This is a genomic window from Plantactinospora sp. A48 (assembly GCF_055793945.1).
The window spans coordinates 115343-173013 of record NZ_JBTIXF010000004.1; the positions used below are offsets into that span (position 1 = coordinate 115343).

42 protein-coding genes and 2 pseudogenes (2 of these 44 running past the window's edge) are annotated in these 57671 nt (G+C 73.0%); 31 read left to right on the forward strand and 13 right to left on the reverse strand.

Annotated elements, in window-relative coordinates; translation table 11 throughout:
- The 6 genes from ACXN5W_RS04120 to ACXN5W_RS04145 form a co-directional block, all read left to right on the forward strand.
- On the forward strand, positions 1–299 hold the end of the coding sequence (locus tag ACXN5W_RS04120) for an RluA family pseudouridine synthase (RefSeq protein WP_473156822.1). Its footprint begins 649 nt before the window's first position; 299 of the gene's 948 nt are visible here — the last part of the coding sequence; its start codon lies beyond the left edge, outside the window; it ends in the stop codon at positions 297–299.
- 50 nt (positions 300–349) lie between these two features.
- Positions 350–1498, forward strand: coding sequence for a hypothetical protein (locus tag ACXN5W_RS04125; protein ID WP_473156768.1), 1149 nt, complete (start codon positions 350–352; stop codon positions 1496–1498).
- An 805-nt stretch (positions 1499–2303) separates the two neighbouring features.
- On the forward strand, positions 2304–3791 hold the full coding sequence (locus tag ACXN5W_RS04130; RefSeq protein ID WP_473156823.1) for a MinD/ParA family ATP-binding protein: 1488 nt from the start codon (positions 2304–2306) through the stop codon (positions 3789–3791).
- A 164-nt stretch (positions 3792–3955) separates the two neighbouring features.
- Complete coding sequence (gene dnaE / locus ACXN5W_RS04135) at positions 3956–7492, forward strand: DNA polymerase III subunit alpha (RefSeq protein WP_473156769.1); 3537 nt, start codon at positions 3956–3958, stop codon at positions 7490–7492.
- Between the two features lie 209 nt (positions 7493–7701).
- Entirely contained in the window at positions 7702–10821 is a 3120-nt protein-coding gene (locus tag ACXN5W_RS04140; protein ID WP_473156770.1) for an NACHT domain-containing protein, read from the forward strand.
- A 50-nt stretch (positions 10822–10871) separates the two neighbouring features.
- Positions 10872–11666: a DUF2567 domain-containing protein gene (locus ACXN5W_RS04145; protein ID WP_473156771.1), complete on the forward strand. Its 795-nt coding sequence runs from the start codon at positions 10872–10874 to the stop codon at positions 11664–11666.
- A gap of 11 nt (positions 11667–11677) precedes the next feature.
- Here the strand turns inward: ACXN5W_RS04145 and ACXN5W_RS04150 are convergent, their stop codons facing one another.
- Positions 11678–12472: an LON peptidase substrate-binding domain-containing protein gene (locus ACXN5W_RS04150; RefSeq protein WP_473156772.1), complete on the reverse strand. Its 795-nt coding sequence runs from the start codon at positions 12470–12472 to the stop codon at positions 11678–11680.
- Positions 12473–12670: 198 nt separating this feature from the next.
- Between ACXN5W_RS04150 and hisD the strand changes: the two genes are divergently transcribed.
- From hisD to hisF, 9 genes are all read left to right on the forward strand, one after another.
- Positions 12671–14005: a histidinol dehydrogenase gene (gene hisD, locus ACXN5W_RS04155; protein WP_473156773.1), complete on the forward strand. Its 1335-nt coding sequence runs from the start codon at positions 12671–12673 to the stop codon at positions 14003–14005.
- A complete protein-coding gene (locus ACXN5W_RS04160; RefSeq protein WP_473156774.1) occupies positions 14002–15072 on the forward strand; it encodes a histidinol-phosphate transaminase in 1071 nt (356 codons plus the stop codon). The genes hisD and ACXN5W_RS04160 overlap by 4 nt, the downstream gene beginning before the upstream one ends.
- Before the next feature lie 55 nt (positions 15073–15127).
- Complete coding sequence (hisB, locus tag ACXN5W_RS04165; RefSeq protein WP_473156775.1) at positions 15128–15739, forward strand: imidazoleglycerol-phosphate dehydratase HisB; 612 nt, start codon at positions 15128–15130, stop codon at positions 15737–15739.
- Positions 15740–15800: 61 nt separating this feature from the next.
- Positions 15801–15968 (forward strand): hypothetical protein, encoded by a 168-nt coding sequence (locus ACXN5W_RS04170; RefSeq protein WP_473156776.1) that lies wholly within the window; start codon positions 15801–15803, stop codon positions 15966–15968.
- Positions 15968–16588, forward strand: coding sequence for an imidazole glycerol phosphate synthase subunit HisH (hisH, locus tag ACXN5W_RS04175; RefSeq protein WP_473156777.1), 621 nt, complete (start codon positions 15968–15970; stop codon positions 16586–16588). The genes ACXN5W_RS04170 and hisH overlap by 1 nt, the downstream gene beginning before the upstream one ends.
- Positions 16589–16619: 31 nt before the next feature.
- The gene (locus ACXN5W_RS04180; protein WP_473156778.1) at positions 16620–16943 is read left to right on the forward strand and encodes a hypothetical protein; all 324 of its coding nucleotides are present in this window, start codon (positions 16620–16622) and stop codon (positions 16941–16943) included.
- Between the two features lie 18 nt (positions 16944–16961).
- Positions 16962–17696: a bifunctional 1-(5-phosphoribosyl)-5-((5-phosphoribosylamino)methylideneamino)imidazole-4-carboxamide isomerase/phosphoribosylanthranilate isomerase PriA gene (priA, locus tag ACXN5W_RS04185; RefSeq protein ID WP_473156779.1), complete on the forward strand. Its 735-nt coding sequence runs from the start codon at positions 16962–16964 to the stop codon at positions 17694–17696.
- On the forward strand, positions 17693–18694 hold the full coding sequence (locus ACXN5W_RS04190; RefSeq protein WP_473156780.1) for an NADP-dependent oxidoreductase: 1002 nt from the start codon (positions 17693–17695) through the stop codon (positions 18692–18694). Before priA ends, ACXN5W_RS04190 begins: the two co-directional genes overlap by 4 nt.
- Before the next feature lie 100 nt (positions 18695–18794).
- Positions 18795–19655, forward strand: coding sequence for an imidazole glycerol phosphate synthase subunit HisF (gene hisF, locus ACXN5W_RS04195; RefSeq protein ID WP_473156781.1), 861 nt, complete (start codon positions 18795–18797; stop codon positions 19653–19655).
- A 60-nt stretch (positions 19656–19715) separates the two neighbouring features.
- On the opposite strand, the gene ACXN5W_RS04200 is transcribed toward hisF, so the two are convergent.
- Both ACXN5W_RS04200 and yczE read right to left on the reverse strand, forming a co-directional pair.
- On the reverse strand, positions 19716–20177 hold the full coding sequence (locus ACXN5W_RS04200) for a hypothetical protein (RefSeq protein WP_473156782.1): 462 nt from the start codon (positions 20175–20177) through the stop codon (positions 19716–19718).
- Positions 20178–20554: 377 nt separating this feature from the next.
- Positions 20555–21205, reverse strand: a pseudogene (gene yczE, locus ACXN5W_RS04205) (membrane protein YczE); the annotation flags it as partial.
- 58 nt (positions 21206–21263) lie between these two features.
- On the opposite strand from yczE, the gene yczR reads away from it, so the two are divergent.
- On the forward strand, positions 21264–22721 hold the full coding sequence (yczR, locus tag ACXN5W_RS04210; protein ID WP_473156783.1) for a MocR-like transcription factor YczR: 1458 nt from the start codon (positions 21264–21266) through the stop codon (positions 22719–22721).
- Positions 22722–22757: 36 nt separating this feature from the next.
- On the opposite strand, the gene ACXN5W_RS04215 is transcribed toward yczR, so the two are convergent.
- From ACXN5W_RS04215 to ACXN5W_RS04230, 4 genes are all read right to left on the reverse strand, one after another.
- Positions 22758–23609, reverse strand: a complete 852-nt coding sequence (locus tag ACXN5W_RS04215; RefSeq protein WP_473156784.1) for an ATP-binding protein — start codon at positions 23607–23609, stop codon at positions 22758–22760.
- A 120-nt stretch (positions 23610–23729) separates the two neighbouring features.
- The gene (locus tag ACXN5W_RS04220; RefSeq protein ID WP_473156785.1) at positions 23730–25556 is read right to left on the reverse strand and encodes an AMP-dependent synthetase/ligase; all 1827 of its coding nucleotides are present in this window, start codon (positions 25554–25556) and stop codon (positions 23730–23732) included.
- Between the two features lie 229 nt (positions 25557–25785).
- A complete protein-coding gene (locus ACXN5W_RS04225; RefSeq protein ID WP_473156786.1) occupies positions 25786–26739 on the reverse strand; it encodes a terpene synthase family protein in 954 nt (317 codons plus the stop codon).
- A 429-nt stretch (positions 26740–27168) separates the two neighbouring features.
- Positions 27169–27798 carry a TIGR03085 family metal-binding protein gene (locus ACXN5W_RS04230; protein WP_473156787.1) on the reverse strand — a complete coding sequence of 210 codons (630 nt, stop codon included), beginning with the start codon at positions 27796–27798 and terminating at the stop codon, positions 27169–27171.
- A gap of 194 nt (positions 27799–27992) precedes the next feature.
- On the opposite strand from ACXN5W_RS04230, the gene ACXN5W_RS04235 reads away from it, so the two are divergent.
- Positions 27993–29855, forward strand: coding sequence for an ABC transporter ATP-binding protein (locus ACXN5W_RS04235; RefSeq protein ID WP_473156824.1), 1863 nt, complete (start codon positions 27993–27995; stop codon positions 29853–29855).
- Between the two features lie 68 nt (positions 29856–29923).
- A complete protein-coding gene (locus ACXN5W_RS04240; protein ID WP_473156825.1) occupies positions 29924–31705 on the forward strand; it encodes an ABC transporter ATP-binding protein in 1782 nt (593 codons plus the stop codon).
- Here the strand turns inward: ACXN5W_RS04240 and ACXN5W_RS04245 are convergent.
- The 3 genes from ACXN5W_RS04245 to ACXN5W_RS04255 are packed head-to-tail and all read right to left on the reverse strand — an operon-like array spanning position 31675 to position 33913.
- Positions 31675–32307: a TetR/AcrR family transcriptional regulator gene (locus ACXN5W_RS04245; RefSeq protein ID WP_473156788.1), complete on the reverse strand. Its 633-nt coding sequence runs from the start codon at positions 32305–32307 to the stop codon at positions 31675–31677. The genes ACXN5W_RS04240 and ACXN5W_RS04245 overlap by 31 nt on opposite strands.
- Positions 32308–32360: 53 nt before the next feature.
- Positions 32361–33116 (reverse strand): ABC transporter permease, encoded by a 756-nt coding sequence (locus tag ACXN5W_RS04250; RefSeq protein WP_473156789.1) that lies wholly within the window; start codon positions 33114–33116, stop codon positions 32361–32363.
- Positions 33113–33913 carry an ABC transporter ATP-binding protein gene (locus ACXN5W_RS04255; protein ID WP_473156790.1) on the reverse strand — a complete coding sequence of 267 codons (801 nt, stop codon included), beginning with the start codon at positions 33911–33913 and terminating at the stop codon, positions 33113–33115. Before ACXN5W_RS04255 ends, ACXN5W_RS04250 begins: the two co-directional genes overlap by 4 nt.
- A gap of 112 nt (positions 33914–34025) precedes the next feature.
- Here ACXN5W_RS04255 and ACXN5W_RS04260 point away from each other — a divergent pair, with 112 nt between their 5' ends.
- The 4 genes and pseudogenes from ACXN5W_RS04260 (at position 34026) to ACXN5W_RS04275 (ending at position 36925) form a co-directional block, all read left to right on the forward strand.
- Positions 34026–34481, forward strand: coding sequence for a MerR family transcriptional regulator (locus tag ACXN5W_RS04260; protein ID WP_473156791.1), 456 nt, complete (start codon positions 34026–34028; stop codon positions 34479–34481).
- Entirely contained in the window at positions 34478–35482 is a 1005-nt protein-coding gene (locus tag ACXN5W_RS04265) for an aldo/keto reductase (protein WP_473156792.1), read from the forward strand. Before ACXN5W_RS04260 ends, ACXN5W_RS04265 begins: the two co-directional genes overlap by 4 nt.
- Positions 35483–35690: 208 nt before the next feature.
- Positions 35691–36098: pseudogene (hisI, locus tag ACXN5W_RS04270) on the forward strand (phosphoribosyl-AMP cyclohydrolase); the annotation flags it as partial.
- 251 nt (positions 36099–36349) lie between these two features.
- A complete protein-coding gene (locus tag ACXN5W_RS04275) occupies positions 36350–36925 on the forward strand; it encodes a Trp biosynthesis-associated membrane protein (RefSeq protein ID WP_473156793.1) in 576 nt (191 codons plus the stop codon).
- A 197-nt stretch (positions 36926–37122) separates the two neighbouring features.
- Here the strand turns inward: ACXN5W_RS04275 and ACXN5W_RS04280 are convergent, their stop codons facing one another.
- Entirely contained in the window at positions 37123–37425 is a 303-nt protein-coding gene (locus ACXN5W_RS04280) for a hypothetical protein (RefSeq protein WP_473156794.1), read from the reverse strand.
- Positions 37426–37960: 535 nt separating this feature from the next.
- Between ACXN5W_RS04280 and trpC the strand changes: the two genes are divergently transcribed.
- The 6 genes from trpC (at position 37961) to ACXN5W_RS04310 (ending at position 47302) form a co-directional block, all read left to right on the forward strand.
- Positions 37961–38764 carry an indole-3-glycerol phosphate synthase TrpC gene (gene trpC / locus ACXN5W_RS04285; RefSeq protein WP_473156795.1) on the forward strand — a complete coding sequence of 268 codons (804 nt, stop codon included), beginning with the start codon at positions 37961–37963 and terminating at the stop codon, positions 38762–38764.
- Between the two features lie 33 nt (positions 38765–38797).
- Positions 38798–40030, forward strand: coding sequence for a tryptophan synthase subunit beta (gene trpB, locus ACXN5W_RS04290; RefSeq protein ID WP_473156796.1), 1233 nt, complete (start codon positions 38798–38800; stop codon positions 40028–40030).
- Between the two features lie 5 nt (positions 40031–40035).
- Positions 40036–40836 carry a tryptophan synthase subunit alpha gene (gene trpA / locus ACXN5W_RS04295; protein WP_473156797.1) on the forward strand — a complete coding sequence of 267 codons (801 nt, stop codon included), beginning with the start codon at positions 40036–40038 and terminating at the stop codon, positions 40834–40836.
- A 123-nt stretch (positions 40837–40959) separates the two neighbouring features.
- On the forward strand, positions 40960–42381 hold the full coding sequence (lgt, locus tag ACXN5W_RS04300) for a prolipoprotein diacylglyceryl transferase (RefSeq protein WP_473156798.1): 1422 nt from the start codon (positions 40960–40962) through the stop codon (positions 42379–42381).
- A 14-nt stretch (positions 42382–42395) separates the two neighbouring features.
- On the forward strand, positions 42396–43586 hold the full coding sequence (locus tag ACXN5W_RS04305; protein ID WP_473156799.1) for an FAD-dependent oxidoreductase: 1191 nt from the start codon (positions 42396–42398) through the stop codon (positions 43584–43586).
- A 350-nt stretch (positions 43587–43936) separates the two neighbouring features.
- Positions 43937–47302, forward strand: coding sequence for an AfsR/SARP family transcriptional regulator (locus ACXN5W_RS04310; RefSeq protein ID WP_473156800.1), 3366 nt, complete (start codon positions 43937–43939; stop codon positions 47300–47302).
- Between the two features lie 28 nt (positions 47303–47330).
- Here ACXN5W_RS04310 and ACXN5W_RS04315 read toward each other — a convergent pair whose 3' ends face one another.
- Positions 47331–48179 carry a GNAT family N-acetyltransferase gene (locus tag ACXN5W_RS04315; protein ID WP_473156801.1) on the reverse strand — a complete coding sequence of 283 codons (849 nt, stop codon included), beginning with the start codon at positions 48177–48179 and terminating at the stop codon, positions 47331–47333.
- Positions 48180–48326: 147 nt separating this feature from the next.
- On the opposite strand from ACXN5W_RS04315, the gene gltB reads away from it, so the two are divergent.
- The 3 genes from gltB to ACXN5W_RS04330 all read left to right on the forward strand — a co-directional run bounded on the left by gltB (position 48327) and on the right by ACXN5W_RS04330 (position 56761).
- On the forward strand, positions 48327–53042 hold the full coding sequence (gene gltB, locus ACXN5W_RS04320; RefSeq protein ID WP_473156802.1) for a glutamate synthase large subunit: 4716 nt from the start codon (positions 48327–48329) through the stop codon (positions 53040–53042).
- Positions 53035–54699 carry a glutamate synthase subunit beta gene (locus tag ACXN5W_RS04325; RefSeq protein WP_473156803.1) on the forward strand — a complete coding sequence of 555 codons (1665 nt, stop codon included), beginning with the start codon at positions 53035–53037 and terminating at the stop codon, positions 54697–54699. The genes gltB and ACXN5W_RS04325 overlap by 8 nt, the downstream gene beginning before the upstream one ends.
- Before the next feature lie 328 nt (positions 54700–55027).
- Positions 55028–56761, forward strand: coding sequence for an APC family permease (locus tag ACXN5W_RS04330; RefSeq protein WP_473156804.1), 1734 nt, complete (start codon positions 55028–55030; stop codon positions 56759–56761).
- A gap of 329 nt (positions 56762–57090) precedes the next feature.
- On the opposite strand, the gene ACXN5W_RS04335 is transcribed toward ACXN5W_RS04330, so the two are convergent.
- Positions 57091–57671: the end of a helix-hairpin-helix domain-containing protein gene (locus ACXN5W_RS04335; protein WP_473156805.1), read on the reverse strand. It continues 604 nt past the right edge of the window; 581 of the gene's 1185 nt are visible here — the last part of the coding sequence; its start codon lies off the right edge, out of view; the stop codon is at positions 57091–57093.

A 57671-nucleotide genomic window follows, 5' to 3' on the forward strand; every position in this document is an offset into this window, starting at 1 on the left:
CCAGCGTCACGCACTACGACACGATCGAGGCGTTCCCCTCGGCGAGCCTGGTGGATGTGCGGCTGGAAACCGGTCGTACCCATCAGATCCGGGTGCATTTCTCGACCCTGCGGCACCCGTGTGTCGGTGATCTGACCTACGGCGCGGATCCGACGCTGGCCAGCCGGCTGGGGCTGGCCCGGCAGTGGCTGCATGCCCGAGCGCTCAGTTTTCTACACCCCCGTACGGCGGAGCCGGTCCGGTTTGTCAGCGACTACCCTGATGATCTGGGGCAGGCACTCGCCGTGCTCCGCGACTGAACCTCGGCTGGGCTCCCCACCACGACGTCGAGCGGGAGGGGGTTCCGCCTGTGCGCGCCGGTGACCTGCTACGACAGTTGGACCGCCGGGTACTGCCCGCGCTCGGGCGCCTCGTCGGCGAGTTGGGATGCGACCGACGTGGGTTGCCCCTGCTCACCGGTGCGACGCTGGCGTCGGTGCTGGCCGTGCTGTTGACCACGGCCTGGGTGCTCGGCCGGCCGGTGACCGGCCCGCCGGTAGCCGCCGGGCCGCCCCGGATCGGGGTCCACCAGGGGGAGTCGGTCCCCAGCTACGTCGCGACGAGTCGGGATCGGCTGGCCGAACTGCTCCGCCCGGGTGAGCCGGCCGGTGAGACGTACGCCCTGGTGACCCTCGCCGAATACCTGCCGCCGAACCGGCTGTCCGGCGCGCTCGCCGAGACCGGTGTGGCCGAGGTGTTCGGCCGGGTGCCGTTGCCCGCGACGGAGACCGAGAGCATCCGGATCGAGGCCCGGCGGATCCCCGCCGACGTGCTGGCGGGGATGGCCGACGCGGCCCGGCAGCGCGAGGCCGCCGCCCGTGATCTGCGCCGACGGGCCGCCGCCGCGGGTGTGGCCAGCGGGCCCGACCAGGCGTTGCGGGTACGGCTCACCGAGCAGGCCGCGGTGGCCGAGGCCGAGGCGGCCGCGTACCGGTCCGGTTGCGACTGCGTCTACGCCGCGGTGGTCCGCGCGACGCCGCCGGTGCTGGGACGGTTGGCCGACCGGCCGGAGATCCGGGCGGTGGATCCGGCCCCGGGGGTGACCCGACTGGACGAGGCCGTGTTCGTCCCGCCGCTGCCCGAGCAGCGGGACACGGTCCTGCCCGGGACCGAGCCGGTGCCGCTGTCGCTGCCCGCCTCGACCGATCGCCCCGTACCGAACCCGCCGATGCCGGTGCCGGCATCGTCGCTGGCGCCGTCAGTGCCGTCGCTGTCGCCGTCACCGTCGGCCCCGGTGCTGCCCCCGTCCTCGGCCGCCTCGTTCCGCACTCCGGAAGGCGTCCAACCGTCCCGATCGGAGAGTCCGGTCCCGATCCCGACTGCCGAGACAGCCACCCCCGGTGCTCCCACGGGTTTCCTCGGCACGTCCGCCCCGCCGACGCCCACCGGTACCGCGACACCCCGGCCCGGTGCGCCACCCCGACCCCGGGTTCACCGGCGAGGTACGGCTCCGGCGTAGCCGGACGGGCCCGGATCGGCGTACGGTGGCCGCGGGTCCATCGGCACACCTTGTAGCCGGTTCATCAACGGGACGGCAATCTGCGTGCCCCGGTGTGGCCCCGACAGGGTTTGGTTCGTAGCCTGTCAGGCGGGGACCGATCGCGCTGGGAGGGCGAGCCGTGGACGGCACCGAGAACGGCTGGGGCCGCCCGGCAGAGCCTGCGCCGCGTTGGCGGGCGCTGCTCGACCGGGCCCGGGGCGGTCGTTCGACCGACCACTCCGAGCCGGAGGGGCGGCGCGGCGAGGAGTCCCGGGGGGCGTCCCGACGCGCCAACGGTGGTTCGGCCCGGGGTGCGACCCCCGACGCCGGCCCTGCCGCTGGCGCTCCCGACTGGTCCGGGGTGCCGGCCACCCGCAGCGGCTACCCGGAACCGAACGGTGACCGGTACCGGCCGGACGACCTGGGCGGGAGCGGCTTCTTCGACAACGACGGCAGCGGCGGCCCGGAGCCGGGGGATCTCGCGGCCGCGCGCCGGTTGAGTGAGTCGCGGTATGCCGCGCTGCGGGACCTGGCCGCGGAGGAGGAGGGGCCGCAGTCCCGGTACGCCCCGTTGAACCCGGACTACCCGCCGCCGGCCAACTCGCGGTACGCCCTGCTGGACAACTCATACCCGGCGTCCCCGTCGGATCCCCCGCCCGCACCGGCCGACCGGGCACAGCCGTGGACCGATCCGTTGTCGCGTCCGGAACCGATGCCGCGTCCAGATTCGTTCTCGCGTCCGGATCCGTTGTCGCGTCCGGAACCGTTGTCGCGCGCGGAACCGATGCCCCGTACCGAGTCGATGCCGCGCGCCGAGCCGGTGCCGCGCCCCGAACCGTCACCGCGGGCGGAGCCGGTGCCGCGTCCCGAGCCGTCGCCGCGGGCGGAGCCGTTGCCCAGCCGGGGCGGGGCCGGCCGGCCGTGGACCGAGCCCGCACCCGGGCGCGCCGAGCCTCCGGCCGCGTGGGGCGAGCCGGCTGCCGGGCGCGCCGAGCCGCCCACCACCGCGTGGGCCGAGCCGGCGTCGCGCGGTGAGTCGGACCCGCAGCGCGCTCCCCGGATCGAGCCGGACCGGCCGTGGACGGAACCCGTCCGCCAGCCCGGCCCGGAACCGGTGCCGGCCCGGCCCCGCCGCGCCGCCCCGCCGCTGTCACCCCGTCCGGCCGGGAGCGCCGCCGTCGGCATGGCGCAGCCCGGCATCGCCCGGGTCGGGTCCGCGCCGGTGGCCCCGCCGGTCAACCCGACGCCTCCCGTCGGCTCGCCGGGCGGCGTGGTCCCGCCCGGCACCGCCCAGGTCGGCACGGCCCCACCCGGGCTGCTGCCACCCGGTACGGCGCCCGGGCTGCTGCCACCCGCGCCACCCGGTCTGCTGCCACCCGCCACGGCACCCGCGGCACACGGCCGGGCCACCATCGAACCCGGCTATCCCCGGACCGCTGCCCGGCGGCGCCGCGCGGTCGATCGGGAGACCGAGCGGGCCACCGCGATCCTCGGGCGCGACATCGACCGCCCCCGGGTGATCGCCTTCGCCAACCCCAAGGGTGGCGTGCACAAGACCACCGCCACCGTGCTGGCGGCGGCCACCATCGGCAGTGTCCGGGGCCGCGGCGTACTGGCCTGGGACGACAACGAACTGCGTGGCACCCTCGGGCTGCGCGCCGGCAGCGCCCGGCACGCCCGGACCATCCGGCACCTGATCGCCGACCTGATGATGATCGAGGCGAGTTCCGGCACCGCGCTGTACGAGCGGCTCGACGACTACCTGCGACACGCCTCCGACAACTCGTACGACGTGCTGGCTGGCGAGGAGAACTCCCGGTTCGCCTCAAGGCTCGACCAGCACACCGTGGGCCGGGTGCTGGACCTGCTGCGCCGCACCCACAACGTGATCTGCGTCGACACCGGCAACAACGTGGAGAGCGCGAACTGGCAGACCGTGCTGCGGGCCGCCGACCAGCTTGTGGTCACCACCGTTCCCCGGGAAGACGCCGCGTTCACCGCCGACTGGATGCTCGATCTGCTGCACGAGGTCGGCATGAGCGAACTCGCCAACAACGCGGTCACCCTGCTGTCCTGCCCGACCCCGGGACGTTCGCCGTTGCTGGACGACCTCCAGCGGCACTTCGCCACCCGGACCCGGGCGGTGGCCGTCGTGCCCTACGACCCCATGCTGGAGACCGGTTCGTCGATCGAGTACGGGCAGCTCCAGCCGGAGACCCGGGAAGCCTGGTTGCAGGCGGCCGCCGTGATGGTGGAGCCCTTCGTCCGCTGACCTTGCGGGACCGGCCGGTCACGGTCGGCGTCGGTTTCCGGGCCGGGAGTGTCGATCATCTCGTCTTCGCCGTGTTGGCACTGCCGGTGGGGCGCCCCGGGGACTAGGCTCGGGGACCGGCGGCGACGGGGGGTCGGTGCCGGTGGACTTGAGGGGGGCTCCGGGTGTCTGACTCGTTCGTGCATCTGCATGTGCACACCGAGTATTCGATGCTCGACGGGGCCGCCCGGCTCAAGGAGCTGTTCGCCGAGACGAACCGGCTCGGCATGCCCGCGCTGGCGATGACCGACCATGGCAACCTGTACGGGGCGTACGACTTCCACAAGCAGGCCGTCGCGGCGGGCATCAAGCCCATCGTGGGGTTGGAAGCCTATTTGACACCCGGCACCCACCGGGGGGACCGGACCCGGGTGCGCTGGGCCGACGGCGGCGAGAACGACGTGTCCGGCGGTGGCGCGTACACCCACATGACCATGCTGGCCGCGGACGCCGACGGGCTGCGCAACCTGTTCCGGCTCAGTTCCCGGTCCAGCCTGGAGGGCTTCTTCTACAAGCCGCGCGCCGACCGGGAGCTGTTGAACGAGTACGCGAAGGGCATCATCGCCACCACCGGCTGCCCGTCCGGCGAGATCCAGACCTGGCTGCGGATCGGCAACTTCGACAAGGCGTGCGAGTCGGCGGCCGAGTTCCGGGACATCTTCGGCCCGGACAACTTCTACCTGGAGCTGATGGACCACGGGCTCGGTATCGAGACCCGGGTCCGGGAGGACCTGCTGCGACTGGGCCAGCGGCTGAACCTCAAGCCCCTGGCCACCAACGACCTGCACTACACGTACGAGAAGGACGCCGACGCGCACGAGGTGCTGCTGTGCGTGCAGTCCGGCTCGACGATGGCCGACCCCAAGCGGTTCAAGCTCGAGGGCCGCAGCTACTTCGTGAAGTCCCCGGCGCAGATGCGCGAGCTGTGGGACAGCCAGGTGCCGGGTGCCTGCGACAACACCCTGGAGATCGCCGACCGGATCGGCGACTACGCCGAGGTGTTCGCCTCCCGCAAGCTGATGCCGCAGTTCCCGGTGCCGGCCGGCGAGACCGAGGAGTCCTGGCTGCGCAAGGAGGTGCTGCGCGGGCTGGACCACCGGTTCCCCGGCGGGGTGCCGGAGGACCGGCGCGTCCAGGCCGAGTACGAACTCGACGTCATCCTCAAGATGGGCTTCCCGGGCTACTTCCTGGTCACCGCCGACCTCGTGGCGTACGCCAAGCGGGAGGGCATCCGGGTCGGTCCGGGCCGTGGCTCGGCGGCCGGCTCGCTGATCGCGTACGCCCTCGGGATCACCGAGCTGGACCCGATGGTGCACGGCCTGCTGTTCGAGCGGTTCCTCAACCCCGACCGCATCTCGATGCCCGACATCGACATGGACTTCGACGAACGTCGGCGCGGCGACATGATCCGGTACGCCACCGAGCGGTACGGCGACGACCGGGTCTCGCAGATCATCACGTACGGCACGATCAAGGCGAAGGCCGCGATCAAGGACGCCGCCCGGGTGCTCGGCTACCCGTTCGCGATGGGCGACCGGATCACCAAGGCCATGCCGCCGGCGGTGATGGGCAAGGACATCCCGCTGGGCGGCATCTTCGACCCGAAGCACCCGCGCTATCCGGAGGCGGTGGAGTTCCGGCAGCTCTACGAGTCGGACGGAGAAGTCCAGAAGATCGTTGACACCGCCAAGGGCCTGGAGGGGCTCAAGCGGCAGTGGGGGGTGCACGCCGCGGGCGTCATCCTGTCCCGGGACCCGCTGATCGACGTGCTGCCGATCCACAAGCGGGAGCAGGACGGCGCGATCATCACCCAGTGGGACATGGGCGCGTGCGAGACCATCGGCCTGCTCAAGATGGACTTCCTGGGCCTGCGCAACCTCACGATCATGGACGACTGCCTGGACTCCATCCGGGAGAACCGGGGCATCGACCTGGTCCTTGAGGAACTGCCCCTGGACGACAAGCCGGCGTACCAACTGCTGGCCCGGGGTGACACGCTCGGCGTGTTCCAGCTCGACGGCGGCCCCATGCGCTCGCTGCTGCGCTCGATGATCCCGGACAACTTCGAGGACATCTCCGCGGTGCTGGCGCTGTACCGGCCGGGCCCGATGGGCGCCAACGCCCACAACGAGTACGCCGACCGCAAGAACGGCCGCAAACCGGTGGTGCCGATCCACCCGGAGCTGGCCGAGAAGCTCGAGGACATCCTGGGCGACACCTACGGGCTGATCGTCTACCAGGAACAGGTCATGGCGATCGCCCAGCAGCTCGCGGGTTACACGCTGGGCGCCGCGGACCTGCTGCGCCGGGCGATGGGCAAGAAGAAGAAGGAGATCCTGGACAAGGAGTACGTGCCGTTCTCCGAGGGCATGAAGGCCAACGGCTACTCCGACGCCGCGATCAAGACGCTGTGGGACATCCTCGTCCCGTTCTCCGACTACGCCTTCAACAAGGCGCACACCGCCGGCTACGGGCTGGTGTCGTACTGGACCGCGTACCTCAAGGCCAACTACCCGGCCGAGTACATGGCAGCGCTGCTCACCTCGGTCGGCGACGACAAGGACAAGTCCGCGGTCTACCTGGCCGAGTGTCGCCGGATGGGCATCAAGGTGCTCCCGCCGGACGTCAACGAGTCGAACGCCCGGTTCGCGGCGGTCGGTGAGGACATCCGGTTCGGTCTCGCGGCCGTCCGTAACGTCGGTACCAACGTGGTCGAGTCGATCCGCCGGTCCCGCCAGGCGAAGGGCGCGTTCACCGACTTCTACGACTATCTGCGCAAGGTCGACGCGGTGGCCTGCAACAAGAAGACGGTCGAATCCCTGATCAAGGCCGGCGCGTTCGACTCGATGAAGCACAGCCGCAAGGGTCTGCTGGCGATCCACGTGGACGCCATCGACTCGTTCCTGGACATCAAGCGCAACGAGGCCGTCGGCCAGTACGACCTGTTCGGCGACGCCTTCGGCGGTGGCGACTCCGGCGGGGGTGGCGGCATGGTGGTGACGCCGCCGATTCCGGACGGTGAGTGGGACAAGACCGACCTGCTCAGCTTCGAGCGCGAGATGCTCGGCCTGTACGTCTCCGACCACCCGCTGTTCGGGGTCGAGCACGTGCTCGCGGCGGCGGCCGACATGTCGATCCCCGCCCTCTTCGAGGAGGGCCGGGTGAACGACGGCCAGGTGGTCACGCTCGCCGGCATCCTGTCCGGGGTGCAGCGCCGGATCACCAAGCAGGGCCGGGCCTGGGCGTCGGCCAGCCTGGAGGACCTGGGCGGTGCCGTCGAGGTGCTGTTCTTCCCGAACACGTACGAGGTGGTCGGGCAGTACATCGCCGAGGACGCCATCGTGGTGGTGAAGGGTCGGGTCGACCGGCGTGACGACCAGCCCCGGCTGATGGCCATGGACCTGTCCATTCCGGAGATCACCGCCGCCGACGAGGTGAAGCCGGTGGTGCTGGCCCTGCCGCCGTCCCGCTGCACCCCGCCGCTGGTGGAACGGCTGCGGGAGGTGTTGACCAGCCATCCCGGCTCGGCCGAGGTCCACGTCAAGCTGGTCAACGGATCCCGGGCCACCCTGCTGCGGCTGGGACCCACCCGGGTGTCGCCGACCACCGCGCTGATGGCCGACCTCAAGGCCCTGCTCGGCCCGAGCGCCGTCGCCGGCTGACGGCGATCGGCAAGGTCGCCTGGAGCATCCTGGCTGACCGGACCGGTGTCCGGGCCGTCGACCAACTGGCCGAGGACGTCTCGGACGGCGAGTGTCGCGAACCCGTCATTGCCCACTGCGGACGTGATGCACAAAAGTGGTGCGGCGGCCCGCCTTCGTAACCGGAGCCGCGTCGCCACCCCAGCGCCGAGCATCGAGGAAGCGTCACAGTGACAACTCTGCCGCAACTGCCGTTCGGACTGACGTACACCGCGGTCTGGGTGTTCCTCGCCGCGCTGATGACGGCTGTGGTGCAGCAGGTCTTTGCCGACCGGTTGCAGGCGTTTGTCAGGTTGGCCTGGCGACGCGCGACCCGTCGACGGCTGAAGGTGCGCCGGAACGAGTGGACGCGGTACGCCGGTTGGGTCGCTCGGGCCTACAACACCACCAAACTCGGCTTCATCGAGAACCTGCCGATCGAGCTCGACGCCGTGTACGTGCCCCTCCAGTACGAGCAGGACGGCGTGCGCGTCGACATCTACCGCGACATCCAGGCACACCTTCGAACCGTGATGGTCGGCGGAGCGGGCGCGGGTAAGTCAACGGTGCTCCGCCACTCGATGTTGCAGTGGGCGGCGGCGCCGCATCGCTTCGAACGGGTGCCCGTGCTGATCGAACTCGGCCGCTACAACCTCGGTGGTCGGACGATCAAGCAGTTCCTGGTGGAGACGTTCGACCTCGTCGACGAGGCGGACGCGGTACGGCACCGGCACGCTGGCCGGCGCCCACTGGTCGAGAACGCGGAGCAGGTCGTGTCGGCGGCGTTGTCGACCGGCCGACTCTGCGTGTTCCTGGACGGGCTGGACGAAGTGGTGACCGACCGGCGCGGCGACGTGGCCCTGGAGATCAAGGAGTTCGCCGAGCGGTATCCGTCCTGCCAGATCGTCGTGACCTGCCGCGACTCGATCTACGACAACGACCTGCGGCCGGTCTTCGAGCGCACGATCGCCGTTTCCGGCTTCGACGACGCGGGCATCCGGCACTTCCTCCGACTCTGGTTCGGCCGGTCCAAAGCGGCCAGCGGCGAGGCGACCGGCGGGCCGGAGCTTGACCCGCGGCAACAGGTCGAGCAGTTGATGGCCGCGTTGCGCGTCAATCCCACCCTCATGAGGCTGGCCCGTAGCCCGCTGATGCTCACGATGATCGCGCTCCTGCACGACGTCGACCCGGGTGAGGGTCCGATGCTGACCAGCTCGCGTGCGGAGTTCTACGAACAGGCGGTCACGCATCTGCTGCGGCGTGATCCCGACCTGGGTCGGTATCGGCAGCTCACGCGGTACCGCTTCGGCCACAAACTGATGGCACTGCGCGCCATCGCCCTGGCGGCACAGGGTGACCTGCGGCCGGGCAGCGATCACCGGATCATCACGCAGGATGAGATCAACGCGGTGATGAACCGTCTCCGGCCGCGCTTCCAACTGCCGGAATCGGACCTCCCCAAGATGGTCAACGAGATCGTCGAGCGCAGCGGTCTGCTGATCCGGATCGACGACACCAACCTGCTGTACGAATTCGCCCATCTCACTCTCCAGGAGTATCTGGCCGCTGTGGAGCTGGCCGACCAGCCCGACCGGCTGCTTGGGCTCTACCGGGAACACCCCGGCAGGTGGCGCGAGACAGTCAAACTGTGGTGCGCGGGCGCCAACCGGGACGCGACCGAGCTTGTCGGGCAGATCTTCAACGGCGGCCCGCAGGATCGTGTCCTGGCGCTCGAGTGCATCGCCGAGGCGTGGCAGATGGATGCCGCGCTCGGCACGCGGATCGTGAACGAGTTCGCGGACCGACTGGGCACCGACGTGCCGGACAAGCGTCTCGTGCTCGCCGCGCTCGGCTCGGTGGCGGGCAACCCCGGCCCGATCGGTCAGGAGCTGTTCGACCGCCTCCGGGAGCTCGCCAGGAGCCCGGAATCGGTCGGGGTGGACGCGGTGGTGGCCCTGGCGGAGTCGCGGCGACGGGAGGCGATCGAGATCCTCAGCGAACTCGCCCCGCAGCGTCCGGCCGCGCGAAGGGCCCTGCGCTCGACCGGGGAACTCGCGATTCCCGTGCTCGCCGCCAGGGCTCAGGCCGGGTCGATCGTGGCCGTCGACGATCTCGCCGTCATCGGCACCTCGGCCGCCGCCGCCGCCATCGCCGAGCAGCTGTGGGTCGACGGGCCCGTGGCCACGCAGGCCGCCTGGCACCTCGGCACCATGGTCACCGCGCCGGACGTCGAAGCCGAACTGGCCCGGTTCGACCCGGGGCCGTTCCAGCACACGTCGGTGGAGTACCACGAGTGGCTCTGGATGCCATTCCTGACCGACACCCCCGCGAAGGACGGCGCCATGGCCCGGACGATGGGCCGGGTGGGCTGGCTGATCGAGGAGTCGCCCCCGGCGACGGCGGCGGTCGACCGGGCCGCCCTCGATCCACGGCTGGCGCTCGGCCTGGGCTTCGACGGCGTTGCGTTCACCCTCACGCGTCTGCCCAAGGAACTTGTGCGGCGGCTCGTCGAGGCCGGCGACCGGGTGGGTTACCGGCGTACCCGGATCGGCGGCCAGCACGACCAGGAGCCGTCCCAAAAGGAACTGGGCGAGATTCTCGATCAGGTGTGGGCGGAGAACCCGGACGAGGCCCGCGCGCTCGCCGAGGACGTGATCAAGGTCCGGGCGCCGGCCCGTAACGAGTCGGCCGGAGGTCTGCTCTCCCGGTTGCCGACACCGTTCGTGCTGGAGCTGGTGAAACGACTGCCCGTCCAAGCCACGAGGCGGGACTGGCTGACCCTGAATGAACAGCCCGAACCGCCGAAGGTGTTGTCGGGCGTGCGGAACGCGATGATCGGGGTCGCGGTCGTCCTCGGGCTGGCCGCGGTCGGAATCGCGCTGACCCGATCCGTCGGCACCGTGATCGGCTGGTGGTCATGGGGGCCGATCTGGCTCGCGCTGCTGATTCTCGCCGGCGCCATCTTCATCGTCGTCGCCATCGCGTTCTCCGACAATGACAACGTACTGGCGCTCGGGGTCATCTCGTCGATTGTCACGGCGTCGGCGATGCTGTGCGTGGCCACTCGTACGACGGCAGGATGGCTGGGTTGGCCCGCGACGGTGATGCTGGTGGTGACCGTCAGCGCGCTGACGGCGGTCTTCACCCTCTGGACGGCCCGGCGGGAACGTGCGGTGCGCAACCCGTACCGCGCGATCTTCCGGGCCGCCGGCCTGGTCATCCAGCCAACCGCGACGGTCATCGCCCGCGCTGTCCCCCGCCAGGTCGAGGTGGGTTCCGCTGACTCGCGCGGCCAGACGGTCCGCAAGTGATGCGCCGATCCGGCGCGCACACGGGTCCCCGAGCCTGAGAGGATCACCGGGTGACCACCGCCGATTACCCGAACCGTGAAGAGAGCGGGCCCATCCTGCCCATGGCGGCGCCGCCCGCGACGGGTGCGGACCGCCAGCGGCCGCGCGCGGTCCTCTCCGCGGGGCTGGGGGTGCTGGTCGTGATGACCGCGCTCGGAGCGCCGCTCGGGCTGCTGTGGCGAGTCCTCGCCCCTGGGGTTGAGGTGCTCAAGACGGCGGACGGCGCCGTGGCAGCCAAACCGGAACCCGAGGAGTTCGTCGCGGCGGACGGTTGGTTCAGCCTGCTCGGCCTCGGGTTCGGCATCATCGTCGCGGTGCTGGTCTGGTCACTGCTACGCCGGCTGCGCGGGCCGGTCGCGCTGCTGGCGCTGGCGCTCGGCGGCGTCGGCGCGGCCACCGTGGCCTGGCGGCTGGGCCGCTGGATCGGGCTGGCCGAGTTCCACCGGCTGGTGCGGTCGGCGCCGACCGGCCAGACCTTCAGCAAACCCCCGGATCTGCGGGCCGGGGGTTTCAACTGGCACTACCACGTCCTGCCGGTGCCGCACGGCGACATCCTGCTGCCCGCCCTCGGGGCGGTGGTCGCCTACACCCTGCTGGCCGGGTGGAGCCGCTGGCCGTCGCTGCGGCCCGAGCCCGAGCCCCTGACCGAGTCACAGCTCCAGCCCGGGCCCGAGTCCCTGACCGAGTCACAGCTCCAGCCCGGGCCCGCGGCCCAGGCCGAGTCGCCGGCGCAGCCTGGAGCCGAAGTCCGGCCTGAGCCACCGGCGCCGCCCGCTCCCCGGTCAGGGCCCGGGTTCGAGTCCTGATCCGGGACGCCTCAGTTCGGTCCGCCCGGCGGGGTCAGCTCGGACAGCGGCACCGGTACGGCCCGGACCGAGCGCAGGAGTGTCGACTCGCGGTTCAGCAGCCGCAGTTCGGCGCGGAGCCGTTCGGCCGTGTCGGGGACGGCGAGCAGGCGTTGACGATCCGCGAGGGTGAGGGCGGCGGTGGCCGCGACGAGGTGGGACAGCACGGTGGGATCCTCCGGCAACTGCTCGGTCACCTCCCCGGCGTCCTGCCGGATCAGCGCGAGGTACTGCCGGAACACCGCGAGCACCCGGGGCGCCAGCTGCTCGGCGGCCTCCGTCGGACCCGCGGCCTCGGGCAGCCATTCCACCCGTGCGGTCAGGTACGGCTCGGCGTCGGCATCGGTGTCCAGCAGCCGGAACCGGCGTCGGCCGACGGTGACCAGGTCGTACCGGCCGTCGGGCAGTTCGGTGACCTGGCGCAGTTCGGCGGTGCAGCCGATGTCGTAGAGGCTGATCGCCCCGCCCGCGTCGGGTTCGAGGGCCGACCCCGGCGATCCGGTGGGTTCGCCGGCATCGGTATCGTCGCCCGCCGGTGTGGCGCCGGCGGCGGATCGGGTCGGGTCGCCGGGCCCGGCCGGGCCGGTGCGGTTCACCTCCCAGCCGCTGCGGATGGCCACCACGCCGAACTCCCGGGGCGAGTCGGCGGGCAGTTCGAGCAGGTGCCGGACGAGCGTGCGGTAGCGCTGCTCGAAGATGTGCAGTGGCAGGACCAGACCGGGGAAGAGCACGGTCCCGAGCGGAAACAGCGGCAACCGGGTACTCACCGGTCGAGCCTAGCCCGTGCGGGGCGCCACCCAGTGAGATGATCTTTCCCGGGCTGAAAAGTGCGACCGGCCGCAGTGGCCCGTCGAGCCCGGCACGGCGACCAGCGGGCGGTTCGGCCTGACAGGGTGGGCGGCGTCACCGTGGGACGACGCGGCCGGCGCGGATATGCCGTCGACCGGGCGCCTAGACTCGCAGGGGTGTTGACTCGGATCGACCTACGTGGCGGTTCTCGGGACCCCCGCGCGCTGCTTCCTCGGGCCCAGCTTGACGTCTCCGTGGCGGTGGAACGGATTCGCCCCCTCGTGGAGGCGGTCCGGGAGCATGGATTCACGGCGATCCGGGAGGCCACCGAACGGTTCGACGGGATGCGGCCGGAGCGGCTGCGGGTGCCCGCCGAGGCCATCGCCGCCGCGGAGCGTGAGCTCGACCCGGGGGTACGCGCGGCGTTGACCGAGTCGATCGACCGGGCTCGCCGGGTGCACGCCGACCAGCGACGGACCGACCACACCACCCGGGTGGTGCCGGGTGGCACCGTCACCGAGCGCTGGGTGCCGGTCGGCCGGGTCGGCCTGTACGTCCCGGGTGGCCTCGCGATGTACCCGTCGACGGTGGTGATGAACGTCGTACCGGCCCAGGCCGCCGGGGTGCGGTCGCTGGTGGTGGCCAGCCCGCCGCAGCGGGACAACGGCGGGTTGCCCGACGCCCGGGTGCTGGCCGCCTGTGCCCTGCTCGGCGTGGACGAGGTCTACTCGGTGGGTGGCGCGCAGGCTGTGGCGATGCTCGGTTACGGTTCCGCCACCGACGAGGCGGGCGTCGAGCCCCGGTGCGCGCCGGTCGACATGATCACCGGTCCCGGCAACATCTGGGTGACCGCCGCCAAGCGGCTGCTGCGCGGCGCGGTGGGGATCGACGCCGAGGCCGGCCCGACCGAGATCGCGGTGCTGGCCGACGACACGGCCGATCCGGTACACGTCGCCGCCGACCTGATCAGCCAGGCCGAGCACGACCCGCTCGCCGCGAGTGTCCTGGTGACACCGTCGGAGGAACTGGTCGAGGCGGTCGAGGCCGAGTTGGTACGCCAGGTGGCGGCCACCAAGCACACCGAACGGATCACGGCGGCCCTCACCGGTGAGCAGAGCGGGGCGGTGCTGGTGGACGATCTCGAGGCTGGGCTGCGGGTGGTCGACGACTACGCCGCGGAGCACCTGGAGATCCAGACCCGGGACGCCCGCGAGTGGGCGCTGCGGGTCCGTAACGCGGGCGCGATCTTCGTCGGCCCGTACGCGCCGGTCTCGCTGGGCGACTACTGCGCCGGGTCGAACCACGTGCTGCCCACCGGCGGCTGCGCCCGGCACTCGTCGGGGCTGTCGGTCCAGTCGTTCCTGCGTGGCATCCACCTCATCGAGTACGACGAGGCGGCGCTGCGTGAGGTGGCGCCGCACGTGGAGACGCTGGCCACCGTCGAGGACCTGCCGGCGCACGGCCAGGCGGTCCGGGCGAGGTTCGCGGACCGGGCCGGGGGTCCGGCGTGACGACCATCGACGACCTGCCGATCCGGGACGACCTGCGCGGCCGGCACCCGTACGGTGCGCCGCAGCTCGACGTGTCGGTACGGCTGAACACCAACGAGAACTCGTACCCGGTGCCGGAGCCGGTGGTCGAGGCGATCGCCAAGGCGGTCACCGCCGAACTGCGGGACCTCAACCGCTATCCGGACCGGGACGCGCTGGCGTTGCGCGCCGACCTGGCCGACTACCTGGGACACGGGCTCGGCACCGCCAACGTGTGGGCGGCCAACGGCTCCAACGAGGTCCAGCAGCAGCTGTTGCAGGCCTTCGGCGGCCCCGGTCGCACCGCGCTCGGCTTCACCCCGGCGTACTCGATGCACCCCCTGCTGGCGCTGGGCACCGGCACCGCCTGGCAGGACGGCCGGCGCGGGGAGGCGTTCGACCTGTCCCCGGCCGACGCGGCGGCCCAGGTCCGGCAGCACCGGCCCGACGTGGTCATCCTGTGCTCACCGAACAACCCCACCGGGACCGCGCTGGATCCGGCGGTGGTCACCGCCGTGCTGGCGGAGGCACCGGGCATGGTGCTGGTGGACGAGGCGTACACGGAATTCGCCCGGCCCGGCACCCCGAGTGCCCTGTCGGTGCTGCCCGGTCACCCCCGGCTGGTCGTCACCCGCACGATGAGCAAGGCGTTCGGCTTCGCCGGTGGCCGGCTCGGCTACCTGGCCGCCGACCCGGCCGTGGTGGACGCGGTCCAGCTCGTCCGGCTGCCGTACCACCTCTCGTCGCTCACCCAGGCCGCCGCCCGGGCCGTGCTGGCACACCGGGAGACCCTGCTGGCCACCGTCGAGGTGATCAAGGCCCAGCGCGACCGGATCGTGGCCGAGTTGCGGGCCCTGGGTCGGACGGTGGCGGACAGCGACGCGAACTTCGTGCTGTTCTCCGTCGACGGCGACCAGCGGGTCGCCTGGCGGGCCCTGCTCGACCGGGGTGTGCTGGTACGCGACGTCGGGCTGCCGGGTTGGCTGCGGGTCACCGCCGGAACTCCCGCCGAGACCGACGCTTTCCTTCGAGCCATCGAGAAGCTGTGAGCGGGAGGAGCTGGCCGGGTCTGCCAGCCCCGCACTCGCGAACGAAAGGTTTGGTATGAGTAGAACCGCCCGGATCGAACGGGTCACCACCGAGACCAAGGTGCTGGTCGAGCTGGACCTGGACGGCACCGGCCAGGCCGAGATCTCGACCGGTGTCGGGTTCTACGATCACATGCTGCACCAGATCGCCCGGCACGGCGGCTTCGACCTCACCGTGCGCACCGTGGGTGACCTGGAGATCGACGCGCACCACACGATCGAGGACACCTCCATCGCGCTGGGCGCCGCGCTGGCCGAGGCGCTCGGCGACAAGGCCGGGATCCGGCGGTACGGTTCGGCCACCATCCCGATGGACGAGGTGTTGACCCGGGCCTCGGTCGACCTGTCCGGCCGGGCGTACGTGATCCACGACGAGCCACCGCTGGCCCCGTACATCGGGCCGGTGTATCCGACCAGCATGACCCGGCACATCTGGGAGTCGTTCGGCCAGGCGGCGCGGATCACCCTGCACGTCGAGGTGCTGCGGGCCGCCCGGCCCGGGGGTAACCCGGACGCCCACCACGTGGTGGAGGCCCAGTTCAAGGCGGTCTCCCGGGCGCTGCGGGAGGCGGTTTCGATCGACCCGCGGTCGGCTGGTGCGATCCCCAGCACCAAGGGTGCCCTGTGAGCGCGAGGAGTGAACGAGCGCAGCGAGTGAGCCCCGCAGTCGTGAACGGAAGGCAACTCTGATGGGTACGGTGCTGACGGTCGCGCTGTTCGCGCTGGCCGGCACGCTGGTCGGCGGTGCCCTGTCGATGCACCGGCAGGGCGCGGGCAAGGGGGCGGTGGCCCTGGTGTCGTTTCTGGCCCTGCTCGCCACGGCGGGCGGCCTGGCCTGGCTGCTCGGGGAGAACTGATGACCCGGGTGGTGGTGCTCGACTACGGTTCGGGCAACCTGCGCTCGGCGGAGCGCGCGGTGGAGCGCGCCGGTGCCGAGGTCACGGTCACCGCCGATCTGGCCGCGGCTGCCGCGGCGGACGGTCTGGTGGTGCCCGGTGTCGGGGCGTACGCCGCCTGCATGGCGGGCATCGACGGGATCGGCGCCGGGCCGGTGATCGCCGAACGGATCGCCGCGGGCCGGCCGGTGCTGGGCATCTGCGTGGGCATGCAGGTCCTCTTCGAGTACGGCGAGGAGCATGGCGTGGTCACCAAGGGGCTGGGCCTGCTACCCGGTGGGGTCACCCGGCTCGCGGCTCGACGCCTGCCCCACATGGGTTGGAACACGGTCCGGACCCCGCCCGGGTCGCGGCTGTTCGCCGGGCTCCAGCCGGAGGGCCGTTTCTACTTCGTCCACTCGTACGGCGTGGCCGACACCGATGCGTTGGCGGCGGCCGGTGCCCGGGTCACCACCACCGTCCACGAGGCGCCGTTCGTGGCCGCGGTGGAGCGGGGCGTGTTGTCCGCCGCCCAGTTCCATCCGGAAAAGTCCGGGGACAACGGCGCGTTGCTGCTGCGCAACTGGCTCGGCACGCTGTGATGGACCGGGCCGGCGCCTCGGGGCGTACCCGGTGAGCAAGGAACGCGCCCGGCGGCGGGCGGCGCGGCAGGCGGAGCTGGACCGGCAGCGGACGGCGCGGGCCCGCCGGGTGGCGCGGCGGCAGCGGGTACGCGCGGTGCTGCGTCGGTTCACCCCCCGACTGCCGGACCGGCGGACCGGTAGGTTGGGCCGGCGCAGCCGGGCCGAGCGAGCCGCGATCGCGGGCGCGGTACTGTTCGCCCTCGCGCTGATCTGGCTGCTCGTCGATGACCTGGCCCTGCGGCTGGCACTGATTCTGGTGCTACTGCTCGGACTGCCGGCCCTCGTCGTGCTGACCCTCGACCGACGTACCTGATTCCGACAGGAGTTCCACGTGAGTCTCACCCTCCTTCCCGCCGTCGACGTGGCCGACGGCCGGGCCGTCCGCCTGGTGCAGGGCGCGGCCGGCAGCGAGACCAGCTACGGCGACCCGCTTGAGGCCGCGCTGGCCTGGCAGCGGGACGGGGCCGCATGGATCCACCTGGTCGACCTCGACGCGGCCTTCGGTCGTGGTTCCAACGCCGACCTGCTGGCCGAGCTGGTGCGCCGGATCGACGTGTCCGTCGAGTTGTCCGGCGGCATCCGCGACGACGAGTCGTTGGCGGCGGCGCTGGGCACCGGCGCGGCGCGGGTCAACATCGGCACGGCGGCGCTGGAGAACCCGGAGTGGTGTGACCGGGTCGTCGGTGAGTACGGCGACCGGGTGGCCATCGGGCTGGACGTGCGGGGCCGGACCCTCTCGGCGCGGGGCTGGACCCGGGACGGCGGCGACCTGTACGAGGTGCTGGAGCGGCTCGACAAGGCCGGCGCCGCCCGGTACGTCGTGACGGACATCACCAAGGACGGCACGATGCGCGGGCCGAACCTCGACCTGTTGCGCGATGTCTGTTCCCGCACCGACGCCCCGGTGGTGGCCTCGGGGGGCGTCTCGGCCCTCGACGACCTGCGCGCGTTGGCCGCGCTGGAGCCGCTGGGCGTGGAGGGTGTGATCGCCGGCAAGGCCCTGTACGCGGGCGCGTTCACGGTCCGCGAGGCGCTGTCGGTCCTCGCCGCGGAGGGAGCCCGATGACCGCCACCGGACGTGAGATCCACCTGGCCAGCCGCCCGGAGGGCTGGCCCGGCGCCGCCAACTTCCGGCTGGTCGAGGTGCCGGTCCCGACGGCGGGGCCGGGGCAGATCCTGGTCCGGAACCTGGTCATGTCCGTCGACCCGTACATGCGGGGCCGGATGAACGACGTGAAGTCGTACGCGCCGCCGTTCCAACTCGACCGGCCGCTCGACGGCGGCGCCGTCGGCGAGGTGGTGGCCAGCGAGGCCGAGGGCTTCAAACCCGGGGACGTGGTGCTGCACGGGCTCGGCTGGCGCGAGTACGCGGTGCTGGACGCCGGCTTCGCCCGCCGGGTCGATCCGACGCTCGCACCGGTCAGCACATACCTGAGCGTGCTCGGCATGCCCGGGTTGACCGCGTACGCCGGGCTGGTGGAGGTGGCCGCGATGCGGCCCGGCGACACCGTCTTCGTCTCCGCGGCGGCCGGTGCGGTGGGCAGCCTCGTCGGTCAGCTCGCCAAGCTCAAGGGTGCGGCCCGGGTGATCGGCAGCGCCGGCTCGGCGGCCAAGGTGGCCCGGCTCCGGGAACTCGGCTTCGACGCGGCCTTCGACTACCACGACGGTCCGGTCGCCGCCTCGCTGAAGGCCGCCGCGCCCGACGGCATCGACGTCTACTTCGACAACGTCGGCGGCGACCACCTGGAGGCCGCGATCTCCGCGCTGAAGCTGCACGGTCGTGCCGCGATCTGCGGGATGATCGCGCAGTACAACTCGACCGAGCCACCGCCCGCGCCCCGCAACCTCGCGCAGCTGATCGGCAAGCGGCTGACCCTGCGCGGCTTCCTGGTCAGTGACCACGAGCACCTCCGGGACCGGTTCGTGGCCGAGGTGTCCGGCTGGTTGCGTGACGGCTCGCTGAGCTACGACGAGACCGTGGTCGACGGCATCGAGAACGCCCCGCAGGCGTTCCTCGGCCTGCTCAAGGGAGAGAACCTCGGCAAGATGCTCGTCCGGCTGTAACGAAGGGCGGTAAGGAAGGGCACCTTCTTATCGCTTTTTGTATAGGAAGGGCCCCTTCCTGACGTCGGTGGGCCGAGGCCGGCCAGATAGGCTCAAGCGCATGACGGTGGCGGTGCGGGTGATCCCCTGTCTCGACGTGAACGCGGGCCGGGTGGTCAAGGGGGTCAACTTCCAGAACCTGCGCGACGCCGGTGACCCGGTGGAGCTGGCCGCCGCGTACGACGCAGCGGGGGCCGACGAGTTGACCTTCCTGGACGTCACGGCGTCCGTCGACGAGCGTCGGACCACCCTGGAGGTGGTACGACGTACCGCCGAATCGGTCTTCATCCCGCTCACGGTGGGCGGCGGGGTCCGTTCGGTGGCCGATGTCGACACGCTGCTGCGGGCCGGTGCCGACAAGGTCGGGGTGAACACCGCCGCGATCGCCCGGCCGGAGTTGATCGCCGAGATCGCCGACCGGTTCGGCCGGCAGGTGCTGGTGCTCTCCCTCGACGTACGCCGGACCACGACCGGCGCCGCAACGACCAGTGCCGGATCGGCGAGTGCCGGGCCGGCGAGTGCCGGGCCGACCAGCGCCGGGACGACCGGTTTCGGTACGGCCAGCGCCGGGCCGGCCAGCGGCTTCGAGGTGACGACCCACGGCGGACGTCGGGGGACCGGCATCGACGCGGTTGAGTGGGCGCGGCGCGCTGCCGAACTGGGTGCCGGGGAGATCCTGCTCAACTCGATGGACGCCGACGGCACCAAGGCCGGCTTCGACATCGAACTGATCCGGGCCGTCCGGGCGGCCGTGGACGTGCCCGTGGTGGCCAGCGGTGGCGCGGGAGCGGCGGCCCACTTCCCACCCGCGGTGGCGGCGGGGGCCGACGCCGTGCTGGCGGCCAGCATCTTCCACTTCGGCGAGGTCGGCCTCGGCGAGGTCAAGGACGCGCTGCGGGCGGCCGGCCAGCCGGTCCGCTGAGCCGTCGGCCGGGACCGGAGCCGGCCAGGACCGGAGCCGGTCAGCTCCAGCCCCGGCCGGTCAGGTGCGGGCGTCGTCCTCGGTGGGGCGGCGGGGAGCCGGGATCATGAGCCGGGCGGCGTACTCCTGGACGGCCGTCGCGTGCTCCTCCTCGCCGAGCGCCCAGTCGGCCGCACCGGGGGCGTGCCGCTTGGTGAGTACGCCGTGGACCGTCTCCACGGCCGTGCCGAAGCCGGTCCGCGGACGGGTACGCCAGAGATGCTCACCGGCGGGCGTCACCCGGAACCAACCGTCCGCCACGGAAATGAGTCCGGCCCCGGCGAGCCGGCGGACGGCCGCCTCGACCTCGGCTCGACCGGGTATCGCGTTGTTGAGGTGGTCCGCTGTGTACAGAACGTCGGCCAGGCGTACTCCCTCCGGACGCCGACTTGTCGCGGCCCGACGGTGCCGTCCGGCCCCGCCAGCGATAACCAAGGCAACGAAGATCCATGCATCCGCCCAGCGCCACTGCGCTTCCACCATATTCAGATGATGCCGTGCCGGCCCGGCGTAGGGAACGGCGACCATCCCCAACTTTCACCCGTTGCGATGCCGGGCTGCCGACCTGCGGCGATGTCCGGCGCCGTCGTATCGGAGCCGTCACCCTGCGCATCCTCGTCGCCGCCTCGTCGCGCTGGGTGTCCGGCTCGACCGCCGGGTCCGGCTCGACCGCCGTGTTCAGCTCGACCATGGTGTTCGGCTCGACCGCCGTGTTCAGCTCACGGACAACCCAGCGCCTCCGTCGTGGTCGACGCCGACCGCTCGGGTGACGCCGGCTGCCCGGTCGACGCCAACCGCTCGGCCTCTGCCAGCTGCCCGGTCGACGCCAACCGCTCGGGTGACGCCGGCTGCTCGGTTGACGCCGGCGGAGTGGCCGGCGTCGGCGGGGTGGTCGGCGCTGGCGGGGTGGGCACGGTGAACAGCGGGAGGAACAGGTGGACGAGGGGACCGATGGACACGGCGTACAGCACGGTGCCCAGCCCGACCGTGCCGCCGAGTACCCAGCCGATGGCCAACACGGTCACCTCGATGGCCGTACGCACCAACCGGAGGGACCACCGCGGCCGCCGGGCGACGAAGCCGGTCATCAGGCCGTCCCGTGGTCCGGGACCGAACCGGGCCCCGATGTAGAGCCCGGTGGCCACCCCGTTCAGCAGGATGCCGCCGACCAGGAAACCGATCCGGGCGGCCAGCGGGCCCACGGTGGGCAGCAGGGCCAGCGCGGCGTCCATGGCCAGCCCGATCACCACGACGTTGCTGATCGTTCCGAGCCCGGGACGCTGCCGTAGCGGGATCCAGAGCAGCAGTACGACGGCACCTGTGACGATGGTCACCATGCCGATCGACAGGCCGGTACGGCGGGACACGCCCTGGTGGAACACGTCCCAGGGGTCCAGCCCCAGTCTGCTCTCGACCATCAACGCCATGCTGACGCCGTAGAGCACCAGCCCGACATAGAGCTGGGTCAGTCGCCGGGGGAGCCGGACACCACGATTGCCAATTCGCATCACGCATGCCAGTCTGAAGGCCATTTTGGGTGCTCGAAAGGTCCAATATCCGGAGGATGGCATGGCTGGACTGGTCCGCGGGTCGCAATTGGCCCGCCTGTTGGGTCAGTGGCATGCCCTTCCGGGCCCCCAGCGCCGGCCCGACTACCTCGCGCTGGCGGGCGCGGTGCGGGGCCTGCTCGCCGATGGCCGGCTCCCGCTGGGGGTCCGGGCGCCGGCCGAACGGGAGTTGGCGGAGGCGCTGGGCATCAGCCGGACCACCGTGACGGCGGCGTACCGGGAACTGCGGGAGAGCGGTCACCTGGCCAGCCGGCGCGGTGCGGGGAGTTGGACCCGGCTCCCGGACGGGCACCGGGTGGCCAGTTCCGGCCTGTGGACGCCGCGGGACGACGTCGACATGATCGATCTGGGCTGTGCCGCGCTGTCGGCCCCGGCCGAGTTGCTGGCGGCGGCCCGCGCGGCGACCGAGGACCTGCCGCGCTATCTGGGCGGGGCCGGCTACCACCCGACCGGCGTGATGGCCCTGCGCGCGGCGGTCGCCCAGGCGTACGAGGACCGCGGCCTGCCCACCTGCCCGGAGCAGATCATGATCACCGGTGGTACGCAGCAGGCGCTCGACCTGGTGATCCGGCTCGGTCTGCCGGTCGGCGGCGGGGTGCTGGTCGAGTCGCCGACCTATCCAAACGCGCTCGCCGCGCTCACCGCCCGGCGGGCCCGGATCACCACCCACGGCCTCGACGCCGCGACGGGTGGGTGGGACGCCGAGTTGCTGCTGGACAGCCTCCGCCAGACCCGGCCCCGGCTGGCGTACCTGATCCCGGAGTTCCAGAACCCGACCGGGCACCTGATGCCGGTCGAGCTGCGCGAGCGGCTGGTGGGTACGGCGCACTCCACCGGCACCGACCTGGTGATCGACGAGTCCTTTGTGGACCTTCCACTGGACGGGGTGGCCGTACCGCCTCCGGTGGCCGTGTTCGACCGGCACTCCCGGGTGGTGTCGATCGGTGGCATGAGCAAGCCGTACTGGGGCGGCCTGCGGATCGGGTGGGTTCGTACGTCCGCGCCGCAGGTGCAACGGCTGGCCGCCGTCCGGGTGGGCGTGGACATGGCCAGCCCGGTGCTCGACCAGCTCGTCGCCGTGCATCTGCTGGCCGACCGGGACCGCATCGTGGCCACCCGCCGGAGGGAGCTGACCGCGCAGCGGGACGTCCTGCTCGCCGCGCTGGCAACGGAGCTGCCCGACTGGCGGGTCACCGTACCCCGGGGTGGGGTGACGCTCTGGGCGGAGCTGGACGGGCCGATCTCCAGTGCGCTGGCCCGGGCCGCCGAAGAGGTGGGGGTCCGGTTGGCTCCGGGCCCGCGGTTCGGCCTGGACGGGACCCTGGAACGCTTCCTGCGGCTGCCGTTCACGCTGCCCCCGGCGGAACTGCGCGAGGCCGTCAGCCGGATCGCCGCGGTCCGGTACGGCCTGGATCAGGCACCTCGCACCGCATGGCGGGAACCCGCCATGATCGCCTGAGCCGAGCGCCCGAGGTCAGGCCGGCGGCCCGTCGGGTCAGGCGGGCCGGAGCCGGCCCCGGATCACCGGCCGGGGCCGAGGCAGCCAGGCCACCGAGCGCCACCGGCGGATCGCGCGCAGTCGGGGCATGGAGATGCGCCGCCCTCGGAGCACCGGCACGTTGGCCCAGACCACCTTGCCGTCGGAGGCGGTCAGCACACCGAACCCGGTGGTCGACCGGGCCACCAGCCCGAGGCCGCGCCCACGCTCGGCCAGTGCGGGGCCGCCGGCTTCCTCCCGCCGCAGCACCGGCAGTTCGGGGCTCCGGTCGCCCACGGCGATACGCAACTGACCCCGGTGCTGCGACACCGACAGGTCGATGTCGGTGCCGGCGTGCTCCGCGGCGTTCGCCACCAGTTCGGAGGCCACGAGCTGGCCGTTGTCGATGCCGTCGGGGACCCCCCACCGGCGGCAGCAGTCACGGACCAGCCGGCGCGCGGTGGCGGCGGCGTCCGGGGTCGCGGGCAGCCGCAGGTGGGCCCGGCGTACCCCCGGGGGGCAGGGGTACTCCGGCAGCCTGGCCAGCGCCTGGTCGAGGGTGGGGTAGGCGCGCATCCGGCGAGCCGGGAACCGGCGCAGCAGGTGGCGCAGCATCGGAACCGAACCGCAGATCACCATGGCCATCCCCCGTCGACGCGCGTAGGTGTTGATCACGAGGACCGGCAGCAGTGCGGGCAGCACCGCCTGTGCCAGTGGGGGGCCGACGTCGATCACCACGTACGGCGGGTGGTGTACCAGACACCGGGCCAGGGCGCGCCGGAGCAGGTGCGCCTGGGTCACGGTCCACCCGTCGGTCAACGCGATCACCAGGGCGCCGCTCCGGACGTGCGCTGACACCCTGGCCGCCATCACCGTTCCCCCTCACCTCGCGGCGCCGGTTCGAGGTTCCGTGCGCCGCTGCACGGGGGCTTACCCAACCAGCGGGAGATTGATGCGCGGTCCCGTTGATCGGACTGCACCGGAACGGCCTCAGAGTTCGGCCAGGGTCCCCTGGTACATCCGCTCGATCTCGGTGGCGAAGTTGGTCTCCACGCCGCGTCGTTTGATCTTGAGAGACGGGGTCATCTCGCCGTCCTCGATCGTCAGGTCGCGGGGCAGGATCGCCACCTTCTTGATCGTCTCCCACCGGTTGAGTTGGGTGTTGAGCTGCGCGACGTACTCCTCGACCATGGCCCGGGTCTCGGGCGCGGTGACCACCTCCGCGTACGGCCGGCCGGCCAGTGGGCCGCCGGCGGTCCAGTCGGTGATCGCGTCCGGATCCAGCGTGACCAGCATCGTGCAGTAGTTGCGGGACTGGCCGATCACGACCGCCTGCGAGGTGTACGGGCAGAGCGCCTTGAACATTCCCTCGATGTGGCTCGGCGCGATGAACTTGCCGCCCGAGGTCTTGACCAGGTCCTTCTTCCGGTCGGTGATCCTCAGGTAGCCGTTGTCGTCGAGCTCACCGATGTCGCCGGTCCGGAAGAAGCCGTCCTCGGTGAACGCCGCGGCCGTCTCGGCCGGCAGGTTGTGGTAGCCGCGCATCACCGGCGTACCGCGCAGCAGGATCTCCCCGTCCGCGTCGATCCGGCACTCGATGTCGCCGAGGCGCTGCCCGACGGTGCCGATCCGCAGCGCACCCGGCCGGTTCACGAAGTTGCCGGCGCTGGTCTCGGTGAGGCCGTACCCCTCGGAGATCGGCAGGTTGGCCGCGGCGAAGAACGCGGCGATCTCCTGGCTCAGCGGGGCGGCGCCGGAGACCATCACCCGCATCCGGCCGCCGAGCCGGGCCTGGAGCTTGCTGAACACCAGCTTCTCGGCCAGCGCGTACCGCAGCCGCAGGGTGGTCGGGACCCGCCGGCCGGCCTGCTCGTACGCGACCCGTTGCCGACCGGTGTGCACCGCCCAGCCGAAGATCTTCGCCTTCGCGCCGCCGTCGGCGCGGGCCGTGGTCACCACCCGGTTGTAGACCTTCTCGAAGATCCGCGGCGCTCCGCACATCAGCGTCGGGCGGACGATGCCCAGCATCTCGATCAGCTTGTCCACCCGGCCGTCGACGTAGGTGGGCAGACCCACGTGGATCACGCCGCAGATCAGCGTCTTGCCGAACGAGTGGGACAGCGGCAGCCAGAGGTACTGGAGATCGTCGGCGCGCAGCAGGTCGAAGCCCGACTGCGCGACACCCTCCCAGCACCAGCCCGCGTGCAGCAGTTCGACGCCCTTCGGTCGGCCCGTGGTGCCCGAGGTGTAGATCAGCGTCGCGAGGTGGTCGGGTTCGATCTCGCCGACCACCCGGTCGACCAGGGCGGGATCGGCGGCCAGCGCCACGTCGCCCCGCTCCGCCAACTCGGCGAAGGTGAGCTGGGCCGGCTGGGCCGCCGGGTCGGCCGGACCGTCGATCAGCACGACGTGGGTGAGCGACGGCAGGTCCGCTCCGGCCACCTTGGCGGCCTGGGTCGCGTTCTCGGCGATCAACACCCGCGAGCCGGAGTCGGCGACGATGAACCGGGTGTCCTCCGGTTCGGTGGTGGGATACACCGTCGTGGTCGCGGCGCCGGCGCACATCACCCCCAGGTCCGCGATGATCCACTCCAGTCGGGTGTTGGCCAGGATCGCCACCCGGTCCTCGTGGTCCACCCCGAGGGAGCGCAGGCCGGCCGCGACGGCGCTGGCCCGCCGGCTCATCTCGGCCCAGGTCAGCCACACCGGCCCGGAGTCGTCCGGGGCCGGACCCGCGAACGCGCGATCGTCGGGGGTGGCGGCCACCCGGCGGCGGAACATGTCGGGGATGGAGCGGTAGGGAACGTCAAGAGCCATCGATGCTGCCGCCTTCGGGGTTCGCACAGTGACGGGGGTCACGCTCGGTCGCGGTTACCGAAGAGTATTGCCTGCCCCTCGCGATCGCCAGTGGGCTGGTCGGTCCGTCGATCCCCAGGTCCACCGGTCGACCCGGTCCGCTGGGTGCCGCCGCCGGGGTCGCGGGGCCGGCCCGACCCGGCCCGGTCGCCGCCGGGTCCACCGGACCGGGAGCCGTGGCGGTACGGGGTCAGGCGTAGCGGTCGGCGCGCAGCGACCAGTCGTAGGCGCCGCGGATCCAGCACCGCCGGGTCGTCATGAACCGCCCCACCTGCCGGTCGCCGGAGGTCAGCACCTCCTGCTCCAGCCGGAGATACGTCTCGAGCGCGTCGTTGAACCGGTTCGCCGCGGCGAGCAGGGCGGCGGTCTCGTCGAGACCGGTCTCGGCGGCGACGGCGGCGGCCAGGTTGTGCCCGTCGGATCCGGCCCGGCGTTCCTTGTCGTACGAGAAGATGTCGTTGCACCAGCAGACGAGGTCGACCGCGAGCTGATCAAGCTTGGACAGCCGCGAGTCGGCGAGCCAGCAGGGCCCGGGATCGGCGTGGTTCGCCGCGTCGGTGAGCGTGAAACTGGGATAGACCGCCCCGGTGTGCCGGCGCAGCTGCACGTACTCGGAGACCACCGGGATCCGGTGCTGCGCCCGGTTGGCCGCCTCCCACAACAGGGCGAGCAGGTAGTCGCGCAGCTCGGTGATGAACCGCAGGAGCAGCCGGGGCGGGATCTGCCCGCGTGCCCGGCGGCCCAGGTCGTACAGGCCCAGCCCCACCGGGCCGACCGAGTCGAGCAGCTGGGTGGGCGCCTTGTCGCCGATGAGGTCGACGATGTCCAGCAGTCGTGCCACCACCGGGGAGAGCCGGCCGGGGTCGGCGCCCAGACCGTCGTCGTCACACCGGTCGTCGAAGGCGAACAGCCAGGTGATCAGGTCGGCGAGCAGTTCGATGTCTTCCCGGTCGGCGTCCGGGCAGGCCCGCCCGGCCAGTTCGGCGGCGTTCGCCCGAGCGAGTCGGTCGGCCACGTCGGCCGTCGGGACCAGGCCGAGGTCCACTGCCCACCGGGCCGACCGCGCGGCGACGGCCGGTACGTGTGCGCTGAGACGGACCGGAAACGGCGGTTCGACGAGGGCTGCTGCGGCGAAGGTTCGCATGCTGCCTCCTGTCGCGCGGATGTCCGGCCGGTCGAGCGGCCACCGACGGAGCCGTTCCGGCCGATCAGGTCGCCGCCGAGTCCGCCGACCGGCGACATCCTCACCCGCCGCGCGAACGCGCGGGCGATCCCGAGCGTACGACTATTCACCCGCGCGAAGTTGCGCCGAGAGCTGATTGACCGGTCAGTGACCTGTCGCGTATGCGTGACGGCGCGGTGACCGGTCCGGTCCGTGCGGGGTTGGGCCCCGAGCCGCGGTACGGCTCCCGCCCGGCCGCCGGCGTGACGGGGCGCCGCCGGTTCCGTGGCCGGGCAACGACTCACAGCCGGAGGTCGCCCGCCCGGCTCACGGGCTCAGCGGGAGGTCGCGGGCGCGACGGCGCTGTGGCGCGTCCGGCGGGTGGGCGACGATGCGGCGTCGGGCGGGCGGTCAGAAGCCCAACCGGGCGGTGCGGATCCGCTCGACGAGTGGTTCCGGTCCGTCGAGCTGGATCCGGGCGGCCCGTTGCCGGCCGAACAGGAACAGGGCCAGTTCACCGGGCGGCCCGACCAGACGTACCGACTCGCCGGCCCGACCGGCCGCGGTCTCGCCGTGGCCGGGGGCCTGCACCAGCACCGAGGCGGGGAAGCGGCGCAGGGCCAGCCGGGCCACCGGCGGCACCCGCCGCCACAGCGCGGCCTGCAGGTCGGTGGCCAGCGCCCGGGGATGCCAGTCGGGACTGGCCCGGCGCACGTCCTCGTGGTGGATGAAGAACTCCAGCAGGTTGGCCGGCTCGTGGACCAGCGGGTTGCTCACCGGGCTCCACCAGGGCGGCCGGCGGACCAGTTCCACCAGCCGCTCGTACGGGTGGGCGGCCAGCCCGGTCCGGACCCGCTCGCCGTGCCCGCGCAGCGGCGGCAGCAGGATGCCGGCGGCGGCGTCCGGCCGCCGCTCCCGGACCACCAGGTGCGCCGCGAGGTCCCGGGTCGTCCAGCCCTCGTCGAGGGTTGGCGCGTCGGGCCCGACGGCCAGTAGGAGATCGGCGAGTTCCTGGCGCTCCGAACGAGCAAACCGCGACATGCCGCAGATGGTAGGCGCGTCGGCGCGGTTTCGCCGGGTCGCCCGGGGTCGGTCCCCCGAACGACACGGTGCGTTGTGATGGTGGACACAACGGTTAACGGGTCGTAACGGGGCCCCCGGACCGGTAAGGATAACGGTGACTCTTGTGACTTACGGCGGGGGAGAGCGTGGGGACGACCAAGACGAGTCGGGACGTGCTGTGGCGCGGGCTGTGGGTGTTGGGCCGGGCCATCCGGGAACAGCCCCGGATCTTCGCCGCGGCGGTGGCGGGCAGCATCCTGTTCGGCCTGCTGGTGATCGGCAACGCCTACCTGGTGGGCGCGATCATCGGCCGGGTGGCCGTACCGGCGATCCGGACCGGGCACGCGGACACCGGTGTGGTGGCGCTCAGCGCCGCGGCCCTGCTCGGGATCAGCGCGCTGCGGGTGGTGGGCATCTTCGGGCGGCGGCTGGGGGCCGGCTTCATGCAGTACCGGCTCCAGGCCGCGTACCGGCGCCGGGTCACCCGGCGGTACCTGGAGCTGCCGCTGTCCTGGCACCACCGGCACGCCACCGGGACGCTGCTGTCCAACGCCAACTCCGACGTCGAGGCGGCCTGGTTCCCGATCGCCCCACTGCCGTTCGCGGTGGGCACGCTGGTGATGCTCGTCGCGGCCGTCGGCTCGCTGTTCGCCACGGACTGGGTGCTGGCCATGGTCGGCGTCGCGGTCTTCCCCGCACTGTTCGCGCTGAACGTCGTCTACTCCCGGCGGATGGCTCCCCGGCAGACCCGCGCGCAGCGGATGCGGGCCGAGGTGAGCGCCATGGCGCACGAGAGCTTCGACGGCGCGCTGGTGGTCAAGACCATGGGTCGGGAGGCCGCCGAGACCGCCCGGTTCGCGGCCCAGGCCGCCGAGCTGCGCAACTCGCTCATCGCGGTCGGCCGGCTGCGCGGTTTCTTCGACCCGATGCTGGAGACGCTGCCCAGCGTCGGCACCCTCGGCGTGCTGGTGGTCGGGACGATCCGGCTCAGCCAGGGCGCCATCACCGTCACCGAACTGGTGAGCGTGGCGTTCCTGTTCACCGTGCTGGCGTTCCCGGTCCGGGCGATCGGTTGGGTGCTGGCCGAACTGCCGCGCAGCGTCGCCGGCTGGGACCGGGTGTCCAGCGTGCTGTCGGCGGCCGGGCAGATGCCGTACGGCGCCGACGAGTTGGACCCGCGCGGCGGTGCGCCGGCCACCCTCGACTTCACCGACGTGAGCTTCGGATACGAGCCGACCGATCCGGCCGCGGCGCCGACCCCGGTGCTGCGGGAGGTCACCTTCACCGTCCCGGCCGGCCGCACGGTCGCCCTGGTCGGCCCCACCGGATCGGGCAAGTCGACGATCGCGTCCCTGGCGGCCCGGCTGGTCGATCCGACCGCCGGGGCCGTCCGGCTGGACGGCGTGGACGCCCGTTCGCTCACGGTCGGATCGCTGACCGCCACCACCGCGCTGGTCGCCCAGGTCCCGTTCGTGTTCGACGACACCGTACGGGCCAACGTCACCCTGGACCGGCCCGGCATCACCGACGAGGACGTCTGGGCCGCCCTGCGGCTGGCCGAGGCCGCCGGCTTCGTCGCCACGCTGCCCGACGGCCTGGACACCATGGTGGGCGAGCGCGGCACGTCACTGTCCGGCGGGCAACGGCAACGGCTCACCCTGGCCCGCGCGCTGGCCGGGCGACCCCGGCTGCTGGTCCTGGACGACGCCACCAGCGCGGTCGACCCCCGGGTGGAGGCGGCCATCCTGGCCGCCCTGCGCGGTGACCGGGCCGGCCCGGAGCCGAGCGGACCGGGTGACCCGGCCGCCCCGGGGCCGGGCGCCTCGATCCTGGTGGTCGCGTACCGGCGGGCCACGATCGCCCTCGCCGACGAGGTCGTCTATCTGGAGCGCGGCCGGGTGGTCGCCCGGGGCGACCACGCCGAACTGCTGGCGACGGTGCCCGGGTACGCCGACCTGGTGACCGCGTACGAGAAGGCGGAGGCGGAGCGCGAACGGGAAGCCGGTCGCGCCGACGAGGAGGTGCCGGTCCCGTGACCGCCCCGGTTACCGAGGAACGACGTACGGACGGACGGAAGACGGACCGGGCGACCGCGCCGGATCCGGTGGAGAGCACCTGGACCACCCTGCGGCGCGGGCTGGCGCTCTCCCCCGAACTGCGCACCGGGCTGGCCGGCACGGTGGCGCTGGCTCTGGTCTCGATGGTGGGCCGGGCCGCCATCCCGGTGGCGGTGCAGCAGGGCATCGACCGCGGGCTGAACGTGCCCGGCGGGCCCGACCTGCGGGTGGTCGCCACGGTCGTGGTGATCACCGCCGCGGTGCTGGTGATCACCACCGCCTGCGGCTACCTGATGATGCGCCGGCTGTTCACGGTGAGCGAGACCGCGCTGGCCAACGTCCGGGTCCGGGCGTTCCGCCACATCCACGACCTGTCCATGCTGCACCAGCAGTCCGAGCGGCGGGGCTCGCTGGTGTCCCGGGTGACCAGCGACGTGGACCAGATCACCCAGTTCCTCCAGTGGGGCGGGGTGATCCTCCTGATCAACGTGGGTCAGCTGGTGGTCACCACGTTCGTGATGGTGGTCTACTCCTGGCAGCTCACCCTCGTGGTCTACCTCGCCTTCCTGCCGGCCGTCCTGATCATCCGGGTGTTGCAGAAGCGCCTGGCCGGGGCGTACGCGGAGGTCCGGCGCCGGACCGGCGTGCTGCTGGCGGCGATCGCGGAGAGCGTCGTGGGCGCGCCGGTGATCCGGGCGTACGGCGTGGCCGGGCGCACCGCGGCCCGGCTGGACGAGGCCATCGACGGGCAGCGGCAGGCGCAGCAGCGGGCCATCCGGACCAGCATCTACGGTTCGTCGGTCGGTGAGCTGGCCGCCGGGCTGGCGCTGGCCGCCGTGGTGGTGTTGGGCGTGTGGCTGGGTGTCGGTGACCACCTCAGCATCGGGCAGCTGACCGCGTTCCTGTTCCTGGTGACCCTGTTCATCCAGCCGGTGCAGATCGCCACCGAGGTGCTCAACGAGGCGCAGAACGCGGTGGCCGGCTGGCGTCGGGTGCTCGACGTGCTCGACCTCACACCCGACGTGGCGGACCCGGGTGAGGACGGCGCGGACCTGCCGGCCGGCCCCCTGGACGTCCGGTTCGCCGACGTCGGGTTCGCGTACCCGGCGGCGGACGTGGACGGGGAGCCCGGCCTCGGTCCACGGGTGCTCTCGGACGTCGACGTGCACATCCCGGCCCGGACCCGGGTGGCCGTGGTCGGCGAGACCGGCAGCGGCAAGACGACGTTCGCGAAGCTGCTGACCCGGTTGATGGACCCCACCTCGGGCGAGGTGCTGCTGAGCGGCGTGCCGCTGTCCAGGGTGCGGTTCACCGCGCTGCGTTCCCGGGTGGTGATGGTGCCGCAGGACGGTTTCCTGTTCGACGACACCGTGGCGGGCAACGTCCGGTTCGCCCGCCCGTCCATGGACGACGAGGAGTTGGCGGCGGCCTTCACCGAACTGGGCCTGGCGGACTGGGTGGCCGGACTGCCGGCCGGACTGGACACCCCGGTCGGGGAGCGCGGTGAGGCGCTGAGCGTGGGGGAGCGGCAACTGGTGGCGCTGGCCCGGGCGTACGTCGCGGATCCGGATCTGCTGGTGCTGGACGAGGCCACCAGCGCGGTCGACCCGGCGACCGAGGTGCGGTTGCAGCGCACGCTGGACGCCGTGACCCGGGGCCGGACCACGGTGGCCATCGCGCACCGGCTGTCCACCGCGCAGGCCGCCGACGAGGTGATCGTGGTGGACCGGGGCCGGATCGTGCAGCGGGGCCCGCACCACGAACTGGTCCAGGACCGGTCCTCGGTGTACGGCCTGCTCTACGCCTCCTGGCTGGAGCAGACCCGCTGATCCCACACCTGCGCCAGATCCCCGGTGACGTACCGCTGGATGGTCGGGCCCACGGCCGCCACGACAGTCTCCGGGGCGGCCGTGGCCAGCGGTTCCAGCCGGAGGATGTAACGGACCATGGCCAGGCCGGCCAGCTGGGAGGCTACCAGGCTGGCCCGCAGCGGAGCCTGCTCCGGGGCGAGGTCGAGTTGGGCCATCGCCCGGCGCAGTACCTGGGTGACGATGAACTCCCGCAGCAGCCGGGCGCCCCACTCGCTGGTCACCGCCGAGCGCAGCAGGGCCACCCCGGCCGCGCCGGCCGGGGAGTCCCAGACGCCGAGGAACAGCCGCACCACCCGGGCGCCGAACTCGTCCCGCCCGCCGGCGAGGGCCTGCGGCAGCATCTCGCGGGGATCGAGCGGGAAGTCCATGGCCGCCACGAAGAGCTGGTCCTTGGTGCCGAAGTAGTGGTGGACCAGCGCCGGGTCGACCCCGGCGGCGCTGGCGATCCCCCGGATGGAGGCGCCGTCGAAGCCCTTCTCCGCGAACGCCTCCCGGGCGGCGGCCAGGATCACCTCCCGGGTGTCCGGGTTGCCAGGCCGCCGTCCGGTCCGTCGTGCCATCACTCGCCTTCCTCCCGGTCCGTCCGTCGCGGACGACCGCGTACCCGTGGGTGTCAGTTGGTGCGCCGCCGCAGCGTGGCCGCGGCCAGCACCAGCGCCACCACCACCGCGCCGGCCACGATGCCCAGGTCCCGCCACATGGTGGCGGTCGGGTCGGCGTGCGCGCCGACCTCCTGCAGGGCCTCGACCGCGTACGTCAGGGGCAGCGCGTCGCTGACCCCGCGCAGCCAGTCGGCCATCTGGTCGCGGCTGACGAACAGCCCGCAGAGCAGGATCTGCGGGATCGCCACGACCGGCATGAACTGTACGGCCTGGAACTCGGTACGGGCGAAGGCGCTGCACAACAGCCCGAGCGCCACCCCGAGCACCGCGTTGACCACCGCGATCAGGATCACCAGTGCGGCCGGTCCGGCGGTGTCCAGCCCGAACGCCCAGTAGGCGATCGCCGACGCGACGCCGGCCTGCACCGCGGCGGCCAGCCCGAACGCGATGCCGTAGCCGAACAGCAGGTCGAGCTTGCCCAGCGGGGTGGTGAGCAACCGTTCCAGGGTCCCGGTGGTGCGCTCCCGCAGCATCGCGATGCTGGTCACCAGGAACATGATGATGAACGGGAAGATGCCCAGCATGATCAGCGCCACCCGGTCGAACATGCTCGGCTGGCCGGGCGGGACGGGCTGGTTGTCGTACATGTAGTACACCAGGGTGAGCAGCACGGCCGGGATGACCAGCAGCAGCGCGATGGTCCGGCGGTCGTGGCGCAACTGGCGCAGGATGCGGCCGATGGTGGCGGCCAGGATGCGTGGGCTCATGACAGGCTCCGCTGTGCGTCGTTCCGGTCGGTGTCGTGGGGCGCGGGGCCCGGAGCCGCCTCCCGCGCCGGTTCCCCGCCCAGGTCCCGTTCCTGGTCGCGGATTAGCCGCAGGAACGCCTCGTCCAGGTCGTCGGTGCCGGCGCGCCGGCGTACCGCGTCGGGGGTCTCGTCGGCGATCAGCCGGCCGTCGCGGATCAGCAGGAGCTGGTCACACCGGGCGGCCTCGTCCATGACGTGGCTGGAGACCAGCAGCGTCACCCCGTCCCGGGCCAGCGCGTGGAACCGCCGCCACAGCTCGTCGCGCAGCACGGGGTCCTGCCCGACGGTCGGCTCGTCGAGGATGATCAGTTCCGGCCGCCCGACCAGCGCGCAGGCCAGGGACGCGCGGCTGCGCTGGCCGCCGGAGAGCGTGCCGACCAGCTGTTTCGCCGCGTCGGCCAGGCCCACGGCGGCGATCACCTCGTCGGCCTCGGCGACCGGCACGCCGTGCAGGGTGCCGAAGTAGCGGGCGTTCTCCCGGACCGTCAGGTCCGCGTACACGCTGGGCGCCTGGGTGAGGTAGCCGATCCGGCGGCGCAGCGCCGGGGAGCCGGCCGGGGCGTCGAACACGGTCACCGAACCGCCGGACACCTTCTGCACCCCGACGATCGCCCGCATCAGCGTGGTCTTGCCGCTGCCGCTCGGGCCGAGCAGCCCGGTCACCCGGCCGCGGGGCACCCGGCAGCTCAGCCGGTGCAGCACCTCGCGGCCGCCACGCCGGACGACGAGGTCACGGACCTCGATGGCGGTGGTCATCCTGCCTCCAATGAATTCATCATCTGTTGAACTCAACGGTAGATGAAATAATCCGGCCGGGCAATGGGGTTGACTTCGAGTGCGCTCGAACTGGAACGCTCGATCTGTGGACGTGAGCCTTCAAGAACCCGTCGCGACGATCCGTCCCGGCGAGGCACCGGTCGCGCCGGCCGGCCGCCCCGCTGAACCGGCCGGAGATGAGATCACCCTGACCGTCGGTGAGGCCGCCGCCCGGGTCGGCCTCACCACCTACACGCTGCGCTGGTACGAGCAGGAGGGGCTGGTCGCGCCGATCGGCCGGGACTCCGCCGGCCGCCGTCGGTACACCGCGGTGGACCTGGACCGGTTGTTCCTGCTCACCCGGCTGCGCCGGACCGGAATGCCGGTCCGGGACATGCGCAGGTACGCGGAGCTGGCCCGCCAGGGGGAACACACCCTGGGCGCCCGCCGGCGACTGTTCGAGGCGCACCGCAACCGGGTCCTGGCCCAGATGTCCGCGCTGGAGGACGACCTGAGGGTCCTCGACCACAAGATCGATGTCTACCGACGCCGAGAGGAGGCACGATGATCACCCGCCAGATCGGCCCCACCGGCCCGGCGGTATCGGCCATCGGGCTGGGTTGCATGGGCATGAGCCACGCGTACGGCGAGCGGGACGACGCCGAGTCGACCCGCACGCTGCACCGCGCACTCGACCTCGGGGTCAACCACCTGGACACCGCCGACATCTACGGAAACGGTGACAACGAGCGGCTGCTCGGTCCCGTTGTCCGGGCCCGCCGGGACGAGGTGTTCCTGGCCACCAAATTCGGCAGCCGGGTCCGCGAGGGCGGCTCGACGTTGGACTACGGCCAGCGGTACGTCGACACCAGCGCGGACTGGACCCGGCGGGCCTGCGACGCCTCGCTGCGACGGCTGGGCATCGACACGATCGACCTCTACTACGTACACCGGCGCAACCCGGACACCCCGATCGAGGAGACCGTCGCCGCCCTGGCGGAACTCGTGGCCGCCGGCAAGGTCCGGTTCCTCGGGTTGTCCGAAGTGAGCCCCGCCACCCTGCGGGCGGCGCACGCCGTACACCCGATCAGCGCGGTCCAGATGGAGTATTCGCTGTTCAGTCGGGACGTCGAGGACGGGATGCTGGCGACCTGCCGGGAGTTTGGGGTGTCCGTCGTGGCGTACTCGCCGATGGGCCGGGGCCTGCTGACCGGCACGATCGACTCGCGGGACCAGCTCGGCGCCAGCGACTGGCGACTCTCCGCCGTGCCCCGGTTCTCGGCCGAGCACCTGGACACCAACCTCAAGCTGGTCGCCGAGGTGCGGACCGTCGCCGAGGAGATCGGCTGCACCCCGGCGCAGGCGGCGCTGGCCTGGCTGCTGTCCAGGGGCGACGACGTGCTCCCGATCCCGGGCACCAAGCGGGTCCGCTACCTGACCGAGAACGTCGCCGCCGCCGACCTGCGGCTCGAACCCGGGCAACTCGACCGGCTCGCCGCCGCGGTGCCCCGGGACGCGGTGGCCGGCGACCGGTACACCGCGCCGATGATGCGGCTGCTGAACGGCTGAACGGCTGAACGGCGGACCGGGCCGACCGGACCGGCCCGGGCGGTTCGGACCGGCCCGGGCGGTTCGGCGCCCGGTGAACGGCGGCGGAGCCACCGGGTGCCCGGCTGGCGCCGAAGTGTGCAGAGTTGTTGTCGTCCCAGCGACAACAACTCTGCACATCTTTCGGTGCGGGGCGGCGGTGCGCGCCCCGCCGGGCCGGTGCGGGAGGATTGGGCGCGTGTCCGAACCGAACTCGAACTCCATCCCGACCCGACTGCCCGGTGCGCCGGGCGGTCCGTCGGCGCTCGATCCCGTCATCGCCGCCCGGCTGCGTCGCGGTCCGGACGGCCTGTTCGCGGCCGTCGTCCGGCAGCACGGCAGCGGCGAGGTGCTGATGGTCGCCTGGATGGACGACGAGGCGCTGCATCGCACCCTGACCACCGGGCGGGCCACGTACTGGTCACGCAGCCGGAGCGAGTACTGGGTCAAGGGCGCTACCTCCGGACACCACCAGTACGTCCGGTCGGTCGCCCTCGACTGCGACGGCGATGCGGTGCTGGTGAGTGTCGACCAGGTCGGCGCCGCCTGTCACACCGGACAACGGACCTGTTTCCACACCGAACTCCCGGTCAGCGGCAGCCTGGACATGACCGACACGGTGGATCCGGCCGGCACGCTGGATCCGGTCAGCACGGGCACGGTGGACCCGATCGGCACGGTGGACCCGATCGGCACGGTGGACCCGATCGGCACGGTGGACCCGATCGGCACGGTGGACCCGATCGGCACGGTGGACCCGACGGGCACCGTGGACCCGACGGGCACGGTTGACCCGGCGGGTGCGGCGGCGACCGGCGCGGCGGGCGTGGAAGACCGGCCGGGGCGACCGTGAGCGGCGGGGCGGTCGTACCGGACGGGTCGACCCTTGCGGCGGCGGCGGCCGGCCGGCGCGGCCTGGCCGGCGCGGTCCTGCTCGACGCGGCGGGCGCGGGACTGGCCCTGTACGCGGCCACCCGGACCTGGTCCGTCGACGTGCTGGCCCGGCCGCCGCTGCCACCGGCTCGGACGGTACACACCGGCGGTGACCTGCTGCCCTGGCTGCCCGCGCTGGCCGTGGTCGCGCTGGCCGGCGCGGGCGCGCTGCTGGCCACCCGGGGCCGGCCGCGCCGGCTGCTGGGCCTGCTCCTGGTCCCGGTCGGGCTCGCGGTGGCCGGCGGAGGCGGGTACGGGCTCGCCGGGCCGGGCGACAGCAGACCCGGCTGGCCGGCGGTCTGCCTGTTCGGCGGCCTGCTCGTGGCCGTGGCCGCCGGGGTCGCGGTGCGGTACGGGCACCGCTGGCCGGCGATGGGGGCGCGTTACGAGCGGACCGCGTCGCGATCCGGCCCGACCGGCCCGGGCCCGGCTCGGAGCACCCGGGACACCTGGGACGCGCTGGACCGTGGCGAGGATCCGACCATCAACTGAGCAGTACCTACCCGTTGAGCCCGGCCTGTCCGTTGAGCCCGGCCTGTCCGTTGAGCGAGGCCTGCCCGTTGAGCGAGGCCGGTCCGTTGGAGCACGATCATCCGCTGAGCACGCCAGCTGTCGAGCGCGGCCATCCCGGTGTGGCCGGCCGGGTGTGGCCGGCCGCTGGGTGCCGGGCGGCGGTGCGGGTGGGTCGGTCAGCCGGTGCGGTTCGCTCGGGACCGGCTGAGGGCGGCCACCGCGCGGCGGACCTCGTCACGCTGGCGGGCGCGTTCCCGGTCGGCCTGGACGGCCGCCCGCGCGTTGGCCTGGGCCACCCGGGTCCGCTGGTCGCCGCCGACCGCCCGCTCGACGGTGTGCGCCACGCCGATGGCCAGGGCCAGGACGGCCCGGGGGACCGTGGCCAGGGCGTCCGTGCTCAGGGTGTCCGTGCTCAGGGTGTCCGTGCTCACGGTGTCCGGGTTCAGGGTGTCCGGTCGCTCGTGCTCGACGATGGTCATGATCGGCTCCCACGCGAAATCCGTATCGGCTTCGAGTCTGCCGTACCCGATCGTGCCCGGCCGGTGTTTCCGGCCGATGTCCGCCGCTTGACGCGGCCGGTACCCGGCGGAAATGCCAGGCCACGGCCGGTGGACCGGACCCGGTGGGTGGGTCGGACCGGACCCGGTGGGGTGGCGTGCCGGACCGAGCCGGGCACGTGGGCGCCCGGAACGGCCGGCGGTCCGGACCGGGCCGGGGCAGGGCCCGGCGGGCGTCGGCGGATGGCGACCGGACGGACCGCTGCGCGGCGCCGTCCGCCGTGTTGTCATTATGTGGTGATCGTCGATGCGCCAGGGTGGCGGTCGGTGATGCGTCTCTCACCAAAAGTGGCCCATTATGCCCGAGCCGTCGAGGTGAGCGACGCCATACCCCCTGCGTCGCTCGGCTGGTGGCGCCCCCTAGCATCGGTCCATGACACCCGGAGAGGGGATTCCGTTGGTGACTGCTGAACACGCATCCGAAGGCGATGATCCAAGGCCCGCAGCGACCGGCAGCGTGCTCGACGAGATCCTTGCCGGCGTCCGCGAGGACGTCGAGCAGCGCGAACGGCAGGTTCCGCTGACGCGGATCCGCGAACTGGCCGCCGCGGCGCCACCACCGCTGGACGCGTACGCCGTGTTGCGCCGCCCGGGTGTCGGTGTCATCGCGGAGGTCAAGCGGTCGTCGCCGTCGCGCGGTCCGCTCGCCGACATCGCCGATCCCGCCCAGCTGGCCGCCGAGTACGCGGCCGGCGGCGCCCGGTGCATCAGTGTGCTGACCGAGGGACGCTGGTTCGGCGGCTCGTTGGCCGACCTCGCGGCGGTACGCGCCGAGGTGGGGGTGCCGGTGCTCCGCAAGGACTTCGTGGTCTCCAGCTACCAGGTCCACGAGGCGCGGGCGCACGGTGCCGACCTGGTGCTGCTCATCGTCGCGGCGCTGCCGCAGAACGCCCTGGTGGGGCTGCTGGAGCGGATCGAGTCGCTGGGCATGACGGCGTTGGTCGAGGTGCACACCGAGGAGGAGGCCGACCGGGCGCTGGAGGCGGGCGCACAGGTGATCGGGGTCAACGCCCGTGACCTGCGCACCCTGGAGGTCGACCGGTCCGTCTTCGAGCGGATCGCGCCGGGACTGCCGAGCAGCGTCGTCAAGATCGCCGAGTCCGGTGTGCGCGGACCGCACGACCTGATCCGGTACGCCTCGGCCGGCGCCGACGCGGTCCTCGTCGGTGAGGGCCTGGTCACCAAGAAGAGCCCACGCGAGGCGGTGGCCGAGCTGGTCAACGCCGGCAACCACCCCGCGACGCCGCGCCCGGTGCGCTGAGGCTCGACCACCGTCAGCACCGAGAGGAACGCCATGACCGCCACCCCGTCGGCACCGGCCGGCAAGCTTCCCGACGCCGCCGGGCACTACGGCCGGTTCGGCGGCCGGTTCGTGCCCGAGGCGCTGGTCGCGGCGCTCGACGAGCTGGACGCCGCGTACCGCACGGCGATGGCCGACGAGTCCTTCCGCGCCGAGTTCGACGACCTGCTGCGCAATTACGCCGACGCCCCGTCGCTGCTCTACTCCGCCCGGCGACTGTCGGCGAAGCTCGGTGCCCGGGTTCTGCTCAAGCGCGAGGACCTGAACCACACCGGCGCGCACAAGGTGCGCAACGTGCTCGGCCAGGCCCTGCTCACCAGGCGGATGGGCAAGCGTCGGGTGATCGCCGAGACCGGTGCCGGTCAGCACGGTGTGGCGACCGCCACCGCCGCCGCGCTGTTCGACCTGGACTGCGTGGTCTACATGGGCGAGGTGGACACCGAGCGGCAGGCGCTGAACGTGGCCCGGATGCGGATGCTCGGCGCCACGGTGGTCCCGGTGGCCACCGGCTCGCGCACCCTCAAGGACGCGATGAACGAGGCGATGCGGGACTGGGTCGCCAACGTCGACGACACCCACTACCTGATCGGCACCGCCGCCGGCCCGCACCCGTTCCCGGAGATGGTCCGGGACTTCGTCCGGGGCATCGGCGACGAGGCGCGGCGGCAGTGCCTCGAACAGCTCGGCGGGCTGCCGGACGCGGTGGCGGCCTGCGTCGGGGGCGGTTCCAACGCGCTGGGCATCTTCCACGCCTTCGTCGACGACCGGGACGTGCGGCTGTACGGCTTCGAGGCCGGCGGTGAGGGAGTGGAGACGGGGCGGCACGCCGCGAGCATCACCGGGGGCTCCTCGGGCGTGCTGCACGGCACCCGTACGTACGTCCTGCAGGACGCCGACGGCCAGACGCTCGACTCGCACTCGATCTCCGCCGGGCTGGACTACCCGGGTGTCGGGCCGGAGCACGCCTGGCTGCACGACAGCGGCCGGGCGAGCTACCAGCCGGTGACCGACACCGAGGCGATGGAAGCCTTCGAACTGCTCTGCCGGACCGAGGGGATCATCCCGGCGATCGAGAGCGCACACGCGCTCGCGGGCGCCGCGCGGATCGCCCCCGGCCTCGCCGCCGAACTCGGCCGGGAACCGGTCATCGTGGTCAATCTGTCCGGTCGGGGCGACAAGGACGTCCACACCGCCGGCGAGTACTTCGGCATCCTCGACAAGGAGTGAGTCGGATGAGCCGGATCGGGGTCGCCTTCGACAAGGCCCGCGCCGACGACCGTGCGGTGCTGGTCGGGTGCATGCCCGCGGGTTTCCCGACGGTCGAGGGCAGCATCGCGGCGATGACCGCGATGGTCTCGGCCGGCGTTGACGTGATCGAGGTGGAGATCCCGTACTCGGATCCGGTGATGGACGGGCCGGTGATCCAGCGGGCCAGCGACATCGCACTGGCCGGCGGCGTACGGGTCGCGGACACGCTGCGGATCATCGAGGCGGTCGCCGCCACGGGTGCGCCGGTGGTCACCATGACCTACTGGAACCCGATCGAGCAGTACGGCGTCGACGCCTTCGCCCGGGACCTCGCGGCGGCCGGCGGCACCGGCCTGATCACCCCCGACCTGATCCCCGAGGAGGCCGCCGAGTGGCTGGCCGCCTCCGATGCGTACGGGCTGGACCGCACGTTCCTGGTCTCGCCGTCCTCGACCGACGCGCGCCTGGCGATGACCGCGGAACACTGTCGGGGCTTCGTCTACGCGACGGCGATCATGGGGGTGACCGGGGCCCGTGCCCAGACCTCGACGGCCGCGCCGATCCTGGTCTCCCGGCTGCGGCAGGTCAGCGACCTGCCGGTCGGGGTGGGCCTCGGGGTCGGCACCGGTGCCCAGGCGGCCACCGTGGCCGGCTACGCGGACGGGGTGATCGTCGGCAGCGCGCTGATCCGGTGCCTGCTGGAGGCGCCGGACCAGGACGCCGGTCTGGCCGCGTTGCGCAGCCTCAGCGCCGAACTGGCCGAGGGCGTCCGTACCCGCGGCTGACCCGGCAGCGCACGGCGGCGGGCGTCCGCCTCGACCGTGGCGGTGGGGCGGGTTCCGCTGGCCGGTCGTGTCGGCCCGCCCGGGGTCCCGGGCCGACCCGGTGCGGCGGTAGCGTGTGTATCCGTGACAATCGCCTCGCTCTCCCCACAGGCGGCGCTGCCCAGCCCCACCACCGCGGTGTGGCAGCTAGGGCCCCTGCCGATCCGGGCGTACGCGCTCTGCATCGTGCTCGGCATCGTGGTCGCCTGCGTGGTGACCGAGATGCGGTTGCGACGTCGCGGGGTCGCCCCCGGCGCGGTGCTGGACATCGCCCTGTACGCGGTCCCGGCGGGCATCATCGGGGCCCGGATCTATCACGTGATCACGTCGCCGCAGCCGTACTTCGGCGCCGGCGGCCACCCGCTCGACGCCTTCAAGATCTGGCACGGTGGCCTGGGCATCTGGGGCAGCGTGCTCGGCGGCGCGCTGGGCGCCTGGTACGCCTGTCGGCAACTCGGCCTGTCGCTGACCGTGGTGGCCGACGCGGCCGCTCCCGCCATGCCGCTCGCCCAGGCCGTCGGCCGGTTGGGCAACTGGTTCAACAACGAGTTGTACGGCGGACCGACGACGCTGCCCTGGGGCCTGCGGGTCTACCAGATGGACCCGGACAATCCGGGCCACGCGCTGCGGACCGACGGCGAACCGGTGCCGGTGGAGGGTGGCCTGCGTCACCCGACCTTCGCCTACGAGGCGCTGTGGAACGTCGGGGTGGCCGCGCTGGTGCTGTGGGCCGACCGCCGCTGGAAGCTGGGCCGGGGCCGGGCGTTCGCCCTGTACGTCATGGGGTACACCGCCGGCCGGTTCTGGATCGAGTTGATGCGTACCGACGACGCGAACCGGATCCTCGGGGTGCGACTCAACGTCTTCACCGCCGTGCTGGTCTTCGCCGGGGCGCTCGTCTACTTCCTGCGGGTCCACGGTCCCCGCGAGTACGTCGTGCCGGTCTCCGCGTCGACCGCGTCGGCCGACACGGTCGCGGTCGGATCCGTCCCCGGCGAGTCCGCGGCTCGGGCCGGTGGGTCCGGGACCGCGACCACCGGCGGCGAGCCGACCGGCGGCCCGCCGCCCACCGGCCCGGAGTCCGCCGCCCGGGAAGCTGGTGACGTCTCCCAGGTCGACCTGTCGCGCCGGACCACCGCCGCGCAGCCGCTCGGATACCGCGTGGTCACCGAGGAGGAGTTCCAGGTCTACCAGGAGTCCGGCGTGGCCCCCGGGCCCGCCGTCGATCCCGACGCGCCGGACGACCGGCCGGGCGGAACCGACGCGCGCACCGCCGGCACCCCCGGAGCCACCGGCACCAGCACCGACGCGATCAACACCGCCGGGGCCGTTGGAACCGCCGACACCGACACCGACGCCAGCACCGAGAGCACCACCAGCACCGACGCCACGGGTACCGCCGACGACGACAGCGCCGACGGGGCCGACGGGCCGGGGACGGCGACTGCCCCGTCCGCCGACCCCTCGGCCAAGGCCGCACCGGGACCAGCCGAGCAGGACCGTTGAGCGGAGGAACCCCGATGCGTACGGCGGTGGTGGTGGGCGCCGGCGTGGCCGGCCTGGCCGCCGCGGGCGCGCTGGCCCGGGGCGGTTGGCAGGTGACGCTGCTGGAGGCCGACGACCGGGTCCGGGCCGACCGGACGGCCCTGGTGCTCTGGCCGAACGGCATCCGCGCGCTGCGCGCCCTCGGCCTCGGTGGCGGTCTCGACGCCATCGCCACCCCGCTGCGTGACGGTGGGGTGCGCCGCCCGGACGGGCACCGGCTGGTGCAGCCCCGGGCGTTGACCGGGGACCGCGCGCCGGTCGTGGTCCACCGGGAGGACCTGCACGACGCGCTCATCGCCGGCCTGGGTGACCGCGTCGAGATCCGGACCGGAATCCGGGTGGTGCGGACCGAGCCCGGAGACCGACCCGCCGTTTCGGACGGTCGCTACACGTTCGCGGCGGATCTGGTGGTGGCGGCCGACGGCATCGACAGCGCGATCCGGCGCCGGCTCGCTCCGGAGTCCACAGTGGTCAGCTCGGGCTGCGCGGCATGGCGGGCGGTGATTCCCTGGTACCGGGCGCCGCAGCTGCCGGAGGAGGCGCTCGGCGGTGAGGTGCTCGGCGCCGGCTACCGGTTTGTCGCCGTGTCGCTGGGCGACCGGGGCGGCTCGGGCGGGTCGACCCGCGGCGGGATCTACTGGATCGTGACGGCGGCGGGCGCCGCGCGACCGGAGCCGCCGGCCACCCAGCTCGCCCTGCTGCGCCGGTGGCTGACCGGCTGGCCGGCACCGGTGGCCGAGCTGCTGACCGCCACGGAACCCGAGGACGTCATCCAGCAGGACGTCCGGGAACTGCGGCCGTTGCCCCGCAGCTACGGGTTCGCCCGGGGCGACGGTGGCGTGGTGCTGCTGGGGGATGCCGCGCACGCCATGCCGCACCACCTGGGACAGGGCGCCTGCCTGGCGTTCGAGGACGCGGCGACGCTGAGCGCGTTGACGACGGAGGCGAAGCCCGGCGAGCAGTTGCGGGCCGCCGTCGAGTCGTACAGCCGGTTGCGGTTGCCCCGGGCGACCACGATGGTGCGGCAGACCCGGCGGATGTCGGCGGTGCTGCGGGCCCGGGGCCGGCTCGCGCTGCGAGCCCGGGACGCCGCCCTGGGCGCCATCACCCCCCGGCTGCTGGGCAGCGCCGCGAACAGCGCGGCCCAGTGGCGGCCACCGGCCTGACCGGAGCGCTCCGCCCGGATGGCGGTCCGCGGTCCAGCCCGAGCGACCCGGCTCGGCCCGGCGACCCGGCTCGGCCCGGCGACCCGGCGGCCCGGCTCGGGCGCGATGGTCGGCCTCCGCCCGGGTGCGGGCGGCCCGGGGTGGCCTTCGGTCGGGTTCGGCCGGTCTCGCCGAGGCGGGTGCCGAGGGTCTGCCGTTGGCTCGTCGCCGAGATCGAAATCGGTGTTTTCCCTGCTCAGGGGACTGACCGTTGGTCCACCGGGCCCGTACGGCGGCTCGGGCGAACCGAACGGATGTCGGTCGGGCCGCCCGGTGGGGTCAGAATTACCGGGAGTGAGGGGAGGACTCCCGTGCGGCGCGCGCCATCCCGACCGGTGGACCCGGACCGGGCTCTGCGGATTCCCGGCGAGATCCGGCTGCTCGGCCCGGTCGAGCTGACCGGTGCCGCGGGTCCGGTCGCGCTGTCGCCGCCGGTGTGCCGGTTGCTGGGTCTGCTGGCGTTGCGCGCCAACCAGCCGGTGGCGCAGGCCGAACTGGTGGCACCGGCACCGGTCCCGGAGTCGTACCCGGCGGCGGCCCTGGACGGTCCCGTCGCCGAACTCACCGCGGCGATGCGCCGGGCCGGTCTGCCGGCGACCGTGCTGGCCCGGCGGGACGGGTACCTGTTGCGGATATCGAGCCGGTTGATCGACGCTCGCCGTTGCGACAGGCTGCTGGCCCGGGCCCGGGCCCGGATGGCGCGCGGCGACCGGGCCGGGGCGGCGCAGCTGTTCGACAGCGCCCTGGCGCTGTGGCGGACCGGTCCCGACGCGCCCGAGCTGCCGCTCGGCGGGGTGGATCTGGTCTTCCCACCCTGGGCGGCGGCCGAGGCAACCCGGCTCGTCCAGTCCCGGGTGGCCGCCGTGGAGGACCGCTGGGAGTGCGAGCTGCGGCTCGCCGCCGCGGCGTACGAGGCGGCCGGCGGCCCGGTGGTCGACCGCGCCGTGCTGGCGGCAGGTGCCGCGGCCACCACGCTGGCCGACCAGGCCCGGGTCGCCCTCGACGCGGCCCTGCGCCGGCATCCGCTGCGGGCCCGGCTGTGGGAGCTGCTGCTGGTGGCCGCGTTCCTGGGCCAGGGCCGCCGGGGCGCCGCCGAGGTGGCGGAGGTGGCCGAGCAGACCTTCCGGGAGCAGCTGGGCATCGGGGTGGGTGACCGGCTGCACCGGCTGGCCAGCGCCGCGCAGCGGGGCGACCTCGTCGAGGTGTGGGTGGATCTCCCGAGCCCGGAGCGGGAGCGGGAGCGGCGCCGGGTCGCCGCGTCGCCCGAGCCGGCCACCGACGGTGCGAGCCGGCTCGCCGCCCGGCTGGTGCCGGCCCGGCTGCCGGTGCCGATGACCACGCTGCTGGGCCGTGAGCCGCTGCTGGCCGAGGTCGAGCGGCTGTTGACGACCCGCCGGCTGGTCACGCTCACCGGGCCGGGCGGGTCCGGGAAGACCCGGCTGGGCATCGCCGTGGCCCGGCGGATGGCCGGTGAGGACGCCTGGTTCGTCGACCTCACCACCGTCGAGGATCCGGCCCGGGTGCCCGAGGCGGTCGCCGTGGCGCTCGGCGTGCGACCGGGAGTCGGATCCGACGACCCGACCGAGGCGCTGGTGGCGGCGATCGAGGACGCCGAGACGCTGCTGGTGCTGGACAACTGCGAGCAGCTCGTCCCCGGTTGCGCGGCCCTGATCCGTCGTCTGCTGCCGGGCTGCCCCGGGCTGCGCGTACTGGCCACCAGTCGGGTCGCCCTGCGGGTCGCGGGTGAACGCCTGGTGCCGGTACCCCCGCTGGCCGCGCCGACCCCCGGACCCGGACACACCCTGGCCGACCTCGTGGTCCACCCGGCCACCCGGCTGTTCCTGGAACGTGCCCGGGCCCGGTCCGGTCACCCGGTCGCACCGGAGAGCGCCGACGACGTGGTGCGGCTCTGCGCCGAACTGGACGGTCTGCCGCTGGCCATCGAGTTGGCCGCGGCCTGGACCCCGATGTTGAGCGTCGCCGAGATCGCCAGCCGGACCGCCACCGACCCGGCCATGCTGCGCAGTCCCGACCCGACCGCGCCGAGCCGGCACCGCACGGTCGCCGCCGCCGTCGAGACCAGCGTGAGCCAGTTGGACGCCGAGGCCCGTACCCTGTTCGAGTGGCTGGCGGTGTTCAGCGGCGGCTTCGACGCCACGACCGCGACGGCCATCCGGGGGCCGGCCGGGAGCGCCGCGCTGGCCGCGCTGGCCGAGGCGTCGCTGGTGACCGCGATCGACGAGGTCGAACCGTCCCCGACCGGCGCCGTCCGGACCGCCTCGGCGGGAGCGGCCGGCGGCTTCCCGGACGACCACCCGCCCCGGCCCGTCCGCTACCGGATGCTGGTGCCGATCCGTCGGCACGCGATGCACCGGCTTTCCGGCAGCGGCGTCGAGACGGATGCCCGGCGGGCCCACGCCCGGTACCTGCTGGCCCTGGCCGAGCGGGCCGACGACCGGCTGCGGGGGCCGGCGCAGGAGTGCTGGCTGCACCGGCTGCGCGCCGAGGAGCCCGACCTGCGCCGGGCCATGCGCTGGCTGGCCGCCGAGGATCCCGGCGTGGACCACGGTGAGTTGCGGCTGGCCGCCGCGGTGGCGATGTACTGCCGGCTGGAGGGCCACTACCGGGACGGGCTGGACTGGCTGACGGCGGCGCTGGACCGGAACCGGGACGCCCCGCCGGCGCTGCGGGTCCGGGCCGCGGTGGGGGCCGCGATGCTGGCTCTGCTGCGCCGCGACTACCCGATGGCGGTCCGGTACGCCGAGCTGGCCCGCGCCACCTGCCGCTCGGCGGACGATCGCCGGTCCGAGGCCCGGGTGGAACTGATCCTCGGATCGGTGGCGCGGGAACAGGCCCGGTACGCCAACTCGGCGGCGCACCTGGCCGCCGCGACCGCGCTGCTGGCCGACTGTGGCGACGAGTGGGGCGAGGCGCAGGCGGTGCAGCAGCGGGGTGTCACGGCCTGGCTGTCCGGCGACCTCGACCGGGCCGAGTCCCGGCTACGGGCCAGCCTGCGCCGCTTCGAGCGGATCGGCGACACCGAGGCGGAGGCCGCCGGGCTGATGAATCTCGGGGCCGTCGCGTTCTACCGCGGCGACCCGGACCGGGCCGCGTCACTGCTGGACGCGGCTCTCCAGCGGTACGCGGCGATCGGCTTCGCCGAGGGGATCGGCTGGACGCACAACCTGCGCGGGCTGGTGGAGCTGGCCACCCGGCGGATCACCCGGGCCCGGGCACACCTGCTGGTGAGCATGGCCGCGCACCGCTCGGTGGGGGACCGGTGGCGCATCGCCAGCGTGCTGGAGGCGCTCGCCGAGGTCGTCCGGCTGGAACGGGACCGCCCCCGCGCCGCGCGGCTGCTCGGGGCGGCGGCCCGGATCCGGGACGAGATCGGGGCTCCGGTACCGGCCTGCGAGCGACCGGCGGCCGCCGCGACCGGGGCCGCCCTGCTGGCCGAACTCGGCGCCAGCCCCTTCGCCGCCGCCGTGCAGGAGGGCCGGCGCGCGTCGCTGGACGCGCTGCTCACCGGGGGTACGCCCCGACCCTCCCGGCAGGCCGGCCCGGTCGGCACCGGCGGCCCCGCGAGCGTCGGTGGCCGGGCGGGCACCGACGGCCGGGCGGGCACCGGTGGCGCTCCGGCCATCGACACCCCGGTCGTCACCCCCCGGTCCGCCTGAGCCCCGGCCCTGCGGCGGGGTGGGTGGGTCAGCCGGGAACGGCGGCGGGTTCGGCGATGCAGGCGGTGCCGATCCGGCGGAAGCCCGCCCGCAGGTACACCCGGGCGATGTCCTCGCTGCCGGCGGAGAGGAAGACCAGGTCGGTGCCGCTGTCCAGTAGTTGGCGGGCCAGCTCCGCCGTCAGTGCGGCACCGACGCCGCGCCGGCGGGCCCGGGGCAGGGTGGCGATACCGGCGATCTCGGCCACATCGCCCACCCGCATCGCCATGCCGCTGCCGACCGCGCCGTTGCCGGGCGCCTCGGCGAGCGCGGAGACCCGGCGGCCGGCCAGCGTCCGGGTCCGCTCCTCGGTGAGGTCGGCCTCGGTGAGTTCGAGCACGGCGGCGTCCCGTTCGAGCGGCCCGGCGTCCCCGCGCCCGGTCCCGGCGGCGGCGAACCCGACCGCCGCCACCGCGCGCCGGACGGCGACGTCGGCCGGGTAGCCGGCGGATCCGGGGTCCAGGATCCGCACCGGTACGTCGGACAGCTCCGTGGCCGGCGGCAGGGCGGCCGGGTCCAGCACCATCAGCGGCGCCTCCAGCACGGCCAGCCCGGCGGAGCGGGCCACCGCGAGCAGGTCCGGAGTGCGCTCGTGCACCCACTCGAACGCCTCCGGCAGCCCGAGGTCCCGCTGCCGGGCCCGGACCGCCGTCACGTCGGCCGCGGACGGCGGCTCGGTGGCGTCCAGGCGGGGACGGGCGTAGTAGGGCCAACCACCGGCGGAGTCCCGGACAAAGAGCACAAGCGGGCCGAAATCCTCGGTCCGGGCGGCGTCCCGCGGTACGGCGTCGTAGAAACGTTCCAACCGGTCGAAAAGCGCATCCCGCTCGTCAGGCACCGCGTGAGAGTACACGTCCCAGAGTTCGGACGCGCGTGATCAATACGACCTGGTGGAGTCCGGGGCGCCCTAACGTAGACTCGGTAATCCAGTAAGGGCCGACGTCGTCCCGATCGTGATGGAACGTGAGTGACGACAGGAGACCCGGTGGATTTCCCGTACCCTCTCCCGCCGCAGCCCGCTCCGCCGGCCACCGGCCTGTACGACCCGGCGTACGAGCATGACGCCTGTGGGGTGGCCTTCGTGGCCGACCTGTACGGGCGGCGCTCGCACGCCGTGGTCGCCCAGGGCCTGTCCGCGCTGCGTCGCCTGGACCACCGCGGCGCCCGGGGCGCCGAGCCGAACACCGGCGACGGCGCCGGGATCATGATCCAGATCCCGGACGACTTCCTGCGGGCCGCCGTCGACTTCCCCCTGCCACCGGCCGGCCAGTACGCCACCGGCCTGGCTTTCCTGCCGGCCGACCCGGCCGCGGCGGAACTGTCCCGCCGGGTGGTGGAGAAGTACGCCCTGGTCGAAGGCGCGGAGATCCTGGGCTGGCGGGACGTGCCGGTGGACCCGGACGGCCTGGGCGAGACGGCGCTGGCGGCCCGGCCGGTGATCCGGCAGCTCTTCCTGGCCGCCCGGCGGCTCACCGACGCCCCGACCGGCCAGGCCGGCGAGCCGCTGTCCGGCATCGACCTGGACCGGGTGGCGTTCTGCGTACGTAAGCAGGCCGAGCGGGAGAGCGCCGAGCGGGGCGCCGCGGCGTACTTCCCGTCGCTGTCGGCGCGGACCATGGTCTACAAGGGAATGCTCACCCCGGACCAGCTGCCCGCGTTCTTCCCGGACCTGCGCGACGAGCGGATGACCAGCGCCATCGCGCTGGTCCACTCCAGGTTCTCCACGAACACCTTCCCGTCCTGGCCGCTGGCCCACCCGTACCGGTTCGTCGCGCACAACGGCGAGATCAACACCATCCGGGGCAACCGCAACTGGATGCAGGCCCGGGAGGCCCTGCTCGCGAGCCCGCTGATCCCCGGCTCGATGCGCCGGCTGTTCCCGGTCTGCACGCCGGCCGCCTCGGACTCGGCCAACTTCGACGAGGTGCTGGAACTGCTGCACCTGGCCGGCCGGAGCCTGCCGCACGCCGTGCTCATGATGATCCCGGAGGCGTGGGAGAACGACCCGGACATGCCCGCCCACCGGCGGGCCTTCTACCGCTTCCACGCCAACCTCATGGAGCCGTGGGACGGGCCGGCGGCGGTCGCGTTCACCGACGGCACCGTGGTGGGCGCGGTGCTGGACCGTAACGGGTTGCGCCCCGGCCGCTGGTGGCGCACCGCCGACGGGCTGGTGGTGCTGGGCAGCGAGGCCGGTGTGCTGGACCTCGACCCGGCCGGCGTGGTGGCCAAGGGCCGGCTGCGACCGGGCCGGATGTTCCTGGTGGACACCGGTGCCGGCCGGATCGTCACCGACGAGGAGGTCAAGCGCGAACTCGCCGCCGAGTCGCCGTACGACGAGTGGCTGCACGCCGGCCAGATCGAGCTGGCGGACCTGCCCAGGCGCGAGCACATCGTCTACACCCACGACTCGGTGCTGCGGCGCCAGCAGACCTTCGGGTACACCGAGGAGGAGCTGAAGATCCTGCTCGCCCCGATGGCCCGGGTCGGGGCCGAACCGGTCGGTTCGATGGGCACCGACACCCCGATCTCGCCGTTGTCCACCCGGCCGAGGCTGCTCTACGACTACTTCCACCAGCTGTTCGCGCAGGTCACCAACCCGCCCCTGGACGCGATCCGGGAGGAACTGGTGACCAGCCTGCGGGCCACCATCGGCCCCGAGGGCAACCTGCTCGACCCCGGCCCGGCGAGCTGTCGGCAGATCGCCCTGCCGTACCCGATCCTGGACAACGACGACCTCGCCCGGATCCTGTCGATCGACGAGGACGGGGACATGCCGGGCTTCAAGGCGGTCCGGGTCTCCGGGCTGTACCGGCTCCGGGAGGGCGGCGCCGGCATCCGGGCCCGGCTCACCGAGATCTGCCGGCACGTCTCCGAGGCGATCGAGGACGGCGTGCGGATCCTGGTGCTCTCCGACCGGGACTCGACGGCCGACCTGGCCCCGATCCCGTCGCTGCTGCTCACCGCCGCCGTCCACCAGCACCTGGTCCGGGAGCAGACCCGGACCCGGATCGCGCTGATCGTGGAGAGCGGGGACTGCCGCGAGGTACACCACGCCGCCGTGCTGATCGGGTACGGCGCGGCCGCCGTCAACCCGTACCTGGCCTTCGAGACCGTGGAGGAGCTGGCCCACACCGGCGCGCTGGGCGGGATCGACCCGACGACCGCGGTACACAACTATCTGACGGCGCTCGGCAAGGGCGTCCTGAAGATCATGTCGAAGATGGGCATCTCGACGGTCTCCTCGTACTGCGGCGCGCAGGTGTTCGAGGCCGTCGGCCTGGACGAGCGGCTGGTGCAGCGGTACTTCGTCGGCACCTCCAGCACCATCGGCGGCGTCGGCCTGGCCGGCATCCACACCGAGATCGCCGCCCGGCACGCCCGGGCGTACCCGCCGGTCCCGGACGGTGTCGAGGAGGTCGGTGGCGACCCGGCGGCCCGGCGGCTCGTGGCCGGCGGCGAGTACCAGTGGCGTCGCGACGGCGAACTGCACCTGTTCAACCCCGAAACGGTGTTCCTGCTCCAGCACGCCACCCGGGCCGGTCAGTACGACGTCTTCCGGCGCTACACGTCCACGGTGGACGGGCTGGCGGCCCGGGCCGGTTCGCTGCGCGGACTGTTCCGGCTGCGCACCGGGGTCCGCCCGCCGGTACCGATCGACGAGGTCGAGCCGGTCGAGGAGATCGTCAAACGGTTCGCCACCGGCGCCATGTCGTACGGGTCGATCTCGGCGGAGGCGCACGAGACCCTGGCCGTGGCGATGAACCGGATCGGCGGCCGGTCGAACACCGGCGAGGGCGGCGAGGACGTCGACCGGCTGCACGACCCGCGCCGCCGATCCGCCGTCAAGCAGATCGCCAGCGGCCGGTTCGGGGTGACCAGCGAGTACCTGGTCAACGCCGACGACCTGCAGATCAAGATGGCCCAGGGCGCCAAGCCGGGCGAGGGCGGCCAGCTGCCCGGCAACAAGGTCTGGCCGTGGATCGCCCGGACCCGGCACGCCACGCCCGGCGTCGGGCTGATCTCGCCGCCACCGCACCACGACATCTATTCGATCGAGGACCTGGCCCAGCTCGTCCACGACCTCAAGTGCGTCAACCCGGCCGCCCGGGTGCACGTCAAGCTGGTCAGCGAGGTCGGCGTCGGCACGGTCGCGGCCGGTGTGGCGAAACTCAAGGCCGACGTGATCCTGATCTCCGGCCACGACGGCGGCACCGGTGCCTCGCCGATGAACTCGCTCAAGCACGCCGGCACGCCGTGGGAGCTGGGCCTGGCCGAGGCGCAGCAGACGCTGTTGCGCAACGGACTGCGGGACCGGGTCAGCGTGCAGGTGGACGGCCAGCTCAAGACCGGCCGGGACGTGGTGGTCGCCGCGCTGCTCGGCGCCGAGGAGTACGGCTTCGCCACCGCGCCACTGATCGTCTCCGGCTGCGTGATGATGCGGGTCTGCCACCTGGACACCTGCCCGGTCGGCATCGCCACCCAGAACCCGGTGCTGCGGGAACGCTTCACCGGGCGGCCGGAGTTCGTGGAGAACTTCTTCCGTTTCCTCGCCGAGGAGGTCCGGGAGTACCTCGCCGAACTGGGGCTGCGCTCGCTGGACGAGGCGATCGGCGCGACCGAACTGCTCGACCTGCTGCCCGCCATCGACCACTGGAAGGCCGGCGGGCTGGACCTGAGCCGCGTACTGGCGCTGCCGGAACTGCCGGCGGGCGCCGCCCGCCGCCGTACCCGGGAGCAGGACCACGGGCTGGCCGCCGCGCTGGACAACAAGCTCATCGCCGCCGCCGGGCCGGCGCTGTCCGACGGTACTCCGGTGCGGGTCGAGCTGGACGTCCGCAACGAGCACCGCAGCGTGGGCGCGATGCTGGGCGGTGAGGTCACCCGGCGGTACGGCGGGGCCGGCCTGCCCACGGACACCATCGAGATCACCCTCACCGGCACGGCCGGCCAGTCGTTCGGGGCGTTCCTGCCGCCGGGCGTGACGCTGCGGCTGGTGGGGGACGCCAACGACTACGTGGGCAAGGGTCTGTCCGGCGGTCGGCTGGTGGTCCGCCCCGACCCGCGGGCGCCGTTCGTCGGGCCGGACGCCACGGCCGGGGAACGGGCCGAGGACCAGATCATCGCCGGCAACACCATCCTGTACGGCGCCACCGGCGGTGAACTGTTCCTGCGTGGCCGGGTCGGCGAGCGGTTCGCCGTCCGCAACTCCGGTGCGGTCGCCGTGGTGGAAGGCGTCGGTGACCACGGTTGCGAGTACATGACCGGCGGCACGGTGGTGGTGCTCGGCGGCTGTGGCCGCAACTTCGCGGCCGGCATGTCCGGGGGTACGGCGTTCCTGTGGCGGCTGAACCCCGCCCTGGTCAACCCCGAACTGGTCGAGCTGAGCCCGCCGACCGAGGAGCAGCGCAGGCTGCTGCACGACCTGGTGCGCCGGCACGCCGCCGAGACCGGCTCGACGGTCGCCGCCGAGCTGCTCGACCGGTGGCCGGCGGCGGTGCGTGAGTTCACCGCCGTGGTACCCCGGGACTACCGCCGGGTCATGGAGATCATGCGGGCCGCCGAAGCCGCCGGCCACGACGTCGACGACGCGGTGATGAGCGCGCTCGCCGTATCCTCCGGTGGGGCGCCGCCAGCGCCAGCGCCGCCGGTCGATGCCCGCCCCACCCCGCGCCAGGCCCAGGAGGTGGCCCGTGCCTGACCCCAATGGTTTCCTGCGGTACGACCGGCGGCTGCCGGCCCGCCGGCCGGTGCCGGTACGCATCCGCGACTGGCGGGAGGTCTACCCGCCGGCCAGCGACGCGCTGATCCGTGAGCAGGCCACCCGGTGCATGGACTGCGGCATCCCGTTCTGCCACGACGGGTGCCCGCTGGGCAACCGCATCCCGGACTGGAACGACCTGGTCCGGACGGGGCGGTGGGCCGAGGCCATCGAGGCGCTGCACGCCACCAACAACTTCCCCGAGTTCACCGGGCGGCTCTGCCCGGCGCCCTGCGAGGCGGCCTGCGTGCTCGCCATCCCGACCGGCCTCGGCACCGCCGCGGCGGCGCCCTCCGGGGCGGGGGCGGTCACCATCAAGCAGGTCGAGGTGGAGATCATCAACCGGGCGTTCGACCAGGGGCTGGTCGAACCGGTGCCGGTGGCACCGCCGACCGGCAAGCGGGTCGCGGTGGTCGGCTCGGGACCCGCCGGCCTGGCCGCGGCGCAGCAGTTGGCCCGCGCCGGGCACGCGGTGACCGTGTACGAGCGGGACGACGCGGCCGGTGGCCTGCTCCGGTACGGCATCCCCGACTTCAAGCTGGAGAAGCTGCATGTCGACCGGCGACTGGCCCAGCTCGAAGCCGAGGGCGTGCGGTTCCGTACCGGCGTGAACGTCGGCGTCGACATCACCGCCGAACAGCTGCGGGAGACGTCCGACGCGGTGCTGCTGGCCTGCGGGGCGCTGGCCGGGCGGGATGTCCCGGACACCCCGGGTCGCCGGCTGCGCGGCGTACACCAGGCGATGGAACACCTGGTGGCGGCCAACCGGGCCGTCGCGGCGGCCGGTGGCGCGGGTTCGGCTCCGGCGACGGTCCCGGCCGTGCACGACGACCCGGCCGGCCCGACCGGGGTCCAGCAGCACGGCGCCGGTGGGACCGCCCGGGTCCAGCAGGACGACGGCCGGGACGACGGTGCCGAACCGGCGGTCGACCCCGAGGTGCCGCCGGCCGAGATCGACGCCGCCGGCCGGCATGTGGTCATCATCGGTGGCGGTGACACCGCCGCCGACTGCCTGGGCGCGGCGCACCGGCAGGGCGCCGCCGGGGTCTACCAGCTCGACCTGTACCCCGAGCCGCCGGAGGCCCGGGACGCGGCCCGGGATCCGTGGCCGACCTGGCCGTGGATCCTGCGCAGCTACCCGGCGCACGAGGAGGGCGGCGACCGGGTGTTCGCGGTCGCCGTGCAGGAGTTCGTGGACGACGGTACGGGCGCGGTCCGCGCCGTCCGGATCGCCGAGGTCACCGTCGAGAAGCGGGACGGTCAGCGCTTCCTGACCGTGCTGCCGGGTTCGGAACGGGATCTTCCGGCCGATCTGGTGCTGCTGGCGATCGGCTTCGAGGGCACCGAGCGGCAGCCCCTGCTCGACCAGCTGGGCCTGGCCCGCAACTCCCGCGGGGCGCTGGACTCCGACCCCGGCTGGCAGACCGGCACCCCCGGGGTGTTCGTGGCCGGGGACATGCACCGGGGCGCGTCGCTGATCGTCTGGGCCATCGCCGAGGGCCGGGCCGCCGCCGCCGCGATCCACGCCTACCTGGGCGGCCCGGGCGAACTGCCGGCCCCGGTCAACCCCGCCTCCCGCCCCCTCGCCGTGCTCTAGCGCCACGCTGCAAGGAAGGGCCCCTTGTTATCGCTTTTCGGATAGCAAGGGGCCCTTTTTAACGCCCCGGTCCGGTTTGACGCCTCGGCCCGGCTGAACCGTCCGGTCCGGCTGATCCGTCCGGTCCGGCGCTCCGTGCGGGTGAGCCCCGAGCCGGCCCGCGTCGCAGGTAGGCCCGCGTCGCAGGTAGTCGCAGGTAGGAGTGAACGGAAGTCGGGTTGGGTAGCACGGAGACCGCTTGCACAGTGTGACGCGGCGGCACCCGCGCCGCCGGCGACGCCCGTACCCCCTGTGGGCGTCGCGTCCCCACGGCGAGAGGACGGATGCGATGGCCTCGACGGCGATCTCCGAAGGCACCGACGGCGCGGACCGGCCAAAACTCAGACGCGACATCGGCCGGATCGGCCTGCTCTTCACCGCGGTCGGCTCGATCATCGGATCGGGCTGGCTGTTCGGGGCGATGAACGCCGCGCAGATCGCCGGACCGGCGGCGATCTTCTCCTGGCTCATCGCCGGCATCATGATCATGCTGATCGGGCTCACCTACGCCGAGCTGGGCACCATGTTCCCGGTCTCCGGCGGTGTGGTCCGGTTCCCGCACTACGCGTTCGGTGGATTCGCCAGTTACCTGATGGGCTGGATCACCTGGCTGGCCGCGGCGGTCGTGGCGCCCATCGAGGTCGAGGGGACACTCCAGTACGCGACCCGGTACTACCCGTTCACCAACGAGCACGAGGTGGCCGGCAAGACCGTACACACCCTCACCCCCATCGGGTACGTCGCCGCGGTGCTGCTGATGGCGCTGTTCTGCGTGATCAACGTGATCGGGGTGCGGTTCTTCACCCGGCTGAACAACGTGCTGGTGTGGTGGAAGCTCGCCATCATCGTGGTGGTCATCGGCGCGTTCCTGCTCACGGCGTTCCACGGTGCCAACTTCACCAGCCACGGCTTCGCACCGTCCGGTCAGCACGGAGTGTTCACCGCCATCGCGACGGCCGGCATCACGTTCTCGTTCCTGGGCTTCCGGCAGGGCATCGAGCTGGCCGGTGAGTCGAGCAACCCGCGCCGCAACGTACCGTTCGCGGTGGTCGGCTCGGTGCTGCTCACCATGGTCATCTACATCGGCCTGCAGATCGCCTTCCTCGCCGCGGTGCCCGAGGACACCCTGGCCTCGTCCGGCGGCTGGGCCTCGCTGACCTTCAAGGACGCCTTCGGCCCGCTGGCGGCCATCGCCTCGATCCTGGGCCTGACCTGGTTGGCCGTGCTGCTGTACGCCGACGCCATCGTCTCGCCGGGCGACACCGGTCTGATCTACACGGCCATCACGTCCCGACTCGGGTACGCCATGGCGCACAACGGCAACGTGCCGAAGCAGGTGGCCAAGCTCACCCGCAGCGGGGTGCCCTGGGTGGCCACCATCGTCGCGTTCGTGATCGGCCTGGTCATCTTCCTGCCGTTCCCGAGCTGGCAGCAGTTGGTCGGCCTGGTCACCGGCGCCACCGTCCTGTCGTTCGGCTCCGGACCGCTGGTCTTCGCGGCGCTGCGGCGGGAGATGCCGGACCACCCACGGGCGTTCCGGCTGCCCGGCGGCGACGTGATCCCGTTCCTCGCCTTCTTCTCATCCAACATGATCGTGTTCTGGGCGGGTTGGGGGACCAACTGGAAGCTGTTCGTCGGCGTACTGATCGGGCTGGTGCTGCTCGGTGTCTTCCGGCTCACCGGATCTGTGCATCTGCCGCACCTGAACTGGCGGGCCGGCTCGTGGACGATTCCCTGGCTGGGTGGTCTGGCGTTGATCAGCTACCTGAGCGACTACGAGGGCACCGGCCTGATCGGGCTCGGCTGGGGATTCCTGGTGAACCTGGTGTTCAGCGCCGTGATCTACCTGATGGCGCTCAAGGTCCGGCTACCGGGCGACCGGGTGCGGGAGATCATCGACACCACGCCGCACGACGAGGTGAACCACGACGAGGTGAACCACGACGACACCGCCGGGACGACGGACCAGGCCACCGGCGCGGCCAGTTCCCGGACGGCGGAGGGCACCCGCGCGGACGCCTGAAGGGACAGTTGAAAGGAAGGGCCCCTGTTATCGCTTTTTGTATAGCAGGGGGCCCCGGTTAACGGTTGGGCTCGGCCGCGCCGGTGCATCCGGCATCGGCTCCGACCGGCGCGTACTCACCGTCGCGCTCTGACCGTCGCGTACTCAGCGGCGCCGCACTGACCGGCGCGCTTTCGCCGGCTGCGCCGGTCGCCTGGGTGATGAAGCCGGCGGGATGGGCTCGACGCGCCCATCCCGCCACCCCGCTCATCCCAGCGGTTCGGGGTCAGGCCCCGGCCTCGTCGCAGCGGTTCGGGGTCAGGCCCCGGCCTCGTCGCCTCGGTTCGGGGTCAGGCTCCGGCCTCGTCGCCGCCGGGTCCAGGAAGGACCGCCGCCACCTCGGCGCCGCCCGTGGCCAGCACCGCGGCCTGCTGCGGCCAGGTGGGCAGGCTGGCCGGGACCCGCATGCCGGCTCCGCGTACCGCCGCCCGCAGCGACTCCACGTCGGTCCCGGCAAGCTGGCGGTACGTCCGGATGCCGGCCGCCTGCAACGCGGTGGCCATCTTCGGCCCCACCCCCTCGATACGACGCAGGTTGTCCTCGGCGCCTTCATCCTGACCGGCGGACTCGGCGGCCGATTTGGCGGCCAGGGGAGCGGTCTTGGTGGGTATGGCCGCCGGGACCTCCTCGACGGGCGGCGTGACCACCACCGGCTCCGGTGCGGAGGGGGCCGCAGGGGATTCCGGCCCGGTCGAGTCGGCGGCACCTGGTGCGTCACTGCTCAGGCCGGCGCTGGGTGCGTCGGTGGTGGGCCCGGTGGTGCCGGGTACGTCGATGGTCGGGCCGGTGGCGGGTACGTCGGTGGCCGGGTCGGTTTCCGCCGCGGGGCTGGCGACGATCGGGGATTCGACCGCCTCGGCCGGCGGGATGT

Bases quoted from the DNA above. Each gene is read 5' to 3' on its own strand.
- ACXN5W_RS04200 (WP_473156782.1), bottom strand. From the start codon at position 20,177: ATGGTGGAAGCGCAGTGGCGCTGGGCGGATGCATGGATCTTCGTTGCC.
- trpA (WP_473156797.1), top strand. From the start codon at position 40,036: ATGAGCCGGATCGGGGTCGCCTTCGACAAGGCCCGCGCCGACGACCGT.
- ACXN5W_RS04190 (WP_473156780.1), top strand. From the start codon at position 17,693: ATGACCGCCACCGGACGTGAGATCCACCTGGCCAGCCGCCCGGAGGGC.
- ACXN5W_RS04305 (WP_473156799.1), top strand. From the start codon at position 42,396: ATGCGTACGGCGGTGGTGGTGGGCGCCGGCGTGGCCGGCCTGGCCGCC.
- ACXN5W_RS04215 (WP_473156784.1), bottom strand. From the start codon at position 23,609: ATGGCGGCCAGGGTGTCAGCGCACGTCCGGAGCGGCGCCCTGGTGATC.
- yczR (WP_473156783.1), top strand. From the start codon at position 21,264: ATGGCTGGACTGGTCCGCGGGTCGCAATTGGCCCGCCTGTTGGGTCAG.
- hisF (WP_473156781.1), top strand. From the start codon at position 18,795: ATGACGGTGGCGGTGCGGGTGATCCCCTGTCTCGACGTGAACGCGGGC.
- ACXN5W_RS04330 (WP_473156804.1), top strand. From the start codon at position 55,028: ATGGCCTCGACGGCGATCTCCGAAGGCACCGACGGCGCGGACCGGCCA.
- hisB (WP_473156775.1), top strand. From the start codon at position 15,128: ATGAGTAGAACCGCCCGGATCGAACGGGTCACCACCGAGACCAAGGTG.
- ACXN5W_RS04225 (WP_473156786.1), bottom strand. From the start codon at position 26,739: ATGCGAACCTTCGCCGCAGCAGCCCTCGTCGAACCGCCGTTTCCGGTC.
- ACXN5W_RS04265 (WP_473156792.1), top strand. From the start codon at position 34,478: ATGATCACCCGCCAGATCGGCCCCACCGGCCCGGCGGTATCGGCCATC.
- ACXN5W_RS04220 (WP_473156785.1), bottom strand. From the start codon at position 25,556: ATGGCTCTTGACGTTCCCTACCGCTCCATCCCCGACATGTTCCGCCGC.
- ACXN5W_RS04250 (WP_473156789.1), bottom strand. From the start codon at position 33,116: ATGAGCCCACGCATCCTGGCCGCCACCATCGGCCGCATCCTGCGCCAG.
- ACXN5W_RS04280 (WP_473156794.1), bottom strand. From the start codon at position 37,425: ATGACCATCGTCGAGCACGAGCGACCGGACACCCTGAACCCGGACACC.
- ACXN5W_RS04255 (WP_473156790.1), bottom strand. From the start codon at position 33,913: ATGACCACCGCCATCGAGGTCCGTGACCTCGTCGTCCGGCGTGGCGGC.
- ACXN5W_RS04130 (WP_473156823.1), top strand. From the start codon at position 2,304: ATGCCCCGTACCGAGTCGATGCCGCGCGCCGAGCCGGTGCCGCGCCCC.
- ACXN5W_RS04245 (WP_473156788.1), bottom strand. From the start codon at position 32,307: ATGGCACGACGGACCGGACGGCGGCCTGGCAACCCGGACACCCGGGAG.
- ACXN5W_RS04230 (WP_473156787.1), bottom strand. From the start codon at position 27,798: ATGTCGCGGTTTGCTCGTTCGGAGCGCCAGGAACTCGCCGATCTCCTA.
- ACXN5W_RS04170 (WP_473156776.1), top strand. From the start codon at position 15,801: ATGGGTACGGTGCTGACGGTCGCGCTGTTCGCGCTGGCCGGCACGCTG.
- trpB (WP_473156796.1), top strand. From the start codon at position 38,798: ATGACCGCCACCCCGTCGGCACCGGCCGGCAAGCTTCCCGACGCCGCC.
- hisH (WP_473156777.1), top strand. From the start codon at position 15,968: ATGACCCGGGTGGTGGTGCTCGACTACGGTTCGGGCAACCTGCGCTCG.